The 44,174-nt window shown below is 61.7% G+C and carries 41 protein-coding genes and 6 pseudogenes; 29 read left to right on the plus strand and 18 right to left on the minus strand.

Going from position 1 to position 44,174, the window contains the following annotated elements; genetic code table 11:
• Both ACFQND_RS03910 and ACFQND_RS03915 read left to right on the plus strand, forming a co-directional pair.
• Positions 1–237, plus strand: a pseudogene (locus ACFQND_RS03910) (Tn3 family resolvase); the annotation flags it as partial.
• A 42-nt stretch (positions 238–279) separates the two neighbouring features.
• Positions 280–3,273, plus strand: a complete 2,994-nt coding sequence (locus ACFQND_RS03915) for a Tn3 family transposase (protein WP_377412381.1) — start codon at positions 280–282, stop codon at positions 3,271–3,273.
• Positions 3,274–3,352: 79 nt separating this feature from the next.
• On the opposite strand, the gene ACFQND_RS03920 is transcribed toward ACFQND_RS03915, so the two are convergent.
• Both ACFQND_RS03920 and ACFQND_RS03925 read right to left on the minus strand, forming a co-directional pair.
• On the minus strand, positions 3,353–4,318 hold the full coding sequence (locus tag ACFQND_RS03920) for an arsenic resistance protein (protein WP_371437586.1): 966 nt from the start codon (positions 4,316–4,318) through the stop codon (positions 3,353–3,355).
• 28 nt (positions 4,319–4,346) lie between these two features.
• Positions 4,347–4,811, minus strand: a complete 465-nt coding sequence (locus tag ACFQND_RS03925; protein ID WP_371437587.1) for a MerR family transcriptional regulator — start codon at positions 4,809–4,811, stop codon at positions 4,347–4,349.
• 81 nt (positions 4,812–4,892) lie between these two features.
• Between ACFQND_RS03925 and ACFQND_RS03930 the strand changes: the two genes are divergently transcribed.
• From ACFQND_RS03930 to ACFQND_RS03955, 6 genes are all read left to right on the plus strand, one after another.
• A complete protein-coding gene (locus ACFQND_RS03930) occupies positions 4,893–5,222 on the plus strand; it encodes a hypothetical protein (protein WP_371437588.1) in 330 nt (109 codons plus the stop codon).
• On the plus strand, positions 5,219–5,605 hold the full coding sequence (locus tag ACFQND_RS03935; RefSeq protein ID WP_371437589.1) for a hypothetical protein: 387 nt from the start codon (positions 5,219–5,221) through the stop codon (positions 5,603–5,605). Before ACFQND_RS03930 ends, ACFQND_RS03935 begins: the two co-directional genes overlap by 4 nt.
• Before the next feature lie 11 nt (positions 5,606–5,616).
• The gene (locus ACFQND_RS03940) at positions 5,617–7,710 is read left to right on the plus strand and encodes a protein-disulfide reductase DsbD family protein (RefSeq protein ID WP_371437590.1); all 2,094 of its coding nucleotides are present in this window, start codon (positions 5,617–5,619) and stop codon (positions 7,708–7,710) included.
• A 22-nt stretch (positions 7,711–7,732) separates the two neighbouring features.
• Positions 7,733–8,338: a redoxin domain-containing protein gene (locus ACFQND_RS03945; protein WP_371437591.1), complete on the plus strand. Its 606-nt coding sequence runs from the start codon at positions 7,733–7,735 to the stop codon at positions 8,336–8,338.
• 126 nt (positions 8,339–8,464) lie between these two features.
• Positions 8,465–9,064, plus strand: coding sequence for a TlpA family protein disulfide reductase (locus ACFQND_RS03950; RefSeq protein ID WP_377412385.1), 600 nt, complete (start codon positions 8,465–8,467; stop codon positions 9,062–9,064).
• A 237-nt stretch (positions 9,065–9,301) separates the two neighbouring features.
• Entirely contained in the window at positions 9,302–11,470 is a 2,169-nt protein-coding gene (locus tag ACFQND_RS03955) for a protein-disulfide reductase DsbD family protein (protein ID WP_377412434.1), read from the plus strand.
• A 49-nt stretch (positions 11,471–11,519) separates the two neighbouring features.
• On the opposite strand, the gene fdxA is transcribed toward ACFQND_RS03955, so the two are convergent.
• The 4 genes from fdxA to lpdA all read right to left on the minus strand — a co-directional run bounded on the left by fdxA (position 11,520) and on the right by lpdA (position 14,369).
• Positions 11,520–11,861 (minus strand): ferredoxin FdxA, encoded by a 342-nt coding sequence (gene fdxA / locus ACFQND_RS03960; protein ID WP_377412388.1) that lies wholly within the window; start codon positions 11,859–11,861, stop codon positions 11,520–11,522.
• 93 nt (positions 11,862–11,954) lie between these two features.
• The gene (locus ACFQND_RS03965) at positions 11,955–12,455 is read right to left on the minus strand and encodes a TlpA family protein disulfide reductase (protein WP_377412391.1); all 501 of its coding nucleotides are present in this window, start codon (positions 12,453–12,455) and stop codon (positions 11,955–11,957) included.
• 113 nt (positions 12,456–12,568) lie between these two features.
• Entirely contained in the window at positions 12,569–12,820 is a 252-nt protein-coding gene (locus ACFQND_RS03970) for a hypothetical protein (RefSeq protein ID WP_377412394.1), read from the minus strand.
• A 109-nt stretch (positions 12,821–12,929) separates the two neighbouring features.
• A complete protein-coding gene (gene lpdA, locus ACFQND_RS03975; protein ID WP_377412397.1) occupies positions 12,930–14,369 on the minus strand; it encodes a dihydrolipoyl dehydrogenase in 1,440 nt (479 codons plus the stop codon).
• Positions 14,370–14,524: 155 nt separating this feature from the next.
• Between lpdA and ACFQND_RS03980 the strand changes: the two genes are divergently transcribed.
• Both ACFQND_RS03980 and cadR (ACFQND_RS03985) read left to right on the plus strand, forming a co-directional pair.
• Positions 14,525–15,160, plus strand: a complete 636-nt coding sequence (locus ACFQND_RS03980) for a thiol:disulfide interchange protein DsbA/DsbL (RefSeq protein WP_371438849.1) — start codon at positions 14,525–14,527, stop codon at positions 15,158–15,160.
• Positions 15,161–15,831: 671 nt separating this feature from the next.
• On the plus strand, positions 15,832–16,230 hold the full coding sequence (cadR, locus tag ACFQND_RS03985; protein ID WP_371438850.1) for a Cd(II)/Pb(II)-responsive transcriptional regulator: 399 nt from the start codon (positions 15,832–15,834) through the stop codon (positions 16,228–16,230).
• A gap of 199 nt (positions 16,231–16,429) precedes the next feature.
• Here the strand turns inward: cadR (ACFQND_RS03985) and lnt are convergent, their stop codons facing one another.
• Entirely contained in the window at positions 16,430–17,932 is a 1,503-nt protein-coding gene (lnt, locus tag ACFQND_RS03990) for an apolipoprotein N-acyltransferase (protein ID WP_449301346.1), read from the minus strand.
• 268 nt (positions 17,933–18,200) lie between these two features.
• On the minus strand, positions 18,201–18,410 hold the full coding sequence (locus tag ACFQND_RS03995) for a heavy-metal-associated domain-containing protein (RefSeq protein ID WP_371438852.1): 210 nt from the start codon (positions 18,408–18,410) through the stop codon (positions 18,201–18,203).
• A 195-nt stretch (positions 18,411–18,605) separates the two neighbouring features.
• On the opposite strand from ACFQND_RS03995, the gene ACFQND_RS04000 reads away from it, so the two are divergent.
• The 3 genes and pseudogenes from ACFQND_RS04000 (at position 18,606) to ACFQND_RS04010 (ending at position 20,747) form a co-directional block, all read left to right on the plus strand.
• Positions 18,606–19,088: a DUF6328 family protein gene (locus tag ACFQND_RS04000; protein ID WP_371438853.1), complete on the plus strand. Its 483-nt coding sequence runs from the start codon at positions 18,606–18,608 to the stop codon at positions 19,086–19,088.
• Positions 19,089–19,131: 43 nt separating this feature from the next.
• Positions 19,132–19,341, plus strand: a pseudogene (locus ACFQND_RS04005) (Mu transposase domain-containing protein); the annotation flags it as partial.
• 68 nt (positions 19,342–19,409) lie between these two features.
• Positions 19,410–20,747: a DUF2252 domain-containing protein gene (locus tag ACFQND_RS04010; protein ID WP_371438854.1), complete on the plus strand. Its 1,338-nt coding sequence runs from the start codon at positions 19,410–19,412 to the stop codon at positions 20,745–20,747.
• A 159-nt stretch (positions 20,748–20,906) separates the two neighbouring features.
• On the opposite strand, the gene ACFQND_RS04015 is transcribed toward ACFQND_RS04010, so the two are convergent.
• Together ACFQND_RS04015 and ACFQND_RS04020 are read right to left on the minus strand one after the other, a co-directional pair.
• Positions 20,907–21,635, minus strand: coding sequence for a YdcF family protein (locus tag ACFQND_RS04015; protein ID WP_377412401.1), 729 nt, complete (start codon positions 21,633–21,635; stop codon positions 20,907–20,909).
• Between the two features lie 224 nt (positions 21,636–21,859).
• Positions 21,860–22,132: a TFIIB-type zinc ribbon-containing protein gene (locus tag ACFQND_RS04020; protein ID WP_371438856.1), complete on the minus strand. Its 273-nt coding sequence runs from the start codon at positions 22,130–22,132 to the stop codon at positions 21,860–21,862.
• Between the two features lie 535 nt (positions 22,133–22,667).
• Here ACFQND_RS04020 and ACFQND_RS04025 point away from each other — a divergent pair.
• Both ACFQND_RS04025 and ACFQND_RS04030 read left to right on the plus strand, forming a co-directional pair.
• Positions 22,668–23,675: a diacylglycerol/lipid kinase family protein gene (locus tag ACFQND_RS04025; RefSeq protein WP_371438857.1), complete on the plus strand. Its 1,008-nt coding sequence runs from the start codon at positions 22,668–22,670 to the stop codon at positions 23,673–23,675.
• On the plus strand, positions 23,672–24,484 hold the full coding sequence (locus ACFQND_RS04030) for a metallophosphoesterase family protein (protein ID WP_377412404.1): 813 nt from the start codon (positions 23,672–23,674) through the stop codon (positions 24,482–24,484). Before ACFQND_RS04025 ends, ACFQND_RS04030 begins: the two co-directional genes overlap by 4 nt.
• A gap of 760 nt (positions 24,485–25,244) precedes the next feature.
• Here the strand turns inward: ACFQND_RS04030 and ACFQND_RS04035 are convergent.
• Entirely contained in the window at positions 25,245–26,519 is a 1,275-nt protein-coding gene (locus ACFQND_RS04035; protein ID WP_371438859.1) for a sodium:proton exchanger, read from the minus strand.
• 234 nt (positions 26,520–26,753) lie between these two features.
• Here ACFQND_RS04035 and ACFQND_RS27280 point away from each other — a divergent pair.
• The 10 genes and pseudogenes from ACFQND_RS27280 to cadR (ACFQND_RS04080) form a co-directional block, all read left to right on the plus strand.
• A pseudogene (locus ACFQND_RS27280) lies at positions 26,754–26,984 on the plus strand (cation transporter); the annotation flags it as partial.
• A gap of 93 nt (positions 26,985–27,077) precedes the next feature.
• Positions 27,078–29,852, plus strand: coding sequence for a heavy metal translocating P-type ATPase (locus tag ACFQND_RS04040; protein WP_449301347.1), 2,775 nt, complete (start codon positions 27,078–27,080; stop codon positions 29,850–29,852).
• Positions 29,852–30,466, plus strand: a complete 615-nt coding sequence (locus ACFQND_RS04045; RefSeq protein ID WP_377412410.1) for a phosphatase PAP2 family protein — start codon at positions 29,852–29,854, stop codon at positions 30,464–30,466. Before ACFQND_RS04040 ends, ACFQND_RS04045 begins: the two co-directional genes overlap by 1 nt.
• Positions 30,448–31,035 (plus strand): TRAP transporter small permease subunit, encoded by a 588-nt coding sequence (locus tag ACFQND_RS04050; RefSeq protein ID WP_377412413.1) that lies wholly within the window; start codon positions 30,448–30,450, stop codon positions 31,033–31,035. The genes ACFQND_RS04045 and ACFQND_RS04050 overlap by 19 nt, the downstream gene beginning before the upstream one ends.
• Entirely contained in the window at positions 31,032–32,441 is a 1,410-nt protein-coding gene (locus ACFQND_RS04055; protein ID WP_377412416.1) for a TRAP transporter large permease, read from the plus strand. The genes ACFQND_RS04050 and ACFQND_RS04055 overlap by 4 nt, the downstream gene beginning before the upstream one ends.
• Complete coding sequence (gene lspA / locus ACFQND_RS04060) at positions 32,438–32,935, plus strand: signal peptidase II (RefSeq protein WP_377412419.1); 498 nt, start codon at positions 32,438–32,440, stop codon at positions 32,933–32,935. Before ACFQND_RS04055 ends, lspA (ACFQND_RS04060) begins: the two co-directional genes overlap by 4 nt.
• Positions 32,932–33,606 carry an SCO family protein gene (locus ACFQND_RS04065; protein WP_377412422.1) on the plus strand — a complete coding sequence of 225 codons (675 nt, stop codon included), beginning with the start codon at positions 32,932–32,934 and terminating at the stop codon, positions 33,604–33,606. Before lspA (ACFQND_RS04060) ends, ACFQND_RS04065 begins: the two co-directional genes overlap by 4 nt.
• A complete protein-coding gene (locus ACFQND_RS04070) occupies positions 33,606–34,211 on the plus strand; it encodes a TlpA family protein disulfide reductase (RefSeq protein ID WP_371438866.1) in 606 nt (201 codons plus the stop codon). Before ACFQND_RS04065 ends, ACFQND_RS04070 begins: the two co-directional genes overlap by 1 nt.
• Before the next feature lie 5 nt (positions 34,212–34,216).
• Positions 34,217–34,780 carry an MAPEG family protein gene (locus ACFQND_RS04075; protein WP_371438867.1) on the plus strand — a complete coding sequence of 188 codons (564 nt, stop codon included), beginning with the start codon at positions 34,217–34,219 and terminating at the stop codon, positions 34,778–34,780.
• Between the two features lie 95 nt (positions 34,781–34,875).
• Positions 34,876–35,358 carry a Cd(II)/Pb(II)-responsive transcriptional regulator gene (gene cadR / locus ACFQND_RS04080; RefSeq protein WP_377412425.1) on the plus strand — a complete coding sequence of 161 codons (483 nt, stop codon included), beginning with the start codon at positions 34,876–34,878 and terminating at the stop codon, positions 35,356–35,358.
• 259 nt (positions 35,359–35,617) lie between these two features.
• Here the strand turns inward: cadR (ACFQND_RS04080) and ACFQND_RS27285 are convergent.
• Positions 35,618–35,780 (minus strand): annotated as a pseudogene (locus ACFQND_RS27285) (ATP-binding protein); the annotation flags it as partial.
• A gap of 236 nt (positions 35,781–36,016) precedes the next feature.
• Here ACFQND_RS27285 and ACFQND_RS04085 point away from each other — a divergent pair.
• The 3 genes and pseudogenes from ACFQND_RS04085 to ACFQND_RS04095 form a co-directional block, all read left to right on the plus strand.
• On the plus strand, positions 36,017–36,607 hold the full coding sequence (locus ACFQND_RS04085) for a hypothetical protein (protein ID WP_371438869.1): 591 nt from the start codon (positions 36,017–36,019) through the stop codon (positions 36,605–36,607).
• 25 nt (positions 36,608–36,632) lie between these two features.
• Positions 36,633–38,645, plus strand: a complete 2,013-nt coding sequence (locus ACFQND_RS04090) for an alkaline phosphatase (RefSeq protein ID WP_377412428.1) — start codon at positions 36,633–36,635, stop codon at positions 38,643–38,645.
• 93 nt (positions 38,646–38,738) lie between these two features.
• Positions 38,739–38,954, plus strand: a pseudogene (locus ACFQND_RS04095) (Tn3 family transposase); the annotation flags it as partial.
• A 133-nt stretch (positions 38,955–39,087) separates the two neighbouring features.
• Here the strand turns inward: ACFQND_RS04095 and ACFQND_RS04100 are convergent.
• The 6 genes from ACFQND_RS04100 to ACFQND_RS04125 all read right to left on the minus strand — a co-directional run bounded on the left by ACFQND_RS04100 (position 39,088) and on the right by ACFQND_RS04125 (position 43,544).
• Complete coding sequence (locus ACFQND_RS04100; RefSeq protein ID WP_377412431.1) at positions 39,088–40,329, minus strand: L,D-transpeptidase family protein; 1,242 nt, start codon at positions 40,327–40,329, stop codon at positions 39,088–39,090.
• A gap of 13 nt (positions 40,330–40,342) precedes the next feature.
• Entirely contained in the window at positions 40,343–40,918 is a 576-nt protein-coding gene (locus ACFQND_RS04105; protein WP_371437635.1) for an SCO family protein, read from the minus strand.
• 61 nt (positions 40,919–40,979) lie between these two features.
• On the minus strand, positions 40,980–41,636 hold the full coding sequence (locus ACFQND_RS04110; RefSeq protein ID WP_371437632.1) for a DsbA family protein: 657 nt from the start codon (positions 41,634–41,636) through the stop codon (positions 40,980–40,982).
• A complete protein-coding gene (locus ACFQND_RS04115; RefSeq protein WP_371437631.1) occupies positions 41,633–42,100 on the minus strand; it encodes a disulfide bond formation protein B in 468 nt (155 codons plus the stop codon). Before ACFQND_RS04115 ends, ACFQND_RS04110 begins: the two co-directional genes overlap by 4 nt.
• The gene (gene lspA, locus ACFQND_RS04120) at positions 42,067–42,591 is read right to left on the minus strand and encodes a signal peptidase II (protein WP_371437630.1); all 525 of its coding nucleotides are present in this window, start codon (positions 42,589–42,591) and stop codon (positions 42,067–42,069) included. The genes ACFQND_RS04115 and lspA (ACFQND_RS04120) overlap by 34 nt, the downstream gene beginning before the upstream one ends.
• 566 nt (positions 42,592–43,157) lie before the next feature.
• Entirely contained in the window at positions 43,158–43,544 is a 387-nt protein-coding gene (locus ACFQND_RS04125; RefSeq protein ID WP_371437629.1) for a YkvA family protein, read from the minus strand.
• A gap of 174 nt (positions 43,545–43,718) precedes the next feature.
• Here ACFQND_RS04125 and ACFQND_RS04130 point away from each other — a divergent pair.
• Positions 43,719–44,174, plus strand: a pseudogene (locus ACFQND_RS04130) (Tn3 family resolvase); the annotation flags it as partial.

The following is a 44,174-nucleotide window of genomic DNA, read 5'->3' on the forward strand; positions in this document are numbered from 1 at the left end:
CGCGGCTTGGCCCGTGGCCACCGGCTGATCGAGCAGACCTGTTTCGAGCGTTTCGCCATGCAACGCCTGAACACCGAGGGCACACTCTACGAGCTGGCGGTTCCTTACCTGTCCCGCGACTTGCTGGACGAGGTGATCGCCACGCTGCTCGATGACATGTACCGCATCGCCGAGGACAACCAGTGCCTGCTGGAAACCTCGTTCCACGAACCCGCCACCGACACCTATTGGGATTGAGGCGATGGGTCGCAACGCCGCCAGGCGGGGTAGTCCCCGCGAATGACCACGCTCCATGAGACGGCCTATCCCAGCCTGAAACCCGATCCGACACCCCGTGAGCTGGCGGAGCTTTATACGCCGACCGAGGCTGAACAACGCCTGGCTGCAGGCATCGGCAAGCGCGCCTTGCCGCGCATGGCGGCGCTGATCCACCTGAAGGTCTTCCAGCGTCTGGGCTATTTCATCCCCTTGGCTGACGTGCCGCCAGTGATCCGGGAGCACATTGCGCAGCAAGTGGGCGTGGTTCGGCCGCCCCCGGCGGCGGACCTCAAGCGCTTCGAGGCCTCGGGCTCACGCACGGCCCTTTTTGCGGCTTTGCGCCGGCACCTGAACGTCAAACCCTTAAACCCGGCGGGCCACGCCTGGCTGGAGGTCGTGGCCGACACGGCGGCCGAGACCAAACACGCAGTGGCTGACATCATCAACGTGATGCTGGAGGAATTGGTCCACCACCGCTACGAATTGCCTGCCTTCTCGACGCTGGACCGGATGGCGTTCCGTGCCCGGGAAAAGAGCAACAACCGGTATTTCTCCGCAATCACCAACCAGCTGACAGCCCATACCCGGACCCTGATCGACAGTTTGCTTAAAACCGCCGCGGACGATTCGGTTTCTGCCTGGCAGATGCTCAAGCGCGAACCCAAGCGGCCGACCAACAAGGAAACGCGCACCTACATCCAGCACATCCGGCGCTTGCAGTACCTGGTGGAGCAGCTTCCCAAGCCCGACGTGCCCGTGCCCAAGCTTAAACAGTTCCGGCACCTGGCGCGCGCCCTCAATGCGGCCGAGATGACCGAGCTCAAACCGCAAAAGCGCTACGCCCTGGCGGTGATCTTCATCCGGGCGCAGCATGCCCAGTCGCTGGATGACGCCGCCGACCTGTTTATCCGCCTCATGCAGAACCTGGAAAACAATGCCAGGCAGAAATTGCTTTCCTTCCAGCAGGAGCGCGTCCAGAAAACCGACATGCTGGTTGGCCAGCTCAAAGACATCCTGGGCGCCTACCAGCTGGAGGGGACGGACACCCAGCGAGTGGACGCCATCGGCACGACCCTGGTGGCCGACGTGGACGAGCTGCTCAACGAATGCGAGCAGCACCTAGCCTATGCCGGCCGCAACCATCTGCCTTTCCTGCTGCAGCCCTACAAGATGGTTCGGGCCCAGTTGCTCAACTGCATCGGCATCGCCTCGCCCAAGGCCAGCAGCGAGGACCAGGTCGTGGAACGGCTGATCGAGGCCCTTTACAAGCTGCGCGATAACCGGGGCGATATCGTCTTGCTGGACACGCTGGGCCTGAGTGAAGACAGGGATCTGCGGTGGATGTCAGCCCAATGGAAGAAACTGGTGCTGGTCAGGCCTTCTGGCAAGGGCCGGGCGGAGGCTGTCCACCGCCGGTATTTTGAGCTGGCGGTCATGCATGCGGTCAAGGACGACCTGAAGTCGGGCGATCTCTTCATCAAGTACGGCGAGCGCTATGACGACTACCGCGAGCAGCTGGTCGATGACGAAACCTTTGAAAAAGAGGTCGGCGACTATGGCCGGGTCACCGGCATCGAGACCGATCCAGGCACCTTTGTGGCGATTCTCAAATCCGCCATGGCTCAGCGGGCCCGGGACATCGACGCCACTTTCCCGGAAAACGCGCATGCCGAGATCGTCGATGGCCGCCTGATTCTGCGGAAACCGCCGCGCTCAGAAATCGTCGAGGCAGCCGCGCGGATCGACGCCCTGATCACCGAGCGAATGGAGGCGGCCAGCATCGTGGACGTCATGATCGACACCGAGCGCTGGCTGGACCTGCACAAGCTGTTCCGGCCACTGGCAGGGACCGACAGCCGCCTGGAGGACCTGCGCATGCGCGTCATCACGACGCTGTTTTGCTACGGCTGCAACCTGGGGCCGGTCCAGACCGCCAAGTCGATCAAAGGGCTGAGCCGCCGCCAGATCTCCTGGCTCAACCTGAAATACGTCAGCGAGGACCTTCTGGACAAGGCCATTGTCAAGGTGATCAACGCCTACAACAAGTTTGAGCTGCCAGGCTACTGGGGCACCGGAAAGCATGCGTCGGCCGACGGCACGAAGTGGAACCTATATGAGCAAAACCTCCTGTCCGAGCACCATATTCGTTATGGCGGCTACGGCGGCATCGGCTACTACCATGTGTCGGACAAGTTCATCGCGCTGTTCAGCCATTTCATTTCCTGCGGTACCTATGAGGGCATCCACATCCTCGACGGGCTGATGACCAATGAATCTGACATCCGGCCGGACACGATTCACGGGGACACCCAGGCCCAGAGTTACCCGGTCTTCGCGCTGGCCCACTTGCTCGGCATCCAGCTCATGCCGCGCATCCGGGGCATCCAGGACCTCAAATTCCATCGCCCGGAGCCGGGCAATGCTTACAAGAACATCAATGCGCTGTTCAGTGACGTGATCGACTGGCGGTTGATTGAACTGCATTTGCCGGCAATGCTTCGGGTGGCGGTGTCCATCAAGACCGGCAAGATCACGCCGTCGGCCATCCTGCGCCGGCTGGGCACCTACAGCCGCAAAAACAAGCTGTATTTCGCATTTGTGGAGCTTGGCAAGGTCATCCGGACCCTGTTTCTGCTGAGCTACATCGGCGATGTCGGGCTGCGCAAGGTGATCCATGCCGAAACCAACAAGAGCGAGCAGTTCAACGGCTTTGCCCAGTGGTCATTTTTCGGGGGAGAGGGGATCATTGCCGAAAACATCCGGCACGAGCAGCGCAAGGTGATCAAGTACAACCACCTGGTGGCCAACATGATCATTCTGCACAACGTGGTGGGCATGACGCGGGTCCTGCAGGAGCTGCGGGATGAGGGGACCGAGATCACGCTGGAGATCCTGGCCGGCCTGGCGCCGTTTCGCACCGCACACATCAACCGTTTCGGGGACTACACGCTGGACTTCCGGCGCAAAATCGGTCCTTTGAACTTCGACGCCACCATCATCCCAATGGAGTCATAGGGGAGTTGGAAAATGCTCGCTCAGTCCAGAGACGTCAGTTCAAGCGTTTAATGCAAATGGTCCTCTGGCGGCCCAAAGTTTAGGCTTGTCTCGCCCTCAATTTTGGCATGACCCGCACGTAGATCAGCTCGGCTAACAATTCGATCAGCGTCTGGGTGACGATCACTGCCGGCAATACGGGGATCGCGCCAGGAACTGAAAGCGCCAAGGGCAACACAACCAGGGAGTTCCGAGTCGCCGCGCTGAAGGCGACCGAACGGGCCAGGGGCGTCTCCAGTCGAAAGGCTCTGGCGGCTATCCAACCTACCATCGGCGCAAGCACGGCAAAGGCGAGGTACAAGGGAGCCACGCGTAGTACGACGTCTAGTGCAGGTCCGAGCTGCGGAACGACGGCGGCGATCACGACGAAAAGCACCAGCGCTGTTGCGGGCACCGGCAAAACGCCCAGAACCGCTGCCGTCTTCGCGCCCGCCACCTTGCGAGAGGCCCACAGCTGGACAACAGCTGCGAGCAGCAACGGCACTGCAATCAGCCACACAAATGCATGGACGAACGGCCCCATCTGAACCAGGCCGGTCGCACTCTCCCCGAGGAAGACCGTCAGGTATGCCGGAAGCAGAAGCATTTGAATAATCAAAAGCACAGGGGTCGCCGCCAGCAGTGCCCGCGCGTCCGCCCGGCCAAGGTGAGAGAAAGTGACGACGTAATCGATGCAGGGCGTCAGCAACACCAGCAGCACTCCCAGGCGCACCAGAGGTTCATCGGGGCCAAACATCAGCAGCAACGCGGCAAGGAGCGGGATGAGAACAAAGTTCGTGACGAGAAGAGCGCCGAGAAAGCGCGCGTTACCGAAAGATCTTTTGAGTTCGGCGATCGGGACCTGAAGAAACGTCACGAACAGCATGAAGGCGAGAGCTGGGTTGACCGCCCCCTCCAAGACCGTGGTCGCCGGTGCGACCAGGATGGCGATGATCGCAGCCACGACCACCGTCACGAAATAAATGGAGATCTGGCGGCATTCGAGGGAATCGCGGAGTTGCTGCATGTGGATATGGAAATTAAGCGTAAACGGTCTAGCCGCAGCATCGAGCTGGAGCGGCCAGCTTGGAATCAGCGACAGAGAGATCTTTCAGAATCGAGCATTTCGGCGCGGGTCCGCCAACACATTGGTCAGTGCAAGCCTGAACGAATTTGGAGAGACTGCGCTCCAGATTCTGCAGCTCCGCGAGTTTGGACCGAATGGTGTTCAGGTGCGTCTGGGCGATCTGGCGCGTCTCCGCGCAGTCGCGGTCATTGCTGGTGGACAGCGACACCATCGCGCGAGTCTCTTCAATTGAAAATCCAAAATCCCTGCAATGCTTCACCAGGGTGAGCACTTCCTGAACATCAGGGGAGTACACCCGGTGGCCGCTAGGGCGGCGCATCGCCTCCGGAATCAACCCGACTTCCTCGTAATAGCGGATAGCAGAGACATTGAAACCGGTGCGCTGTGCGAGTGCGCCAATGGTCAATTGCCCCGAGCTCTGTAGGTTATTCATGAATAGTCCTTGCATCTCAAGTTACTTGAGGTCCTAGAGTCAGTGTACCGGACAGATCCCGGCATTGCTAAAGGACCTCGAATGAAAAAACCCGCATTGGCGACCCTGGGCGTGGTCGGCGCCTGCGCCGCCTGCTGCACCATCCCTCTGGGGATCCCGCTATTGAGCGGCCTATCCGTCGCAGGACTGGCCAGCATTGACTGGGATTGTCTCAACGTTGGCAGCGAAGCGGCGGCCATTGGGCTCGGGCTGACCGCTGCCGCCCTGGTGGGAGGGGGTCTTTGGTGGCACCGAAAGCGGCAAGCCGCCACTGCATGCGCAGCGCCTTCCGGCACTGCTGCAGCCTTGCCAGTTCCTGCCGGAAGCGGTTGCGGCTGCTCTTCCGCTCCCACCTCGAAGGAGAACTCGTGAACACCACGCAGCCCATCGCCTGCACCCTCGGGGCCGACGACTTGAAGGCGCGATTGGATCGAATCGCGGAACTGGCTCGCCAACACTTGCTCACGCAACGTCAAGAAGGAGGTGCGCTGCACCTTCTCTACGCCGGAGCGGCGGCGCCACAGCTCAAAGAGATCGTCTCGCTGGAGCAGCAGTGCTGTGCGTTTCTCAAGTTTGAAATCGCTGAGCGGGCAAAAGTGGTCGAGTTGACGATCACAGCACCCCCAGACGCTGGCGAGTTCGCTGGCGCGCTCTTTGAGCATTTTTCAGCCTCCGCAGTGGCCGCCGTCGCGCCACGCTGCTCGACCGCGTGCAGCTGCCAAGGCGCTGCCTTGACGTCGCCCCGATCGAGTTGAAGGGCTTGTCAATGATTCGTTATCTCCTGGCGACCACGCTTGCGCTGGCCGGCACCCTTGCCATCTCCCAAGGGGTCGGGCAGACCGTTGTGCAGACCGAGCACGTGCGTGCCGAGGCCCTGGTGCACGCCCCAGAGGGAATCCCTCCGGGTCGCCCTGTCTGGGTTGGCCTGCAACTCGCCCATCAACCCGAGTGGCACACGTACTGGAAGAACTCCGGCGACTCTGGTCTGCCCACCAACATCACTTGGGAGCTGCCCGAAGGGGTGAGCGCCGGCGAGATCGCATGGCCGCTGCCGAAGAAGTTTCCCATCGGAAATTTGGCCAACTACGGCTACGAAGGTACGGTTCTGCTAGCGGTGCCCCTGACAGTCGGTCCGTCTTTCAAGCCGTCGCCTTCCGGAACCCTGAACCTGAAGTTCAAGGCGTCATGGTTGGTCTGCAAAAAGGAATGCATCCCCGAAGACGGCGAATTCACTCTGCAGGTGCCGACGGCAAGCGCCACGGCGACGCATGCCCGCCTCTTCAAGGCCGCACTTGATCTCACGCCGCAGGTGCTGCCCCCGGGTCGTATCTCAGTAGACGGATCGGCGCTGCGGCTGGAATTAAGTGGATTGCCAGCATCGCTCAGAGGCAAGCAGTTGGAGGTATTTCCCGAAACTGGCGAGGTCATTGAGACTGCGGGCGCGTGGACACAGGGTTGGCGTGGGGACCTCTGGACCGCGATACTTCCTCTCTCACCACAACGCGGCCAAAGCCCTGCTGTGATACCCATCGTGGTTACTTCTGGCGGGATGGGCTGGAGAACGGAGGCACCGGTTGTTGGAGGCTGGGCGACGGGCGCGGCTGCTGCCGCGGGAGGTGCGGCATCGGTCACGCAAAGCGAAGCCGCCGTCAATACGGTCGGCACATCCTTGGCCGCGGCGCTTCTCGGAGCACTGATCGGCGGCCTGATCTTGAACCTCATGCCATGTGTTTTTCCTGTGCTGGCGATCAAGGTGGTGGGCTTTGCACAACATGGAAGTGACCGACGCGCCCGACACCTCGGCGGCATCGCTTATACCGCCGGTGTCGTGCTCTCGTTCCTCGCGCTGGGTGGACTGCTCCTTGCACTGCGAGCAGCCGGTGAGCAGCTAGGGTGGGGATTCCAACTCCAGTCACCCTGGGCGGTTGCCGGGCTGGCGTCTCTTTTCACGTTGCTCGGACTGAACCTGACAGGGATGTTCGAGTTCGGGCAATTCTTGCCTTCCAGCGTTGCTACCCTGCAGGCGAAGCACCCGGTGGCGGATTCCTTTCTCTCCGGCGTGCTAGCGGTGGCCATCGCGTCTCCATGCACCGCCCCCTTCATGGGTGCTTCGCTCGGCCTGGCCGTGGCGCTGCCACCTGCCGAGGCGATGCTCGTCTTTGGCGTCCTGGGGGCAGGCATGGCGCTCCCTTACCTCGCGGCCGCTTTCGTTCCGGGCATTGCCCGGCGCATCCCGAGGCCTGGAGCGTGGATGGAGACCTTCAAGAAGCTGATGGCATTCCCGATGTTTGCCACGGCTGCCTGGCTGGTCTGGGTGCTTGGGCAGCAAGCGGGGATCGATGGAGCCGGCGCATTGCTTGCCCTGTTGGTCGCGTTGAGCATGGTGGTGTGGTCGTTCACCTTGGCGGGGCGCAGTCGAATCGCCGTCGCTTCAGTTGCCGTCGCCGTATTCATTGGGTTGGCCCTAGTCATCGGGCACAGCGTCACAGCCGTGCAGGCCGCGCGCGGCCCGGAGACGGTGTCCCATTGGAAGTCCTGGGACGCTGGAAGAATAAGTGCGTTGGTCGCCGAAGGACGGCCGGTCTTCGTTGACTTCACCGCCGCCTGGTGCGTCACTTGCCAGTACAACAAGCGAACCACCCTGGCGGATGAGTCGCTCCTGGCGGAATTCGCGCAGAAGAACATCACTTTGATGCGCGCCGACTGGACCAATCGTGACCCCGCGATCACAGCAGCACTGGCGTCATTGGAGCGCAATGGAGTGCCGGTGTATGTCCTTTACCGCAACGGCCACAAACCTGTGGTTCTCTCCGAAATCCTGAGCGTGGACGAAGTCCGCGCTGCCATCTCCAACCCTTGAATTCAACCAATAGAAAGTTCATATGTTCCGTCGCACGCTTGTTACCAGTCTCCTTGTACTGCCTCTTGGCTTCGCTCATGCAGCCGCGGTGGTTGGCCAGCCAGCACCTGACTTCGCTGTCAAGGATGCTGACGGTCGGGAGGTCAAGCTCTCCCAGTTCCGTGGCAAACATGTCGTGCTGGAATGGATGAACCCCGGCTGCCCGTTTGTGCGCAAGCACTACGACAGTGGAAACATGCCGGCCACGCAGAAGGAGACAATGGGCAAGGGCATCGTGTGGCTGAGTGTCTACTCGAACGACGATGAGGGCTGGTTGTACACGAAGCCCGGCAAGCTTCGGGAGTGGCTCGTTGCGCGTAAGGCGGCTCCATCCGCGCTGCTGATCGACGGGAACGGTGCGCTAGGCAAGGCCTACGGCGCACGCACGACGCCTCACATGTACCTGGTGAGCCCGACCGGCACATTGCTGTACGCGGGTGGCATCGACAGCATCGCGTCTGCAGACAAAGACGATATCGCGAAGGCGACGAACTATGTGCGGCAGGCCGTGAACGAGGCACTAGGCGGCAAACCGATCTCTGTCGCGACTAGCCGACCATACGGTTGCATGATCAAGTACAAGTCTTAGGGCGGCGCGGCGCCCGAAGTGCCAATTGATTAAGAAGAGAATTATAAAAATCAACGGTGACAGGGACTTAAGCCTGTTTTTGCTGGTTTTTACATGAATCCCTGCCGACCCTCTAATACGCGCCGCATGAAAACCTCCTTTCGAATCACCTTGATTTCCGTAGTGTTGTTGGCCGCTGGGGCCCTCGGGGTCATTGCCTATCTGCAGTTTGGCCCCAAGGCGCCTTTGCCGAAACCGGCCGCCTCCGCAGGCTATACGAAAATCGATATCGAGGGCCTGCATTTTTTGCGTTGGGCACAACCTCGCCAACTACGCCCGCTATCGTTCAAAGACTCGACGGGTGCAAGAGTGAGCCTGGCGGACTTCCAGGGTAAGGTGATTTTGCTCAATGTGTGGGCCACCTGGTGTCCGCCGTGCCGCGAGGAGATGCCCGCGCTCGATCGTCTGAATGCTAAACGCCAATCGGCGGACTTCGCCGTGGTGGCGCTGTCCTTGGACGCACCTGCCCCGGCGAAGGCATTTCTCATGAGTATCGACGCGCGCACACTAAACGCCTATACCGATGCGGAGGGAATGGCGCTGCAGGTCCTGGACGTTTCCACGGTTCCCTCCACGATTCTGATCGACCGACGGGGCCGCGAGCTTGGACGAGTGTCGGGGACAGCGGCCTGGGACAGCGATGCTGCCCTCGCACTGATCGACGATGCGTTGAAGGAACCAATTTGAGTACGTCGAATCCATTATTTGGCGCCCGACTCCTCGTAACCTCCCCGATTCTCCCGTTCACACCCTGCCGCAATGCTACTCAAACCCTTTACGCCACCAGTCATTTCAGATGCGCATCATCGCCAGTACATACCATCTTGCCAATGGACTTGGCTGCTTTCCTGGCTGGTAGCCCTGATTGCAATCTGCGGCTCGTTCTTTAAAAATGCTTTCAAGCATGAACGATTTAAACGGCCAATGTCCGGAAAGACTGAAATTTCCAGGGGCTCGCCAGCGGTCTTTTTGCGGCTTGCCTGTGTCGTCCTCTTGTTGGCATGTAGCGCACTTGCAATGCGGGCTGAAGCGCAGCCCTTGCTGCGGAGCGTTGTAACGACTGAGCGCGCGCGGGCCGAGCTGCTGGCTCACGCGCCCGAAGGCGTCGAGCCCGGCAAGACGTTGTGGGTCGGCCTGCAGCTGGCCCACCAGCCCGATTGGCACACGTACTGGAAGAACTCCGGCGATTCCGGCCTTCCCACCCAGTTCACGTGGACGCTACCGCCGGGCGTGGAGGCCGGCGAGATTGCCTGGCCGATACCGAAGAAGTATCCGATCGGAAATTTGGCTAACTACGGCTACAGCGGCACGGTGCTTCTGCCCGTGCCGCTAACCGTCACACCGCGGTTCAAGCCCTCGCTCCTGGGCGGTGACTTGGAAATCAAGCTGAAAGCGCAGTGGCTAATATGCCGCAAAGAGTGCGTCCCCGAAGAGGGTGAATTCGCGCTCAAGATTCCCGCGCGCAGTAGCACAGCCCTCCACACAGATGTCTTCAATGCCAGCTTCCAGGCACAACCCCGGCCGCTGGCCGGCGCCGGCACGGTTCGGATCGACGGCAGCACGCTCAAGGTCAGCGTGCCTGGGTTGCCGGCCGAGGCGCGAGGCAAGGTGCTTGGGTTCTTCCCGGAGACGAAGGAGGTGATCGAGACCGCGGCGCCCGTTACGCAATCCTGGGACGGCAAGGTCTGGAACGCCGTCGTGCCCTTGTCACTCCAGCGCAGCCAGAGCCCGACGCTGATGCCATTGGTGCTGACCCTGGGAGACAAGGGTTGGCGCACGGAGGCCCAGGTCGTAGGCCAGTGGCCGCAGGTGGCCGCCGTAGCCGGCGTGTCCCCCGCGCTGGAGGAAGCGTTGCGGCGCAACAGCTTGAACCAGCCAGCCTCTGCAGTGTCTCTCACCTTTGCGGCAGCGCTGCTGGGCGCACTGCTGGGTGGCCTGATCCTCAACCTGATGCCCTGTGTGTTCCCCGTCCTGGCGATCAAGGTGATGGGTTTCGCGCGCCATGCCGACGACAGGCGCGGCCATCGCGTCAGCGGCCTGGCGTTTTCGGCTGGCGTGGTTGTGTCGTTCGTGTTGCTCGGCGCGATCCTGGTCGGCCTGCGCGCGGCGGGCCAGCAGCTTGGGTGGGGTTTCCAGTTGCAATCCCCGCTGGTGGTCGCGACACTGGCAGCGCTATTTACCGTGATCGGCCTGAATCTCGCCGGCCTATTTGAGTTCAGCGCCTTCCTGCCGAACAAGCTGGCGACGCTGGAGAGCAGGCATCCAGTAGCCAATTCGTTCTTGTCCGGAGTGCTGGCCGTGGTGATCGCTTCGCCCTGTACCGCGCCGTTCATGGGTGCCTCTCTTGGCCTGGCTGTCACGCTGCCGGCGCCGCAGGCCTTGCTGGTATTCGCAGCCCTCGGCCTGGGCATGACCTTGCCCTACCTTGCCGCAGGCTGGATCCCCGGCGTGGCCAAGTTGCTGCCTCGGCCCGGACCCTGGATGGCGACACTACGCCAATTCCTGGCCTTCCCGATGTTCGTCACGGTGACCTGGCTGCTGTGGGTGCTGGGTCAACAAAGCGGAATCGACGGGGCAGCTTCGCTGCTGGTGCTGCTGGTCGCCATGAGCATGGTGATCTGGTCTCTCACGCTGATCGAGCGTTCGCGGGGCATCTTTGGCGGCATTTCATTCGTCGTGCTCGCGCTGCTGATGTGGCACGCGGGTCAGAACATCACAGCCGTCGATGCCCGGCCGGCCGCGGCTGCCAGCGGAGGTTCCTGGCAAGCCTGGGAGCCGGGACGCGTTGAGCAAATCCTGGCAACCGGCCGCCCTGTGTTTGTCGACTTCACCGCGGCCTGGTGCGTCACTTGCCAGTACAACAAGAAAACCACGTTGGCAAATCCGGCGGTGCTAGCCGACCTCGCGGCGAAGAACGTCGCGTTGGTGCGGGCCGATTGGACACGGCGCGACCCGGCCATCACGGCCGCTCTTGACCAACTTGGCCGCACCGGAGTGCCTTTGTATGTGCTTTACCAAAACGACAGGCCACCGGTGGTGCTGTCCGAGATCTTGAGCGTGGACGAGGTGCGCGCAGCCGTCGCACCGCTCTGAGAGCGCATGGCGTATACCGCATGGCTTTTCCGTCGGTCGGTCGCAAATGTCACCCAGGCCATTTTCGCTCCAGCAATGCGCGTTTGCCGGCCTTGCCGTTCCAGATGTCAGCATCCGGCAATGGAAGGACCGTGCGAACGATGGGGCGCCAACCGGGTGCGTGAGTGAGTTCGGCGTTCAATGCTATGAAGTCATGCTGGCCGGGCGGCACTTCGTCCCCAGCGAAGATCGCGTCTGCCGGACACTCCGGAACGCAGAGTCCACAGTCGATACATTCGTCTGGCGCGATAACCAGCATGTTGGGGCCTTCGCGGAAGCAATCCACGGGACACACGTCCACGCAGTCCGTGTATTTGCATCGGATGCAATTTTCAGTGACCACGTATGTCATAGGCTCAGAGTGAACGACTTACACCACACCCTCGGTTGTAAATAATAAATTGGCGCAGCCTGTCGTCTTGTCTCGCCAATCGGATGATAAGGTTCAGGTCTCGGAAAGCAATTCTTCAATCAGCTTGTCAAGCTCGTCAAAGTTCGGCTTACCAACGTACCGCTTGACGATATTTCCGCGCTTATTCACAACGAAGGTCGTCGGTGTAACCTTCACATCTCCCCACGCCTTTGCCACTGCACCGGTGTTGTCCAGGGCAACAGCGAAAGGCAGCTTACGGGTATTGGCGAAGTTGACGACATAGGTCGGAGGGTCGTAGCTCATGGCGACCGCAAGGGTCTCATAGCCACGTGAATGGTACTTCTCATAGGTCCGCACAATCATCGGCATCTCTGCCACGCAGGTGGCGCAGCTCGTGGCCCAGAAGTTGACCAGCGTGACCTTCCCTCGAAAGTCATCGGCCGTTCTCAAAGATCCATCGAGAAGAACGAACGTGGCTTGCGGCGCGCTGCTGGTGCTGGTGCTGTAAAGCAGCCCGGCGCCAAGCAATACCGCAACGGCGGCGATCGTGGTGATCAGTACTTTGATTTTCATTTCTGTACAACTCAGTCAGCCGCTCGACTCCCCGCCGTCATCTCTTGGCCCAGGCGTAGGCGATCCCGAACAGGCTGAACTGAGTGCCCGCTGCAGGTGTCTCAAGAGTGTGTTTATTGAGTTCCAAAATGGACACGCAGGGCTATCTTCAACGAATCAACGTTGATCGGATGCTGGTCAACCCCTAGGCAGTGTTGCTCAACTACGCTGATGCACTCTTCAACAAACATTTGAGCAAACTTGTCGAGGTCTAACTCGCTCCAGGATTCGCTTTGGCCCGAGCAATGATCGCTATTTTGCTTGAACTCCGTAGCATGGGTTGCAAGCGCCTTCAATCTTTGACTCGTAGGTACAGTTGTTTGCATTGACGCCTCTAAGTATTCTTTGAATGCCAAAACCTAGATCAGGCCGAAGGTGAATTATCCCCGATGGCGGTGCCTTTGAGCGCTGCGCGTGGCCGAGAAGTTCATGGATTCACAGGTTGAGTGCTCCGGTGCCGATGGCCAGCGAAGCTTCGCGCATGGCCTCGTAGAGCGTCGGATGGGCATGCGAGATGCGGCCGATGTCTTCGGCCGAGGCCTTGAACTCGATGGCCATCGTCGCTTCGCCGATCATCTCCGAGGCATACGTGCTGATGATGTGAGCGCCCAGCACCGCATCCGTCTTCTCGTCGGCCAAGACTTTCACAAACCCGGAGGTGTCGCCATTTCCGAGTGCGCGGCCGTTGGCAGTGAACGGGAACCGGCCGGTGCGGTAAGCAATGCCGGCATCCTTAAGTTCCTGCTCGGTGCGACCGACCCAGGCAACCTCCGGACTGGTGTAGATGATCGATGGGATGGCATCGTAGTTGACGTGCCCCGCCTGGCCCGCGATGCGCTCCATCACCATCACACCCTCGTCCTCGGCCTTGTGCGCCAGCATGGGGCCTCGAACGACGTCGCCGATGGCGTACACGCCGTCGACCGACGTGCGGCACTGCGCGTCCACATCCACGAAGCCGCGGGAGGTCGTTTTTACGCCGAGAGTTTCCAGTCCCAAGTCGGACGTCGTTGGGACTCGGCCCACCGCGACCACCAGCTTGTCACAAGCTACGGCATGGGCTATGCCTTGGGCATCGACATAGGCGAGGCCGAGCGATCCGTCGCTCGCTCGCTCGAGGCCGGTCACCCGCGCGCCGAAGCGAAAATCCATACCCTGCGCCGTGAGCAGCTTGAGCATCTCGCGCGCCACGTCCGTGTCGCACATCGGCAACAACTGCGGCAGCGCCTCGACAACGGTCACCTGCGCCCCCAGCCTGCGCCAGACCGACCCCAATTCAAGTCCGATCACGCCGGCCCCGATGATCGCCATGCGGCGTGGAACAGAACGCAAGTCCAGCGCGCCCGCGTTGTCGCACACGTCCACGTTATCCACTTCAATACCTGGCAGCTCGCGCGGAAGGGAGCCAGTTGCGATCACGAGATTGCGGGCGGTCAGTTCCTGGGTGGGGCCGGATCGCGTGATCGCCACCTTGAAGCCGTCATCGGCGCGCCCAAGGATCGTCGCGCGGCCCTTCAGATAGGTGACCTTGTTCTTCCGGAACAGGAATTCGATGCCTTGCGCCATCTTGGTGACGATCGCGTCTTTGCGCGCGATCATCGCGGGCACGTCCATAGTGGCGCCGGCCACGCGGATGCCATGCGCGAGGACGTGCTTCTGGATATTCTCGAATTCTTCGCTCGACGACAGCAGCGCCTTTGAGGGAATGCAGCCGACGTTCAGGCAGGTTCCGCCGGGGCGCGGTTCTCCTTTCGGATCCGCATAGGGGTTGGCCTCCACGCATGCGACTTTCAGGCCGAGCTGGCCAGCCCGGATCGATGCGATGTAGCCGCCGGAGCCGGCGCCGAGCACGTCGAAGGGTTGTTGTTGCGTCATTTTTGAGGATCCTTCAAAGAGGCATTCTAAGCAACGCCGATTCCCGGCAATTCAATTCCCCCACAGTCGCTCAGCTCGCGCCGCTTTCGGCTTGACCTTGTACCGACTACATGGTGTCTAATTCATGGCTCTTTCTTCAGCACCCCCAGATCCTCATGAAACGAAGACTTTTTACTGCATCTCTTTCTGGTTCCTTGGTCGCGTGGAACGTGGCTGCGCTGGCGCAGGATCGTCCCGTGGAAGGCCGCAACTATCTGGTCCTGCAGTCGCGCCAGCCCACGCGCGAAGCCAGCAAGGTGGAGGTGCTGGAATTCTTCGCTTATAGCTGCGGGCACTGCAATGCTTTCGAACCCATCATCGATGCTTGGCAGAAAAAGCTGCCGCGCGAGGTTCATTTCCGCCGCATCCCCGTCGCGTTTCGAGAGGACCTTGTGATCCACCAGAAGCTGTACTTCGCGATCGAGACGATGGGACTCGTGGAGCAACTGCACCCCAAGGTGTTCGCGGCCCTTCACGTCGAACGCAGGAAGCTCGATACGCCCGATCAGATCGGAAGCTTCGTTACGGCTAATGGCGTGGACCGTGTGCGGTTCCTGCAGGTACTGGACTCCTTCGGCGTCGTGGCGAAGGTGAAGCAAGCCACCGCGCTGGCGACCGGTTACGCCATCGAAGGCACGCCCTCCATCGGCGTGAACGGGCGCTGGCTCACTTCCGGTTCGCTCGCAGGATCGAATCCCAAATCACTCACGGTGGCCGAATACCTGCTGGACCTGGCGCGCAAGGGCGGATAGTGGACGACGACGAATTTGCCGCAACGAACCTCGCGCCCAGAAACGCGCAGGATCGCAGAAATCCGGTGGTATGTGCTGCTGATTAACCTGGCGGGCGCTTTGATGTCTTCAGTGGGAATCTTCGGTGTCGGCCGCAGTGTGCGCGCCAAGGCGGTAGCAGCCCGCCATTCCGGATGGCTGGCTGCTGATCGGCCTGTCAATTCTGCTGGTGGGCGAGTTGATCCGAAGGTTCACGGGTTCGCCAGTCCGATCGGGCTCGCCCTGACGGTCATGGCGGACCTGAACGCGGCCATGCATGTATTACCTGCGCCTTCATGCCCTCCGAGTTCAGCGGCTCCAAGGCACCGACCGTGACCAGGTTGTGCGAAACAGTCATCTTGCGCTAAGGTAGATCGTTCCAGCCGCTCCACACCGGGCATGGGCTCCATGCGTTCCCGCGCCAGTGCTTCTTCATTTCGGCAGTCCATGTTGCTCAAATGAATAACCGTGCTATCGGGCTTGGCCTGCTTCCTGGAGCAAGCCGCCGCCTGATGGGTCTTGCCGCCCGAGCAGCCGCAGGGTTTGGCCGGTTCTGTATTTATAGAATTGGCTCCCCCATGGGAGGATTTTGACGGCATCCTCTATGGCTATCTTCTACTTGATATAGAGTCGACCTTTTGCGGAGATGAGTCATGCTGCAGATCGGTGAACTGTCGAAGAAGGCGGACTGCTTGGTGCAGACGGTACGTTTTTACGAGGCCGAAGGCTTGATTCCCGAACCCGCCCGCAGCCAGGGCAATTTCAGGCTGTACGACGAAGCTCATTTGCAGCGCTTGCTTTTCATTCGCCGCTGCCGAGCGATTGACCTGACGCTGGATGAGATTCGTCAACTGCTGAGTTTTCGGGATGGGCCAGAGTTGGACTGCGGCGAGGTGAATTGGTTGGTGGACTCCCATATCGCCCAGGTGCGGGCGAAAATCAAAAAATTGCGGGAGCTGGAGCGCGAGTTGATGGATCTACAGCGCTCCTGCAATCCCGCCCGCACCGCGCGCGAATGCGGAATTCTCAACTCCTTGGCCGAAGCAGCCTGAGCAGCTTGGGGGACTAAGCGGCCATATATATGGGCTCGCGGGGACGTTTTCTGGCGGCGATCGGCCGCCGATGCGATTCACCCGCATTGGTGACACGGCCTCTACTTCCGCCTTGGGCCAGCAGTCAAGTTGGCTGAAAGCCGGCTGTAAGAAAAGCTTCCCGTCGCGCCCTCTATCTGGGGCGAAAGCATGGAACGAGCTACATTTGGGAACGTGCAGGCACCGTCATTGTCGGCCCACCACGCATGGCCTTCCCCGCGGTGATAACCACCGCGACCAGCACCCAGAAAGGCCATAGCCCAAAACGGGACAGCCACCATCCATACGCGGTGATCCGCTCTCCTCCCTGCACCCTCGCGACGAGAACGCCTCGGGTATGGCGGGGCAGCAAGTCAGTAACACGGCCAAAACGGTCGATCACGGCGGTGGCACCCGTGTTGGTCGCGCGCAGCACCGGCCTTTCGAACTCCCGTGCGCGCATGCGGCTGATTTGCAGGTGCTGATCGATCGCAACGGTGTTACCAAACCAGGCAATGTTGCTGACATTGACCAGGACGGTGGGCGCCTGAGCCGCGTTACGGAAACGGACGGCCAGCTCTTCCCCGAAAAGATCTTCATAACAAATGTTGAGGGCAAAGCGGTTCCCCCTCCATTCGAATGACGGCTGCCCCACCGCTCCAGACTCGAAATCCCCCAGCAGTATGTTCATCATCCGCGTGAACCACCTGAATAGAGGCGGGACGAACTCGCCAAAGGGCACGAGGTGATGCTTGTCGTAGCGGTACGCAGCTGCGTCCGGCCGTAGCCCGACGACCGAATTCGTGTAGCCTTGCTGCTCGCTACCCAGCGGCATGCCAATCAGCGCAGCCTGCTGCCCTGAGGCGAATTTGGCTCGCAGCATTTCCACATAGCCAGGCGGCAGTTGATCGGGCAGCAGTGGAATCGCTGTTTCGGGAGCTACTACCAACGCGGTGCTGGCCGTCAGTAGCTGCGCGGCATACCACTCCAATGCATCGCGCACGCCGGTCGCCGATTCGAACTTCTGCTCCTGCGCGATGTTTGCCTGTAGCAAGGTCACAGAGACGGGCGGAGCCTGCACAAGGTCTTGCGCTTCATCCGGGCGCGCCGCGGCAGCGAGGACGAGAGCAAGGATTACCAACGGCCGCCAGGCACCGCGAATTTGCCGAGTGCGAACGAGCATGCCGGCAAGCAGTGCTGCGCCAAAGGCCGCAGCCGCACCTATTCCGTACACTCCCACCCAAGGCGCGAGCGTCGAAAACGGGCCATCGGTGTGCGCGTACCCCCCAGCGCCCCAGGGGAAGCCGGTAAGGATCGTGGCGCGCAGCAAATCTGCAGCCAGCCACAAGACTGCGAACAAGCAAGCGCGCAACGTGGAATCGCGCGGACGGAGCAGGCAGAACACCGAGCCGGCCAGTGCATAGTAAGTAGCCAGAAATCCTGAAAGGCTAAGTACGCTCAACGCGGCAAGGGCGGAAGAGAGCCCGCCGTAGACGTGCAACGAGATGTAGAGCCACCAGACAGACCCGCCGATCGAGCAGGCTGCGAACAGCCAGCAAAGCCCGGCGGCAGCGATTGCGGACCGACACCTGTCAAGCAGGATAACTAGGAGTGCAACGGCTGCCAGTTGCAGCCACCACAGGGGTTGCCCCTCAGTCGGCGAAGCAACAGCCCACGCGTGCATGAAGCCGGCGACGAGAGCCAGCGCAGGTGCGCAGGCGGCGCGCAGCGCTCGTGAAATCACACGCCTCACAGCTCCTTCAGTCGAAACTCTCTCCAAGCGAAGACGCCGGCGGCCTTGGGACTCGGAATCCAAGCTCCAGAGCCGGGATTCGGCATCGAGTAAACCGGTCCAGCAGAATGTCCGATCCGCTTGTCGAAAACGCCGTGGTCTAGCCTGAGACCCCGGCACTGGGAGCAGGGACTGCCTGGACACTTCATCCCCGGGACCTCTATCGCTTGGCGTTCATGCCAATTTCGCGCAGCGCCGTATCGATGGCGGGCAGCGATGCCGGGTCGTGTTCGACTGTCAGCTTTCGCTGCTTGAGGTCAAACGAGAGATCGTGGACACCGGTGAGCTTGGCCAAGCTGCCGCGTATCTGCGCTTCCTCGCTGCTGCAATCCATATTATCGATCTGGTACTGGGTCTTTGTAGTGCTCATCTGCATTTCCTTCCGTGAAAGTCTTTCCATTTGACAGTCTCCAGTAGGGGGAGAGTCAAGCCCATTAGACTCTGCCCTTGGTAGAGAGAGCCAAATCTGCTTTTTTTCTGAAATGCTGCAAGGAGTTCGCATGGTCTTTCGCTCTAAGTTAACCCGCCGGTTGTTGGCCCAAGCCGCCGAGAAGACGAGGTCCGCATGGTGAGTTCTAACCGTTCGGCAGGAGGCCCGGAAGCGCCGGTACCAGATGAAGACGGAGATTTGTCCGACCTGCTTGGGGAGCTGCGTGTCCTGCTGATGAGTGCCCAGCTTTTGACCGGTTTCCTGATCACGGTGCCGTTCAGCTCCGGATTCGGAAAGATCGTCGCATGGGAAAAGTGGCTGTTCGTGGCGACATTCGCCATGGCTCTAACCAGCCTGGTTCTGTTCAGTGCGCCAGCCGTCCAGCACAGGCTTTTGCGACCGCTTGGCGATCGGCCATCGTTTAAGCGGCTGGCGAGCCTTCAGACTCTTGCAGGGGCGGTTTGCCTTTCGTTGGCCTTGGTTTTTGCCGCCGGGCTTGTTCTCACTGAAGCCTTGGGACAGTTCGTGGGGGCGATAGCCGCATCCGTGCTCGCGCTTTTTATCACGGCATTCTGGTGGTGGTTGCCTTTAGCCTTGAGGGCGCGAAGACGTTTATAGCTTCGAGTGCCCATACGCTGAGTATGGCCGGTGCCGGTGTTCGTTTGATACGAACCTGTACTGCGTGCCATGGTGGCTCATTGGCAAGAGCGTCACCGTGGTCGTGGCCAAGTGTCAGAGAGTCGGGTTCTCTATGCCGAACACTAGGTTGCTTGCCACCCACAGGGCATGTTCCGGCGCGGGACGGTCATCGATGGCTCGCACTTGGTGGGCATCGTCTTGCCTTCGAGCTCATGAAAGCGTATCAGTGTGACGCAGACCACTGTGGTCCATTGAAGTCGGCTGTCCGGCGTTTTGCCTTTCTCGTTATACTCCGCTCCCATGACGGTTGCACCCCCGAGCGCCAATTCACATGTCACCGCCGAGCGAGAGCGGGGCCGCGCCGCACGGGCGGCGGTCTGCAGAGCCGACCACGCCGACTGGTCGCCGCAGGCGATGCGCAACCCGCTTGCCGAGCTTGCCGATAGCGACGCCGGCCGGCTCCCTGAGTTGGTGCCCCTGCGCCACGAGCGCATGGCAACGTCGCCGTTCGCCTTTTTGCGGGGCCTGCCCGCACTAATGACCGCAGACCTGGCCGCCACGGCGTCGACGGGCCTCCTCACCCTTCTCTGTGGCGACGCCCACCTCGCCAACTTCGGCTTTTACGCATCGCCCGACCGCGACCTCGTCTTCGACTTGAACGACTTCGACGAGGCGGCCGCCGGCCCCTTTGAGTGGGACGTCAAGCGGCTAGCGGTGTCGGCGGTCGTCGCCGGGCGCGCCGCCGGCCTCGATCGGGCTGCCAACCGGGCGGCGGCGCTGGCCGCGGTGGCCGCTTACCGCAGGAGTATGACCGACTGGGCACGGCTAGGTTCGCTGGACGTGTGGTACTCACAAGTGAAGGCCGGCACCGTCGTGCGGGAGGTGGACAAGGCGACGCGGCCACTCGTCGCCGCGTCGGTCAAGCGGGCGATGGCCTCCGACAGCCGGGCGGCGTTTCGCAAGCTGACCGAGGTGGTCGACGGCCAGCGTCGCCTGCGGGGCGACCCTCCCACCCTCGTGCCGCTGCCGCACGACGACGCCGTCGGGGAGTGCCTCCATGAGCTGGTGGTCGACTACTCGGCGTCGCTCGAGCCCAGCCGCCGTCACCTGCTCAAACGTTTCCGCTTCGTCGCCGGCGGGCGCATGGTCGTTGGCGTCGGCTCGGTCGGAACCCGGTGCTACGTGATGCTGCTCGAGGACGAGGCCGGCGGGCAGCCGCTGTTTCTGCAGGCCAAGCAGGCGGGCCCGGCCGCAATCGAACGCCACCTAGGCGCCTCGCCGTTCGATCACCACGGCCAGCGGGTCGTTGCCAGCCAGCACCTGCTGCAGGCGGTGAGCGACGTGTTCCTCGGCTGGGGCACCGACACGCAGCTGGGCGGTCATTTCACCGTGCGCCAGCTGCGCGACCGCAAGGGCGCGATCGATTTCCAGCGTCTCGGGGCCCGGGCGTTCGCCGACTACTGCGCGCTGTGCGGCCGCGTGCTGGCCCGCGCGCACGCGCGCGCCGGTTCGGCCTCGGCTATCGCGGGCTACCTGGGCCGGAGCGCGCGGTTCGATGAATCCATAGCGACCTTCAGCGAGACCTACGCAGACCAAGTCGAGGCCGATTACCGGGTGTTCTGCGCGACCCGCACTTGAATTTTGCGAGACCCGAGCTTGCCTGTTCTCGTGGACAAGGTCCGGCACCGTGAACTGCAGGAATGGCGGTGACTGCTTTTTAGAGTGAATTCGGGTCGCACCATCTTGAGGCGCTTAGCGCTGCTGTCGACATTCCCTGCCGCACCGAGGAGCACGAGCTCATCCGGCCCAATGACGCATGCAGGCGGAAGTTGCCGTTCCGAGCCGACCTGAGCCACGGTATGCCTCGAGTGAGCTTACAGAACCATGAGAAAACTTTTCGACCTCCAGGTCTAAAGGTGACTTGTATTCGAGTGTGCGAACGAGCAAGTACCCGAGGTAAAGCCATGTTTCGCGCCAGAGAAACGCGCCCCAAGTTTTCCAGGTCTGAATTCGGCTAGAAACAGTCGGAGAGGGCATTGCATGAAGATTGATATCCGTTGCGATGGTCATGGCGCGTCTCATATGTAGCGGATCACTGACCAAAAGGGCAGTTTGGATGCCTGCGCCGTCCATCAGTTCTTTCGCACGCAGCAGATTTTGCTTTGTGCTGCGGGAATGGATATCTACCAAGATGGATCCTGCCGGAATGTCATTGGCAATTGCAAACTGTCTTGCAACTTCGGCCTCTGATGGATATCCCTCTTTGGGAGTTCCCCCAGTGAATATGATCCAGCGAACCCGACCTTCTTTGTATAGGTATAGGGCCTCCATGATGCGCTCCCGATATACCGGGGACGGTTTGTTGCCCCATGCCGCAGCACCCAAAACTACCGCAGCGTCGGCTGGCGATTCAGATTTTTGATTCCCAAACTGAACGATTTGGCAGGCCACCTCGGCGTAAGTCACTACAAGTAAGACGCATCCCGACAAAAAAATATGCAAAAGCGTTCGCAAGCGAAATTGCATTTTTGTGGTCTCAAATGGTCTACTAGCAATCCTCACGGACTTATGGTGAGTCGCATAGCGTCAAGTAAAAGCGGTTGCGGCGGTAACGATTCCAATAGCAGAAGAAACTGGGGATTTTCGCGCTTGGTTGACGCGTTTTTCCATCGAACGCGGAGCCACTGGTGACGCCCGCGCAAGGCTAGATATCCACATTTTTTCTGGGATGAGATGGGGTCAAGACCACGTCAGTCAAATAGATCCTTTAAGAACCCCCGACGCTTCTGCGGGTGGTTTCCATAACTTCCGCGATCGTCACAGTCGCTGCGCTGAACCTGTCCGTAGCCAGGCTGAACCACCCCGGCTCCGGTAGAACCGGTCTCGGTCATGGACCGCTCAATTATCTTGTCGAGCTCGCCCCGGTCCAGCCATACTCCCCGGCAATTCGGACAATAGTCGATCTCGACGCCTTGGCGCGCGGTCATGACCAGCACTGATTCCACACAAGTGGGACATTTCATAAAATTCTCCTTGGTAAGTGTTGCGGATTTAACACCCTCTAGTCGCTTGAGTGTCAACCATGCCCCCCGAAACCATTAGTCGGCAAAGGACAAAGGCTTCGAAAGTTGCCAGGAAGAGCATGCGTTTGCACTTTGATGAGCGGCGACTCAAATTCCGTGCTTGAGGCCTCGCTCACTGTACGGTGCCAGCTGTGCCCACCGAAATGCTCACCGTCGGGTTGCCGCCGCGGCATGTGGAGCGGGGATTTGAGAGGCGCCATTTACATTTTTGGCTGAACGGGCGCGCGGAGGTATGCCGAGCGAACCACGACGCCCACTTGGTACTTTCTGCCGAACAGCCTATTCGGGCGACGACGCACACGGGCCGCCTTGGTTGCCGACACCTGATTGACCGCGGAAAAGCTGCCGCCAACATTCTGACCAGAATGACCAACAGAGTACGCCGGCAATGCCTGGACAAGACTGGTCCGGGCGTGCGCGTGCAGATTGCTGCGACACTATGGCTCCTTGGCCCGCCGCGATCAATCTTCCGACCATGACCGAAGTCCCTTCCTCACCCCTGTTTGTGGTGTTCAACCGCGCCTCCGGGCGAGGCGACCGCGACGAGTTGGGGCCTGCCGTTGAAGCGGCCTGCCTCGCCGCCGGGCGCCGTTGCGAGCTGCTGGCCGTAGAACAGCCTGGGAGCCTGGCCGAGACGGCGCGCGAGGCGGTGCGGCGAGCCCGCGAGGCCGGCGGCACGGTCGTTGCCGCCGGAGGTGACGGTACGATCAACTGCGTCGCGCAGGCGGTGCTGGGCAGCGGGTGCCATATCGGCGTGCTGCCTCGCGGCACGTTCAACTACTTCGCGCGCACCCATGGCATTCCATCGGAGTTGGACGGCGCACTGCGCGTGCTGCTGACTGAAGACGCGGTGGCCGTGCAGGTCGGACAGATCGACGAGCGCGTATTCCTCGTCAACGCGAGCCTGGGGCTCTACAGCCAACTGCTCGAGGACCGCGAGGCGTGGAAGCGCCAGTTCGGGCGCAGCCGGCTGGTGGCGCTGGGGGCGGCCCTCCAGACGATACTGCGCGGCCATCGCAGCCTGCGGATGACCATCGAGCTGCGTGGCGAGTCGCGCAAGGTGCGCACGCCGACGCTCTTCGTCGGCAACAACGCGCTGCAGATGGAGCAGGTCGGCGTGCCGGAGGCACGCGCCATCGACGAAGGGGGCCTGGTAGGGTTGATGCTCAAGCCGGTTGGGCGCTGGTCGTTGCTGGCGCTGCTGGCGCGCGGTGCGCGCGGCAGGCTCGGCGATGCTGATCAGGTGCAGAACTTCTACTTCCGGCGCCTGACCGTGAAGGCGCCCGCCTTCGGCCCTGGGCGAATCAAGGTCGCCACCGACGGCGAGGTGCTGTGGATGCCGCTGCCGCTGCGCTTTCAGGTGGCGCCCCATCCGCTGATGCTGATCCGGCCCGCCGGGCTGGCGCAGGAGCGGCGCGAGGCGCAGGCGGCGTCGCCCGTGCCGTCGCTATCGTCGACGCCGGACCGCGAGTTGGACCAATGACGGTCGTCCTGCAGGTCTCCGACACCCACTTCGGCACCGAGCAGCCGTTTGCCATGGCAGCGCTGGAGCGGCTGTGCGGCGACCTCCAGCCCGACCTACTGCTCGTTACCGGCGACATCACGCAGCGCGCCGGCGCCGACGAGTTCACGCGCGCCCGAGCCTTCTTCGACAAGCTCGGCGTTGCGGCGCGCCTAGTCTTGCCGGGCAACCACGACATTCCACTGTTCGACTTGTTCACCCGAGTTTTCAAGCCCTACGAGCGCTATGCCCGCGCGTTTGGCACGGCGCTGGAGGGCGAGTTCGAGCGCGACGATCTGCTCGTCATCGCGCTCAACACCACGCGGCGCTACCGCCACAAGCATGGCGAGATCTCCCGGGCACAGATCGACCGCGTCGCCGAGCGCCTGGCCCGCGCCGGATCGCAGCAACTGCGCCTGGTGGCGGTCCACCAGCCCTTGGCGGTGACTACCGACGCGGACGTCGACAACTTGGTGCGTGGTCACGAGCACGCCATGCGGCGCTGGGCCGAGGCCGGCGTCGATGCCGTCGTCGGCGGCCACATCCATCTGCCCTACGTGTTGCCACTGCGCGAGCGCTGGCCCGAGTTGCCGCACCCCGTGTGGGCCGTGCAAGCAGGCACGGCGGTCAGCAGCCGCGTGCGCGCCGGCATCGCCAACTCGGTCAACGTCATCCGTGTCGCCCCCGTCCGCAGCGCCGTCGTGGAGCGCTGGGACGTGGACGAGACAGCGGGCGTGTTTCGGCAGGTTCTGTCGACGGCAATCGCGGGCGGGCGAAGTGTCGAACCTTGAGGTGGGGGGTCGGTAGCGAGGACGACGGGGATCGACTGACGAGAACGGGACGGATATCCGCGTTGCAGCAAACGCGCACGTGCTGACGCATATGGGACGTGGCGAGCCGTGAAGACAGGTGACTCAATTTCCGTGCTTAAGCTCGCTGTACGTTGCCAGCTGTGCACACCGAATTCACACCGTCGGTTGCCGCTGCGAGATGCGAGCTGGTATTTGGGCGGCGCCATTTCGGGTTGAACGGGCGCGTGGACGTGTGCCGTGCGAACCACGACGCCTACTTGGCAATTTCTGCCGACTAGCCTGTTTCAGGCGCCGAAGCACACTGACCGCATTAGTTGCCGACTCTCGTGCCCGCCGTGCGAACATTGATCTTCGGCCCCCCGGGAAGGTCGCCGTGAGCCAAACACCCCGCGCGCTTACGCGATCTAGCCACCAAGATGATTGTCGTGTGTCAAGGCTTACGTCTGGCAGGTCGTCAACCGCGTCGCCACAGAGTGTGATTATTGAGTTCCAAAATGAGCACGCAGGGCCATCCTCATCGAATCGACGTTGATCGGACGCCGATCAACTCCTAGGCAGTGTTGCTCAATTACGCTGACGCATTCTTCAACAAACATCTGAGCAAACGTGTCGAAATTTAGCTCGCTCCAGGATTCGCTTTGGCCCGAGCAATTGTCGCTACTTTGCTTGAACTCCGTAGCTTGGGTTGCAAGCGTCCTCACTCGTTGATTCGTAGGTACAGTTGTTTGCATTGACGCCTCTAAGTTTGATCAGGCCCCGACCCCCGGCGCGCCGCGCCTAGAGGATCGTGCCCATGAATCGTGGCCTCCAGTTTTTTCACCGCCCGCCAGGCGGCCGGGCCGGAGGCTACGAACAAGATCGCGGCGAGCCCCAGGTACAGCCACCCGAGCATGGTTAGCGAGCCGATCGCCCTGGCGGCATCCTCTCGATAGACGAACGCGAGAATGACTTGCATTGAAAAAAGGGCGGCAAGCACAACTGCGGACAGCACGCTCAAGCGCAACCTCAGCAACAGGGCCACCCCGAACAGCGACTGGGCCGCAGTCAGGAAGAACTCCTCGTGCTGCCGCGCATCCAGCGGCAGCGAGGTGAGCGCACCGGCGCCCACACTCATCGCCAGCGGCAGCATGCCCACTAGTAGGGTCCACTGGTTGATTTTGTCGCTGATCATGGTCGTGAGTCCACCCTCGGCACGCCCGGACAGAACAAAGAGAACTGCGATGACCACGGCCGGTGCCTCGCTCGCCAGCGGCGCCAGCCATTGGATCAGAAGAAACTCGTCGATGCCGAGGATCCGCCCGGAGGCGACGATGGATTCGGCGAACGGCTCGGCCGCCGCCAGAATTACGCCCGCGGCGACGATCGCGAGCCCGGCCATCCACGCCCATTGCTTGCGCGCAGAGAGCTCCGACAGCGCTGCGGCAGGGCCAGGCTCATCGTCGGCTTCCAACTCGGTTTCCACTTTTGGCAGCCGGCTCGTGAGCCAAAGGTAGGTGCCGAAAACCAGGACCAAAATGACCGTGTCAAACAGATCGATGCGGTTCTTCAGGACGATCAAAAATGCGTAGACGCTGGCCACCAGCAGGAAACCGACCTCCAGCACGTTCACGCTTGCCAGCTCGATGGTGCGCTTGCGGGTGCGCCACCAATGAAGGAACACCATCAGAGGCCACGCCACGCCGACCAGCAGCCGGTTGGCGCCTGTCATGTTGGCGGCGGCATAGTGCACATAATTCGACTCCGGCGCCTTGCCAGCTTGATAGGCGTAGTACAAATCGACGGCGTACTCAGGCAAGACTGTGATGAGCGCGACAAGAGCCAGTATCAGGCCTTGTGAAATGCGCTTCTCCGCGGCTTCGGCGCCCCATGAGAGCATGAACCCCGCCGCCAGCACGGCGAGACCGAACACAGCCGTGTCGACCACGGCGTTAGGGCGCCATCCGCTGATCCTGAAGACGGCAGCAGGGACTATCGCGGTTATCGCGATCGCAAGCAGGACAAGAAACTTTCTCATTTTTTGTGTTTCCCTTTACGGCGCAGGATTGGCTCGGCAGCTGATCTTACCCGCGGCCTTCGCTGCTGAAGGGCGGGGCCTTCGGCAGCCGGACTGTAGGGAGTGGCCCTTCAGACGGCTGTGGCCGCCGATTAGCTGAAAGCCGCGCTAGCAAAGGGGTTGCGGAAAAAGCTTGACTCTACAGCGACTACAAGGTGTATCGTACTTTCACCAAAAACCATAGAGAGTCAAACGATGGATTCCAGCAGTACAAAATCGTGCGGTACGGCCGCATGCGAATCGCTGGCCCGCCAGCCTTTGGTGGGCTCGGGACGGCCGGCGACCGACACCGCCTTCTACATCGAGAAGATGGATTGCCCGAGCGAAGAGCGCCAGATCCGGCAGCGCTTGGGCCAGATTGCGGGGGTTGACGCGTTGGTGTTCGACCTGCAGCAGCATCGACTGACCGTGACGCACCGGCTTGACGACGTCTCCCCTGTGACCGCGGCGCTCGTGGAGCTCGGATTGCCGCCCGCAGGGCAAGAAGCAGTGCGCACGGAAGCTTTCCACGTTCCGCGCATGGACTGCAAGAACGAGGTCGCGCAGATCCGTGAGCGCCTGGGACAGATGGCCGGCGTCGAGGACTTGCGCTTCGACCTTGCGCAGCGTGTCCTGACAATCGAACACCGCTTGCCCGATTCGGTTGCGCTCGTCGATGCGCTCGCGGCCTTGGGCATGCCCGCGGCGCCGCATCAATCAGTTGAGGTCTCAGTCCGATCCACCTTCCATGTGCCGAAGATGGATTGCCGTAATGAGGAGCGGCAGGTGCGCGAGCGCTTGCAAGGCATGGCCGGCATTCAGGACCTGGAATTCGACCTGCCGCAGCGCCTGCTGACCGTTGTCCACCAGTTGCCGGACACGGCCGCGGTTGTCCAAGCCCTGACGGAGATTGGCATGCCGCCTGCGGATGCGCAGCTACCGACGCCAACGCCTGGCGCCTCCGCAGGCGCGGCCATGCGCACCGACACGTTCCGCATTGAAAAGATGGACTGCCCCACGGAAGAGGGCATGATCCGCAAGCGGCTGGGTTCGCTCGCGGGGGTCGACGATCTCGACTTCAACTTGATGCAGCGAAAGTTGACCGTGCGGCACACCTTGCCATCGACCGAGACGATCGTCAGCGCGCTGAAGGACATCGGATTGCCTCCAGCGGAAGCGGTTGCCTCTGGCCCCGGCGGGGCGCAGCGCAGCGTCTATCGGATCGAGAACATGGACTGCCCGACAGAGGAGGGCTTGATCCGCGAGAAGCTGCAGCATATGCCGGGGGTCCAGTCCCTGGACTTCAACCTGATGCAGCGCAAGCTGACGGTCTCGCACACCGTTCCTGCCGCCGACCTGGAGTCCGCCTTGCACTCGATCGGCATGAAGGCCGTGCCCGATGCAGCCGACGCCGGCGTCGAGGAATCATCGAAACCCTCGGTTAGCAAACGGCAGTGGGGCTTGATGGCCGTGGCCGGCGTGAGCGCCGGCGTGGCCGAAGCTATCGCCTTCAGCACGGGCAATGACTCCGCCTGGCCGGTGATCGTCCTTGCGCTGGTGTCCATCGCCACCGGCGGCTGGCCCACTTACAAGAAGGGCTGGCTGGCGCTCAAGAGCGGTGTCCTCAACATGAATGCGCTGATGTCGATCGCGGTGACCGGTGCGATCCTCATCGGCCAGTGGCCCGAAGCGGCGATGGTGATGTTCCTGTTCGCCCTGGCCGAGGTGATCGAGGTGCTTTCGCTGGACCGCGCCCGCAACGCGATCCGGGGCCTGCTGGCAATGGCGCCGGAACAAGCCACTGTGCGGCAACCTGATGGCAACTGGCTGGAGGTGCCTGCCAAGACCGTGGCCGTGGGCCAGCTCGTTCGCATCCGGCCGGGCGAACGCATCCCGCTGGATGGCGTGCTGGAGAGCGGCCAGTCGGCGGTCAACCAGGCCCCGATCACGGGTGAGAGCATCCCGGTGGCCAAAGCCGCTGGCGATACGGTGTTCGCCGGAACGGTCAACGAAACCGGCTCCTTCGTCTATCGCGTGACGGCCGAGGCCACGCACTCCACGCTGGCGCGCATCATCAAGGCGGTTGAAGAGGCCCAGGGCAGCCGCGCGCCCACCCAGCGCTTTGTCGACGAGTTCGCCAAGGTCTATACCCCGGCAGTCTTTGCGGTGGCATTCGCGGTCCTGCTGGGACCACCCCTTTTCCTTGGCGGCGCCTGGATGGACTGGATCTACAAGGCACTGGTGCTGCTGGTGATCGCGTGCCCCTGCGCCTTGGTCATCTCCACGCCTGTAACAGTGGTGAGCGGCCTTGCCGCGGCGGCGCGGCGCGGGATCCTGATTAAGGGAGGCGCTTATCTCGAACAAGGCCGCCAGCTCCGATCGCTTGCCCTGGACAAGACGGGCACCATCACGCAAGGCAAGCCAGTCGTCACCGACGTCGTGCGCATCGGACCCGACGAAGGCGAGGCTTTGCGCCTGGCGGCCAGCCTGGCCGCCCGTTCCGACCATCCGGTTTCCGGCGCGGTAGCCGCGCACTGGCGTGACAAGAGCGGCGAGGCGCTGGCGGAGGTGGACGATTTCGAGTCGCTCACCGGACGCGGCGTCAAGGGCCGCGTGGGCGGGCATTGGTACTACCTCGGCAGCCACAGGCTCCTGCAGGAACTCAGGATCGGCAGCGCGCCCGCGGAAGCCGCGCTAAAGAAGCTCGAGGGGGAAGGCAAGACCGCCATCGCCATCGCCAGCCAAAATGAGGCTTTGGCCGTTATCGGGGTGGCAGACACCGTCCGCGATTCCAGCCGTGAGGCGATCCGCGAACTGCACGCCCTGGGGGTGCGCACGGTCATGCTGACCGGCGACAACCAGCAGACGGCCAGCGTGATCGCGCGCGACGTGGGCATCGACGACGCGCGCGGCGGACTTATGCCGGACGACAAACTCAAGGCAATCGACGCCGAACTGGCCGAACACGGCACCGTGGGCATGGTCGGCGACGGCATCAACGATGCACCGGCGCTCGCCAAGTCCAGCATCGGCTTCGCGATGGGAGCGGCGGGTACCGACACCGCGATCGAGACGGCCGACGTCGCGTTGATGGACGACGACCTGCGCAAGATCCCGCAGTTCATCCGCCTGAGCCGAAAGACGGGGGCGATCCTCAAGCAGAATATCGTACTGGCGCTGGGCATCAAGGCAGTGTTCGTGGTGCTGGCACTAACGGGCACCGCGACCCTGTGGATGGCCGTTTTCGCGGACATGGGAGCGAGCTTGCTCGTGGTGTTCAACGGCCTTCGGCTGCTGAAAATCCGCACGGCCTGATGGCAACAGGCGCTGGCGAAATGGGACTGCTGCGGCACTGGATATACGACTGGGGCGGCCTCAATGCCCAAATGATGCTGTGGATCAACCGATCCGTGTCGGCGGACTGGATCGTTCTGGCTCGTTCGTTCTCCGCACTCGGCAGCTATTGGGGTGCGCCACTGATGGGCCTGCTTTTGCTGAGCTGGCGGGCCGTCAAGCGTTCCGAACCTGCGGCGCTGGCACCGTTTCGTTTCGGGGTCGGCGTCCTGCTCGCCATGCTTCTGGCCTGGACGGCTAAAGCCGCGTTTGCCATGCCGCGCCCATCGGACCTCTATGCCAACGATATGGCCTGGATGCTTGGCGCACCCGACAGCCTTTATGCATTTCCCAGCGGCCACGCTGTCTACACCGCAGCCGTCGTCGCCTGCCTCTGGCCTTTGGGGTCTTGGCCGTTCCGGCTGCTTCTGCTCGCTTTTGCGGCAGCCATTGGATGGTCCCGCGTGGCACTGGGTGCGCATTTTCCGGCGGATGTTGTCGCTGGCTTTCTGCTCGGCGGCGTTTGCGTCGTGGCGACCCATGGCTGGGCCGCGTCGTTGAAGCGAGCAACTGACCGGTGGCGGGCCGCGCGATGACGTCCGGGTTTGCCGCGGCCCTGCGCCTTGCGGCCTGCATCGACACTGTCAATCGCCAGATGGCATTTTTGGTGCGCTGGGGACTGCTGGCCAACGCGGTCCTCATCGCCGGCAACGTGTTCAGCCGCAAGCTGCTGGGCGTGGCCTCCTCGACCATGTACGACGTGCAGCCGCACTTCTTCGCGGCAGTGGTGTTGCTGATGGCTGCCTACACGCTGCAGCGCGATGAGCATGTGCGCATCGATGTTTTCTCGGGATCGCTGGGGCCACGAGGCACGGCCTGGCTGGATCTGGCAGGAATTCTCGTGGTGCTGTTGCCGCTTTGTTTCGTCGCGGTTTGGGTCACCGTGCCGGATTTCACGAGGGCTTTGGCCAGCGGCGAGACCCGCGCCAGCCGTGAAAGCCTGAGCACTTTTCCTGCGTGGATCATGAAGGGGATGATTCCCTTGGGATTTTTCTCGCTCGGCGCACAGAGCGTCGCCGAAGCCGTGCGCTGCTTTGCCTTTCTGGCTGGCGCGACGCCGGCACGACGCGTCGCCCAAACCGTGCAGCAAGGGGCGCGTCCATGAGTCCCGAGCTCATGGCGCCCGTCATGTTCGGCGCGCTGGTGGTCGTGCTGCTGGCCGGGTTCCCCGTCGCGTTCTCGCTGGCGGCGGTCGCGGCGGTGTTTGGCATCGCAGGCGTTCTCACCGGCCAGTTCACGGCCCCCTTTCTGCTGAACATGCCGCTGCGGGTGCAGGGCGTCTTCAACAGCGACAACTTCCTCGCGGTACCCATGTTCGTGCTGATGGGCCTGATCCTGGAGCGCACCGGTATCGCCGAGGACATGCTACTGGCCCTCGGCCGCCTGTTCCGCAAGCAGCCGGGCGGTTTACTAGTGGCGACGCTTGTTGTGGGCTCCTTGCTGTCCGCCATTACCGGATTCGTTTCGGCTTCCGTCATCGCCATGGGCCTGATCGCGCTGCCAACGATGCTCAAGGCCGGTTACGAGCCCAAGCTCGCCACCGGCACCATCGCCGCCGCGGGCACGCTGGCGCAGATGCTGCCGCCGAGCCTGGTGCTCATCGTGCTGGCTGAGCAGGTGGAGGTACCGCTGGCGGAGATATTCCACGCGGCCCTGCTGCCCAGCGCGATGCTGGTCGGGCTTTACCTGGTATACGTGGTCGCTGCAACCCGATGGCGCCCCGCTTTGGCGCCGCCCTTGGGGCAGGCCGCCGCCGCATCCGTGAGCGCGTGGAAGGAGGTCGCTGTGGCGGCTGGCGCACCCTTGGTGCTCATCTTGGCCGTTCTGGCGTCGATCTTCTTTGGCGTCGCCACCCCGACCGAAGGCGGCGCGGTGGGCGTCTGCGCGGCGTTGCTGATCGGGCTGGCCAAGCGTCGCCTGAGCGGCCAGCGGCTGGCCGAGGCGCTCACGAATACCGGTGTGCTGTGCTCCAGCGTGATCTTCCTGCTGCTCGGTGCTTCCTTCTTCATGCTCGTGTTTCGCGGTTTCAACGGGAAGCTCTGGATCGAACAACTCTTCGGCCATCTGCCGCACGGACAGCTGCCATTTCTGCTGTTCGCGTGCGTCGGTATCTTCCTGCTGGGTTTCTTTCTCGACTTTTTCGAAATCGCCTTCATCGTCGTGCCGCTGATTGCACCCGTGGCGCGCAAGCTCGGCGTCGACATGGTCTGGTTCACCGTGATGGTCGCGATGGTTCTGCAGACCTCGTTTATGCATCCGCCGTTCGGCATTGCGCTCTACAACCTGCGCAGCGTAGCGCCACGTGCGGTTCGCACCTCCGACATCTACCTTGGCGCGATCCCCTTCCTGCTGCTGCAGATGCTGATGGTGGCCATCCTCGTGGCATTTCCCGGGATCGCCAGCACACCGCCGGCGGCGGCGACGCTCACCGACCAACAGGTGGAGGACGCGTTGCGTCCGTCTCCCGACCTGAGCCTGGAAGCTCCGGCCGACCTGACTCCCAACAAATGAACATGCAAGCTCACCGTACTCTGCCCTGGTACTCGCTCGCGTTTGCGGTCTTCGCCGCCGACCAGGCCGCCAAAACCACCGTCGACGTCGCCACCCCCCTGGGCTGGTCCTATCCGGTGACGCCGTTTTTCAATTTGGTCCATGTGCTGAACCCGGGGGCAGCCTTCAGCTTCCTCGCCGGCGCCGGCGGATGGCAGCGCTGGTTCTTTCTGGCCATCGCGATCGCGGCTTCCGCTTGGTTGATCTGGATGTTGCGGCAAACTCGCCGGCGCAGCGAATCGCTGGCCTTCAGTCTGATCCTGGGAGGCGCGCTGGGAAATGCCTTCGATCGTGCCCTGCGCGGCCAGGTCATCGACTACCTGGATTTTCACCTCACCGGATGGCACTGGCCAGCATTCAATGCGGCAGACATTGCCATCACCTTGGGCGCGGCTTGCCTGGTGATTGCATCCTTCATCGCTTCGAGGCAACCGCAGGCGCAGGAGAAGGCATGAGCAGCTCCAACGCTCGCAAGCTTCGCCGAATGTCGAGCGGGCCGCAGGACGCGAAGGTGGAGCGCAAGCGCGTCGCGCTGGTCGTCGGGATCTTCATGCTGCTCGCCACGCCGACCGTACTTCTTGTGCAGTCCAAGTCCTATCCCGTAGGCAGCTCCTTCAAGCTGATCGACATCACCGGAGCGGGCTATGCGGGCGACTTCCTCTTGCCCGATCACAATGGCGTGACGCGCAGCCTCAAGGACTTCAACGGCGAAGTTGCCATCGTCTTCTTCGGTTTCACGCAGTGCCCGGACGTCTGCCCGACCACATTGACCGAAATTGTGCAGGCCAGGAAGCTGATGGGCCCGGACGGGGCCAGGCTGAAGGCAATCTTCGTGACCGTGGACCCGGAGCGCGACACCTCGCAAGTGCTGAAGACCTACATGGAAAATTTCGATCCCGCCTTCGTAGCGATGCGGCCAGACCCGGGCCAGCTTCAACAGTTGGCAAAAGAATTCAAGCTCCACATCCGAAGGAGCCCGGGGCAGTCACCCAGCTCGTACACGGTGGACCATACGGCGGCCAGCTTCGTCTATGACCCGCGTGGCCGACTGCGGCTGTATGCGCGGTATGGCGTTGGAGCCGAGGCACTGGCCGCCGATGCCAAGCTGCTTCTGGGTGGTGCTTGATGCAGGCCCAGGTTGATGAATCCACGGGCAATCGCCGCCGGCGCTGGATGCTTGCGCTGGGCCTGCCGGCTGCGGCCGGGCTGGGCCTGTTCGCATACCTCCACTCCAATCGGCCGGCCGGAAGCGCCAGCGCGAGCGCTCTGCCGCTCGTGATGCGCGCGCAGCCTGTCCCGCTGCCGGACCTGAGAGTGCTCGATGGCACGGGGCGGCCGGTCGATCTCTCGAGTTTCAGGGGCAAGGTGGTCCTGCTGAACATCTGGGCCACATGGTGCCCGCCGTGCCGCCAGGAAATGCCTTCCTTGGACCGTCTGCAGGCGCAGCTCGGTGGTGGCAAATTCCAGGTCGTCGCGCTCTCCATGGACGCAGGTGCCAAGGCATTGGACCAAGTCAAGTCCTTCTATGCGTCTGTGGGAATCAAGCACCTGGCCGTTTATCTAGACGCGGATGCGACCGCGATCTTCACGCTCAAGGCGGTCAGCGTGCCTACAACCTTGCTGCTGGACCGGCAAGGCCGTGAACTGGGCCGCATGAGCGGAACCGCGGAATGGGACAGCCCTCAGATCGTCGAGGCTCTGCAGGCGCTGTCGGGCGCGCGGGTGAAGTGATGGCAATGACACCCTACCAATTGACGGAAGACGAGCTTCGACAAGAGCAGCGCAAGGTGCATTGGCGCAGCGGCGCCGCGGCTGTCGTCTGTGCAGTGATGTACGGGCTTGCCTACCTGTTTCTACCGCGCTTGCTGCACTTCCCGGACGACCTCGATTCGGCATTGACGTTCGGGGCGGGTGCCAGCCTGTTCATCGTCCTGTGGATCATGGTCGGAATCGGCCTGGTCTCGCGCGGCCGGCGGCTCTCCGCGCAGGACATTCGCGGCTCGGCCTACGGTCAGCCGAGCCTGCGGATCGCGGTTTATGCGGCCTTCCTGCAGAACACGCTGGAGCAGGCCACGGTCACGATCATCTTGCTGCTGGCCGTCCTTCTGCTGCTGAGGGGCCAGGCAATGCCGTTTGTTGCCGCATCCGCGGTTCTCTTCGCCGTGGGCCGCGTGGCGTTCCTGCGCGGATACCCGGGCGGCGCGGGCGCGCGCGCGTTCGGCATGGCCTTGACTGCCCTCCCGAGCGTCGTGGCCTTTGTCGCGGCGGTCGCCGCGGTGATTGCACGGATATTGCGATGAACAAGCCAGTTTCATCGGCGCTGCCACTGGCGACACCAAACTCTACAATGACCTTAAGGTTTGGCTCTACATTTCGAGCTTGGAAGGACCTCCCCATGAAGATTGGCGAACTCGCGAAAGCAACTCAAACGCAGACGGAAACCATCCGCTTTTACGAGCACGAGGGCTTATTGGGGAAGCCTCCTCGCAGCAAGGGAAACTTCCGCCTCTACGGGCGTGAGCACCTTGAGCGGCTCGCCTTCATCCGGCACTGCCGCTCGCTGGACATGACGCTGGAGGAAATCCGTGCTTTGCTCAGGTTCCAGGACGCGCCGAGAGAAAACTGCCAAGCGATCAACGACGTGCTGGAAGAACACATTGACCATGTGTCTCGGCGCATTCGTGATCTCAAGGAGTTGCATAAGGAACTTAAGTCGCTTCGGGATCAATGCGACGGAGTGGCCGCTGAATGCGGAATTCTGGATGGACTGAAGAGTGTCTCCCTGAGCAAGGCGGCTGCCGGCCACAGCGTGCATTCGGTGGGCTACCGCAAACCGCCTGAGAGTTCACGCGGACCAAAGCAGAGTGCTAAAAACTAGGAGTTAGCTGCCGCGTCTTAGCGCGAGAGCCGAATGAGCCCGGCGAGACGCGACGATGCTGTTGCTCGGCCACCTCAAACTGCTCCAGGCAGGGCCACGGGATTGGCGGTCTTTTTCTTGAGCAGCTGTTCGGCAAGCGAGGAGCGTCAGGCCAAAGTGACGGCCGGGAAGCGGTGGGTAAGTCATGCACTCGCGCGGCGCCGCCCACAGGCTTATCCTGTGGCGGGTGTCTTAGCCACGATGGATGGAAGCGCTCGTGTCAGTCGCTTGTCTCTCCCTTCACAGCCAGGTGCTGTGCCGCTTCCCTGAGCCGGTATCTTTTTCCCTCGAACTCAAGCATCGTGCAGCGATGCTTGAGGCGGACAAAGATCGGTAGTGCCCATGGTGGCGTCGCACAGGTATTTGCTCCAGTTCTGCACTACGCTAGAGAGGTGACGGCCATGGCGCGGCCGCCCACGGCGCGGAGCTGCCTGGAGCCTATCATCTCGGGCGGGCGGGTGAAGACAAGCGGCATGGCTGCAGCCGTCGGAACACTGTGACAGTAGGCTTGCAATAAAGCGCATGTCACACCCCTGAAACATTGATTGCCTAGCGTCGGGGGGTCAACAAAAAAAAGGATCGCCGACGCGGTCCCCTACGCCAACAAAGGGAGCATTTCATGCGCCGGACATATGCAGTGATGGCAACCGCGGGGTTGCTGACGGGTGCGGCCATGCCGCACCTGGTTTTCGGCGCCGACACGGTGCCTTCCACCCAAGCGGCAGCCGGCACGGCCGGCAGCGTGGCCTACAGTGACCTGCGCTTTGCCGACTTCTTCAAGCGCCCCATCGGTCCACGGGGCCTGGAAGCCAGTGCCCTGTTGACAGCCATGAACGGCCGCCCGGTGCGCATGGTGGGTTACATGGCCCATCAGGATGGCGACACGGCAGTGCCGGGAATTTTTGTGCTCTCGCCATTGCCTGTCACCCTGGGCGACGAAGACGAAAGCTTCGCGGACGACCTGCCGGCGAGCGTCCTCTATGTGCATATCCCGCCCGGCGCGCCCGCGAATGCCGGCAAGGTCGCCTACATCCCGGGGCTTCTCAGCGTGCGAGGCATGCTGGAAATCGGCGCACAGCCCGAGGCCGACGGCCGCATTTCGTTTGTCCGCCTGCGGCTCGACGGCGAGCCTGTACGGATCGAGGCGCCGCAGGCCGGCCGCCCGTTCCATGCGCAGGCCGCCCAGGCGCCGCTGCCCACATCTCATTAACCGATTCGACCTTCTGGAGCATCTCATGTCTAATTATTTCGGCCTTTCCCGCCGCCTCTTGGCGGCCATGCTTCTTGGCGCCGGCAGCGCAGGCGCATTGGCGGCACCTGCGGTCTCTCGCCTGACGCCGCCGAGCGAGCTGTTCGCTTCGGGCAACCCCAACCCGCCCTACATCGCCCGCTTCCTGCCGGGCCAGCGTTTCGACCTGCAGGCCACGGTGCGCCTGGATGCCGGCGCCACGCTCAAGGATTTCCAGTTCTCGGTCGACGGCGTCGCCACACGGCCCGCGCCCGACACCACCAGTGTGGTGACCACCGGCCTGACGCTGCCAAAGGACGTGAACGCCGCCGTCGTCTCGCAGCGTGCCTTCTCCACGCTCAAGACGGGCGTGCACCGCCTGGCGGTGCGGGCCACGCAAAGCGACGGCCAGACGGTGACGGCCGAGGGTAACTTCGAAGTCGTGGCGCTGGAGCGCGACGGTCGCCCGGCCAAGAACATCATCATCATGCTCGGCGACGGCATGGGCGCCACCCACCGCACGGCCGCCCGCATCATCGGCCGTGGCTACGCGCAGGGCAAGGCCAAGGGCCTGCTGGCCATGGACAGTTTTCCCTACACCGGCATGGTGATGACCTCCTCCCTCGACGCCATCGTGACGGACTCCTCGCCCGGCATGTCCAACTACGTGACCGGTAACAAGTCGTCCAACAACCAGGAGGGCGTGTGGCCGGACGACACCGCCGACGCCTTCGACAACCCGCGCATTGAATACCTCTCCGAATATCTGCACCGCACACAAGGCAAGGCGCTTGGCATTGTCACCACGGCCGACATTTTCGACGCCACGCCAGCCTCGATGGCCGTGCACACCAGCAATCGCGGGAACGGCACAGGCATCGTCGATCAGTTCCTCGACGATCGTCACCTTACCGGCTTGTCGGTACTGATGGGCGGCGGCCGCAAGTGGTTCCTGCCCAACGGCGACGCCCTCAAGGCCGACGGCTCGCGTAGCGGCCAGCCGATGAACGGCTCTCAGCGCGACGACCGCACCGACTATGTCCTGCCCGCCGACGTCGTTGCCGGCTGGAAAGCCTCACCCGGCAAAAAGGACGCATCGCGCGATCTGCTGGCCGACTTCCAGGGCAGCGGCTTCGCCTACGCCCACGACGGCGCGGCGCTGAAGACGGCCATGGCCAGCAAGGGCGGCCCTGACAAGCTGCTGGGCCTGTTTGCCTACTCCAACATGAACGTTGCCTTCGACAAGATCAACAAGCGCCGCGGCGCCTCCACCATCGTGGATGACTACGGTTTTCCCGACCAACCCATGCTCGACGAGATGACCGGGGCCGCGCTGCAGGTGCTGGCAAAGAACAAAAACGGTTTCGTGGCCATGATCGAGGGCGCTTCTATCGACAAGCAGTCCCACCTGATGGACACCGACCGCTGGCTGCTGGAAGTCATCGAATTCGATCGCGCGGTGCTGGTCGCCAAGGATTTCGCCGCCAGCCACCCCGACACCATCGTCATCGTCACCGCCGATCACGAATGCTCCGGCGCGTCGATCATCGGCGCCTCCACCAAGCCGGTCTCCGCCTTGCGCGACGCCACCAGCGCTCCCGGGCTTGCCGCCCAGCGCGACGCCGTCGTGGGCACCTACCAGGCCGCGAAGTTCCCCAAGTACACCATGGAAGCGGACGGCTACCCGAGCAGCACCGACGTGGACTACAAGATGCTGATTGGCTACGGCGCCAACGCCGATCGCTACGAGACCTGGCTTGCCAACACCACGCCGACACAGGACTCCCAGCAGCCCTTCGTGGGGAAGGCGCCGCTGAGCACCTATCCCGACAACCCCAACGTGCGTAATGCCAAGACCGGCTTCATGATCACCGGCCAGGTGCCCGGCGACCAGGCGGTGCACACCGCCACCGACGTGCCGCTGTCGGCTTACGGCCGTGGGGCCCATCGCCTCTCCGGCGTGATGGATAACGCCGACGTCTTCTTCAAGCTGGCTGCGGTGGTCGGCGGCAAGCGTTAGACGTTAAGGTCGCGGCCGTCCGCATTAAGCTACTGAGCCGGCCACCAAATAGTGCGGACGGTGTTCACTCGGCACCCTCAAATTACGCACTGTTACAGCCAGCTCGTGGCCAACATGGTGATCCTGCACAACGTGCAGTGGATGTCGCGCAAGCTCAAGGAACTGCAAAGCCAGGGGTATCCGGTGGGTGAACCGGTGCTGAAGGCCTTGTCGCCTTACCGGACCAGCCACATCAACCGGTTCGGGGACTACACGCTGGATCTCGGACGGGCTGTCGAGCCCATCGACTACAAGATCAAATTTTCCTGAAATATCAATGAGTTAGCTTCGATTCGGCGAAATTTTCAGGAATCACGGCCGACCCTCCAATAGACCCGAAAAGTGAAAGCTTGATTTACAGCGCGCGGGCCAAAGTGATTGCTGGCAAGATGCAGCGCCCGAATTACCCTACGACACCTTCATAAACAATCTTCCATTGAGCTTTTCGGCGCTCCCAGTACTGACGAATGGTTCGTCCAGACTTCTCGCCGGCGATGACTTCGCCAAACGTGGCGACCACCAATCCCGACTCTTCGGCCCATTGCAGCAATGAGATGTCGCTTAGCTTGATGCTTCTCGCTCGGGCCGCAGCGGAACTTGTCTTTTTTAGCGTGCTGTGGATTGCCAGGGTCTTTTCATCCGCGGTGAAATCTTCCGCGTAGAAACCGCTGAACTGCACGAACTCTCCCGCCGATTTCGCTTTGACCCATGACTGCAGCACTTCCTCGAACCGGGTTTTCTCCAAACTCATGCTCTGGGGCGCGACCCACTTCAGATTGCGCGAGATCACAACCGGTGTTGTACGTATCTCCACGGTACGGATAATCCGGTCCAGATCGGGATTCGCGACGGCGACACAGCCATCGGTCGCATGGGGCGCGCGGCTGAATTGGTTAGAAGGCGTGCCATGCAGCCAAATGCCGCTGCCGCTTCTTCCCCTGCGGATATCAAGTGCATTGGGGTAGTTGATAGGCAACGCGCCGGAACCGTAGAGGTCCTTAAGGCTCTTGGGGTCGAGGTTGCTGGTAATGAAGTAAATGCCCAACGGCGTGCGTTGATCGCCTTCAATTTTCTTGTCTACCCCGGCCTTGCCGACAGAGATGTAGTAGTCCGCCAAAAGTCGCGGCCCATTGGCCCCGTTTTCAAACAAATAGAGCCGTGACCTTGAAACATCGACGGCAATCGCGTGCTTGTTGCGTGGCGATAGCGACAGGAGCTGGGTTGGGACGGCATCCTTGGGCGGGCGTTCCTTGAGTGCGAGAAGGCGCAGCCGGGATTCCTCACGCAATTCCTGCAACCTGGACGTCGCATCGGGAGGCAGGTCGCCCGCAAATTCCCCCAGTGCGCGTACGGGGCGATTGTGAGCGGTGAGCAAATCACCATAAACGAGCTGCGCCAGCTGGAAGTTTGGGTAATCTTTAACCAGTGCTTGCGCGCTACTCAGGGCTGCGTGGCTGTTACTCGTTCCTATCAGGCGGTATACCTCCACGAGCCTGGCCTCCGCTTTGCCATCCTGATTCGCAGACTTCGCAGGATCGGCGGGCGCTTGATTTCGCGGCTTGGCGCCGCTGCTCCATGCGGGGCCAGTCACGAGCAATAGAAACGCTGCGACGCATAAGGCCCATGCCATTGGTAGATGCGTCATTGCAGGCATATCATCACGCCCCTTTAAGGAGAAGCTGAATATCCTGGGCGAGAGGCTGGGCGCCGCTGCCATACCTCCCGTAGAGCCTGATACGGCCTTGCGGGTCAAAAACGAAGGTGCCGGCGGTGTGATCCATCGAATAGAGGCCAGGCTTGCTGCCGTCCACCTTTTTATAGTAAATCTTGAAATGGCTGGCCACCGCAGCCAGTTCCTCGGGACTCGGCCGCATGGCCAGGAAGGTCGGGTCAAAATTCCTCATATAGGCTTCCAAGAGCAGCGGCGTGTCGCGCTCCGGATCCACACTGATGAATATTGCCTGTAATTTTCCGGCGTCTGGCCCCAGAAGCCGCTTGACCTCAGACAACTCGGCCATCGTCGTGGGACAAACGTCAGGGCATTGGGTAAAACCGAAGAAGACGACCACGATCTTCCCGCGGAAATCCTTCAAAGTTCTGGCTTGGCCATGATGGTAGGTGAGCGCAAAGTCCTTGGCATAGTCCGCACCGGTCAGATCGACGCTCTTGAATTTTCTTTCAACAGGCGTTTCCTTATCCGTGCATGAGGCCAGAACGCCCGCCGCAAGGACCATGCTTCCGGCATACAGAAATTCTCGCCGACCGAAACGAGACTGTTTGACCCCTATGCCTCTGTTAGGGATACGCACGTTTGACCTCCTCATCCACTAGGGCTTTGAGTTGCTCATGGCCGAACTCCTTCAAGGGACGCCCATTGACAAAGAAGCCAGGCGTCTTAGTAACCTGAAGAGTGCTGGCGTCAGCAAGATCCTGCTCAAGCAGCGCCTGAGCTTCCGGTGAATCAGCATCTTGTTTGGCCTTCGCCGCGTCCAGGCTGGTGCCTTTCAAGAATGTCCAGATCCGCTCCGGATTGGGCTGGTTATGCGCGGCCCAAGAGTCTTGGGAGTTCAGCACCACCTCCGTCACGGGAAAGAACAGATTTTGCTTATGCGCGGCGATGAGGATTTTTGCGGCGACATCAGAGCCTTTGTGGAACGGCACAAGGCGCACCACCAACTGCACTTTCCCCTGGTGGCCATCGACGATGCGCTTGACTAGCGGGTAGAAGGCTCTGCAGGTCTCGCAGGCTGGATCAAAGAACTCAACGATACGGACCTTGGCGTCCCGGGGGCCGTAGGTAGGCGCGTGCGCGCGATTGAAAACCGAACTGTTCTCTTGCGCAAGGCGGGCAATTGACTCGGATTTTTTGTTGAAGTGGCCGTATATGCCAAACGAAAATCCGAGTAAAACGACGATCCCGCAGAGAATGATAGTGAGTTGTTTGTTGGTCATTTTTTAGGGTCTTTCTTTGCTGCGAGCAGCAGCAACACGATGATGGAAAAAGCAAGAAGCGAGAGAAGTGGGATAGTGATGAAGCCGACCAGCTCAAGTTTTTGCTCCGAGCAGGACACGCCTTTACTGCAAGGCTGCATGGCCGCCGGAATGAATCCACCGTAGAGCAGGCAGTGATAAAAGGCAACAAGCCAGCCGGTGAACGCCAGCGGCAAGCCGTACTTCACGCTGCTGGCGTCCTGTGTGTAGGCGCCGGCGCCAAGAATCAAAACCAGCGGAAACATGGCGATACGCTGATACCAGCAGAGCACGCAGGGTTCAAGCTCCATGACTTCACTGAAGAACAGCGCACCGAGTGTGGAGACGAGCGCAACCAGCCAGCTCACCGTCAACAACTTCCATTGCCGCTCTGAGGTAAAGGATGAGGATGTCATGCCGGCTTCACCGTCGGCCTGTGCCGCCATGATGCGAAGACCAGGAGTGCCGCACCGCAAACAATGGCCATGTCTGCGAAGTTGAAAGCTGGCCAGTGCCAGCCCAGCGCATGGAAATCGAGAAAGTCCACAACATAGCCTCGCAACGCCCGGTCCAGGCCGTTGCTCAGCGCGCCTCCCAGAACCATCGCGTACCCCAGAAGCTCGAATTTGGGGAGCGGCTTTCGCAGCATGAAAATCAACCAGGTTGAAACGACCAATGCGATCCCGCCAATGAAGAAGCGCTGCCAGCCGCCCGCATCAGCCAGGAAGCTGAAGGCGGCGCCATAGTTCCAGACATGCACCAGATTGAAGTTGCCTGTGACGGGCAAACTCCAAGCGTATGGCGTGTATTCATGCACCCAGTACTTGGCGGCTTGATCCGCTAAAAGCAGTATCAGGGCGATCCAGTAGCCCGCGAGGCGTGGACCGACCGTACTGCGGGGGGAGCTGCCAGTGAGCGGCGGGTTGATGTAGGGCATTGTTCAAGCTCAAAAATTCAACAATTCCAGCCCTCAGCAGGATGCAGGGCCAATGTGAGGAGCGCCTGGTTTCACAGGCACTCCGGGCACGGAATTAAAGAATCGGCGGCTTGAAGCTTTGTGCGCGTTCTGCGCTGAAGTAGCCGGATGCTACTGAGGGGAAAGACGGGCGAATTGAGATGTGACCTGGGGCCGGTGGCTGGCTTTCAGTCATGGCCGCCTGATGGCATACCTGGCAGACATTGCACAAGCTGCAGGGCTGGCCCGCGTTACATCCGGCTGGCGCACCCGCGGGGAACGCTTCGATATGCGAAAAGCAGGTGTTGGCGTGACTCGCCTTTCCTTGCGAGAAGTTTGAATTACCGGCTTTCACCTCCGCTGACAACGCCACATCTGATTGGGCGGCAAACCTCGGCATGCCCGAAACGGCAGGCTGAAGAAATGTCATGGCGAGAAATAGCAAGAAGATAAAACGGTGCATTAGAGGCACCCACCGGCAATTCGTCATGTGTTCCAGTGGACCCGTGCAGTTTAACTCAGACGTTTTAGGCGTTTGATAAGAGCCTTCAGCGCGCAAGCCACATCCATATGCCCCATCCCGCACCGATCCACACAACGAGAACCAATGCAGCACCCCACAGGCTGCGCGGCTTGATGTTTTCCTGCGCCATCCATGCATCGCCTTGCTGCCGGCAGTCCGTCAATACCTCAGCAGGCGTCAGCCGTATTGCCAGCCAGATCAACCCCGGCAACAACAAAACGTCGTCCAAATAGCCGAGCACCGGAATAAAGTCCGGGATTAAATCGATCGGACTGAGCGCGTAGGCCACTACAAAGAGACCTAGGGCCTTGGCATACCAGGGCGTCTCAGGATGTTTACAGACGAACCATAGCGTCACGCCGTCTCGTTTTAGTTTCGAGGCCCAGCCGCGAAGGACTTTGAATATCTTCATCGCGCTCCTGAGTAGTTCTGCGTCGCTAGGCGAACTAGGTCTGCCGATTGCTGAACGGACATTCCGAGAGTTTACAAATCGTGTACTCTCGCTGGAAACCTCCTGCAGCGCTTATTGCGGTGTCCAGTACCTCCGCCTTCAGATCACGCAAAGAGCACCCATAACGTCAATGACATGACCCGTCTTGCCCAGTACATTGAGGCTGCCGAGCGCGACAACACGCGCCGCAGCTACGCTTCGGCTATACGCCATTTTGAAATCGAATGGAAAGGCCTGCTGCCTTCCACCGCCGACGCCATCTCCCGCTACCTGGCCGATCACGCGCCTACCTTGTCAATCAACACGCTGCGCCAGCGGCTGGCCGCGCTGTCCCGCTGGCATACCGACCAAGGTTTTGCGGACCCGACCAAGTCGGCCCTGGTGCGCCAGGTCCTCAAAGGCATTCGCTCGATTCACGCGGTGCCAGAAAAGCGCGCGCGGCCCCTGGAACTGGCGATGCTCCAGCAGGTCGACCAGTGGCTCGATACCGCCATCGGCAATGCCCAGCGCTCCGGCGACCAACCGGCCTTGCTGCGCCACACGCGCGATCGCAGTTTGATACTGCTGGGGTTTTGGCGCGGCTTCCGTTCC

Source organism: Polaromonas aquatica (assembly GCF_042659145.1).
Taxonomy (GTDB): domain Bacteria; phylum Pseudomonadota; class Gammaproteobacteria; order Burkholderiales; family Burkholderiaceae_C; genus Polaromonas; species Polaromonas aquatica.

What these genes read in the sequence shown, in the direction of transcription:
- ACFQND_RS03915 (WP_377412381.1), top strand. Translation starts at nt 280, where the DNA reads ATGACCACGCTCCATGAGACGGCCTATCCCAGCCTGAAACCCGATCCG.
- ACFQND_RS03920 (WP_371437586.1), bottom strand. Translation starts at nt 4,318, where the DNA reads ATGCAGCAACTCCGCGATTCCCTCGAATGCCGCCAGATCTCCATTTAT.
- ACFQND_RS03925 (WP_371437587.1), bottom strand. Translation starts at nt 4,811, where the DNA reads ATGAATAACCTACAGAGCTCGGGGCAATTGACCATTGGCGCACTCGCA.
- ACFQND_RS03930 (WP_371437588.1), top strand. Translation starts at nt 4,893, where the DNA reads ATGAAAAAACCCGCATTGGCGACCCTGGGCGTGGTCGGCGCCTGCGCC.
- ACFQND_RS03940 (WP_371437590.1), top strand. Translation starts at nt 5,617, where the DNA reads ATGATTCGTTATCTCCTGGCGACCACGCTTGCGCTGGCCGGCACCCTT.
- ACFQND_RS03945 (WP_371437591.1), top strand. Translation starts at nt 7,733, where the DNA reads ATGTTCCGTCGCACGCTTGTTACCAGTCTCCTTGTACTGCCTCTTGGC.
- ACFQND_RS03950 (WP_377412385.1), top strand. Translation starts at nt 8,465, where the DNA reads ATGAAAACCTCCTTTCGAATCACCTTGATTTCCGTAGTGTTGTTGGCC.
- ACFQND_RS03955 (WP_377412434.1), top strand. Translation starts at nt 9,302, where the DNA reads ATGTCCGGAAAGACTGAAATTTCCAGGGGCTCGCCAGCGGTCTTTTTG.
- fdxA (WP_377412388.1), bottom strand. Translation starts at nt 11,861, where the DNA reads ATGACATACGTGGTCACTGAAAATTGCATCCGATGCAAATACACGGAC.
- ACFQND_RS03965 (WP_377412391.1), bottom strand. Translation starts at nt 12,455, where the DNA reads ATGAAAATCAAAGTACTGATCACCACGATCGCCGCCGTTGCGGTATTG.
- ACFQND_RS03970 (WP_377412394.1), bottom strand. Translation starts at nt 12,820, where the DNA reads ATGCAAACAACTGTACCTACGAGTCAAAGATTGAAGGCGCTTGCAACC.
- lpdA (WP_377412397.1), bottom strand. Translation starts at nt 14,369, where the DNA reads ATGACGCAACAACAACCCTTCGACGTGCTCGGCGCCGGCTCCGGCGGC.
- ACFQND_RS03980 (WP_371438849.1), top strand. Translation starts at nt 14,525, where the DNA reads ATGAAACGAAGACTTTTTACTGCATCTCTTTCTGGTTCCTTGGTCGCG.
- cadR (WP_371438850.1), top strand. Translation starts at nt 15,832, where the DNA reads ATGCTGCAGATCGGTGAACTGTCGAAGAAGGCGGACTGCTTGGTGCAG.
- lnt (WP_449301346.1), bottom strand. Translation starts at nt 17,932, where the DNA reads ATGCACGCGTGGGCTGTTGCTTCGCCGACTGAGGGGCAACCCCTGTGG.
- ACFQND_RS03995 (WP_371438852.1), bottom strand. Translation starts at nt 18,410, where the DNA reads ATGAGCACTACAAAGACCCAGTACCAGATCGATAATATGGATTGCAGC.
- ACFQND_RS04000 (WP_371438853.1), top strand. Translation starts at nt 18,606, where the DNA reads ATGGTGAGTTCTAACCGTTCGGCAGGAGGCCCGGAAGCGCCGGTACCA.
- ACFQND_RS04010 (WP_371438854.1), top strand. Translation starts at nt 19,410, where the DNA reads ATGACGGTTGCACCCCCGAGCGCCAATTCACATGTCACCGCCGAGCGA.
- ACFQND_RS04015 (WP_377412401.1), bottom strand. Translation starts at nt 21,635, where the DNA reads ATGCAATTTCGCTTGCGAACGCTTTTGCATATTTTTTTGTCGGGATGC.
- ACFQND_RS04020 (WP_371438856.1), bottom strand. Translation starts at nt 22,132, where the DNA reads ATGAAATGTCCCACTTGTGTGGAATCAGTGCTGGTCATGACCGCGCGC.
- ACFQND_RS04025 (WP_371438857.1), top strand. Translation starts at nt 22,668, where the DNA reads ATGACCGAAGTCCCTTCCTCACCCCTGTTTGTGGTGTTCAACCGCGCC.
- ACFQND_RS04030 (WP_377412404.1), top strand. Translation starts at nt 23,672, where the DNA reads ATGACGGTCGTCCTGCAGGTCTCCGACACCCACTTCGGCACCGAGCAG.
- ACFQND_RS04035 (WP_371438859.1), bottom strand. Translation starts at nt 26,519, where the DNA reads ATGAGAAAGTTTCTTGTCCTGCTTGCGATCGCGATAACCGCGATAGTC.
- ACFQND_RS04040 (WP_449301347.1), top strand. Translation starts at nt 27,078, where the DNA reads ATGGACTGCAAGAACGAGGTCGCGCAGATCCGTGAGCGCCTGGGACAG.
- ACFQND_RS04045 (WP_377412410.1), top strand. Translation starts at nt 29,852, where the DNA reads ATGGCAACAGGCGCTGGCGAAATGGGACTGCTGCGGCACTGGATATAC.
- ACFQND_RS04055 (WP_377412416.1), top strand. Translation starts at nt 31,032, where the DNA reads ATGAGTCCCGAGCTCATGGCGCCCGTCATGTTCGGCGCGCTGGTGGTC.
- lspA (WP_377412419.1), top strand. Translation starts at nt 32,438, where the DNA reads ATGAACATGCAAGCTCACCGTACTCTGCCCTGGTACTCGCTCGCGTTT.
- ACFQND_RS04065 (WP_377412422.1), top strand. Translation starts at nt 32,932, where the DNA reads ATGAGCAGCTCCAACGCTCGCAAGCTTCGCCGAATGTCGAGCGGGCCG.
- ACFQND_RS04070 (WP_371438866.1), top strand. Translation starts at nt 33,606, where the DNA reads ATGCAGGCCCAGGTTGATGAATCCACGGGCAATCGCCGCCGGCGCTGG.
- ACFQND_RS04075 (WP_371438867.1), top strand. Translation starts at nt 34,217, where the DNA reads ATGACACCCTACCAATTGACGGAAGACGAGCTTCGACAAGAGCAGCGC.
- cadR (WP_377412425.1), top strand. Translation starts at nt 34,876, where the DNA reads ATGAAGATTGGCGAACTCGCGAAAGCAACTCAAACGCAGACGGAAACC.
- ACFQND_RS04085 (WP_371438869.1), top strand. Translation starts at nt 36,017, where the DNA reads ATGCGCCGGACATATGCAGTGATGGCAACCGCGGGGTTGCTGACGGGT.
- ACFQND_RS04090 (WP_377412428.1), top strand. Translation starts at nt 36,633, where the DNA reads ATGTCTAATTATTTCGGCCTTTCCCGCCGCCTCTTGGCGGCCATGCTT.
- ACFQND_RS04100 (WP_377412431.1), bottom strand. Translation starts at nt 40,329, where the DNA reads ATGACGCATCTACCAATGGCATGGGCCTTATGCGTCGCAGCGTTTCTA.
- ACFQND_RS04105 (WP_371437635.1), bottom strand. Translation starts at nt 40,918, where the DNA reads ATGGTCCTTGCGGCGGGCGTTCTGGCCTCATGCACGGATAAGGAAACG.
- ACFQND_RS04110 (WP_371437632.1), bottom strand. Translation starts at nt 41,636, where the DNA reads ATGACCAACAAACAACTCACTATCATTCTCTGCGGGATCGTCGTTTTA.
- ACFQND_RS04115 (WP_371437631.1), bottom strand. Translation starts at nt 42,100, where the DNA reads ATGGCGGCACAGGCCGACGGTGAAGCCGGCATGACATCCTCATCCTTT.
- lspA (WP_371437630.1), bottom strand. Translation starts at nt 42,591, where the DNA reads ATGCCCTACATCAACCCGCCGCTCACTGGCAGCTCCCCCCGCAGTACG.
- ACFQND_RS04125 (WP_371437629.1), bottom strand. Translation starts at nt 43,544, where the DNA reads ATGAAGATATTCAAAGTCCTTCGCGGCTGGGCCTCGAAACTAAAACGA.